Source organism: Streptomyces sp. bgisy159, assembly GCF_965341775.1.
GTDB lineage: Bacteria > Actinomycetota > Actinomycetes > Streptomycetales > Streptomycetaceae > Streptomyces.
The window spans coordinates 54,857-111,144 of record NZ_CBDQZH010000004.1; the positions used below are offsets into that span (position 1 = coordinate 54,857).

Consider the following 56,288-nt stretch of genomic DNA (forward strand, 5'->3'; position numbering starts at 1 on the left):
CACCGATACCCGCCGCTCGAAGAAGAGACGATCGAGCAGCGGATCGAGGGACGCATGGAGCGTCAGGCCAGCCTGGCCATGCGTAAGCCGCCGGTCGGCCTGTGCTTCGTTCTCTACGAGGCGGTTCTGCGCAGCCCGTTCGCGACCGCCGAGCAACTGGAGCGTCTGCTGACGGATTCTCGCCTGTCGAACGTCCATATCCAGGTGCTGCCGTTCGAGAGGGCCACGTTCCCGGCGGCGCTAATGGGGCCCATGGTTCTGCTGGAGACTCGGGACCACGAGCGGTTCGCCTTCACCGAGGGGCAGTTCGCGAGCGAACTCTCTGCTGACCCGGAGACGGTCAGTAATGTGACCGAGCGGATGAGCATGATCCGCGCCCTGGCACTCAGCCCCGCTGAGTCAGCCGGATTCATCGAGGAAGTGGTGAAGAAGCAGTGAGCGAGCATCGGCAGTGGCACAGGTCCAGCTACAGCGACGATGAGGGCGGCGCCTGCGTCGAAGTCCGCATAGCCTCCGCCGCCGTCCAGATCCGCGACTCGAAGACCCCCACCACCCCTCACGTCCGTCTCACCGCTCCCGCCTGGTCGGCGTTCCTCGCCGCACTTCGGCCCGGGGCTTGAGCCTCGGGCTTCGAGCCCTTCCAAGCTCTTTTCCGGGTTCTGGGTTGGTTGAAATTCAACCCAACCAACCCATCTTGAACGGAAGTTGACGACGCCTAGCCCGAATGGGTGACGTTCGGTGATCGGCTTGCGGCGGAGCGTGACGCGGCTCTAGGTTCGCGGCAACAGAAACGGCCCCGGTCGGTGCGCCAACACCGGCTCCGGGGCCTGGACCGACGAATCGAATCGAGCCTTCGATCGTGGCTTGCGCTCACCTTAGTCCCGCCCTGCCGTCCCCGTCCCACCCCATGGCCAAAACGGGTTACGGCAAACGCCCCGTGGGTGACGAAGACCCGCACGCCGACGCGGACTTCGCACACCTGCGCCCCCGCGACCGTGAGATCGCCGTCTTCATCGACCACCTCGACGAGGGCCACGCGATGGGCTACAAGGCCCTCGCCGCCGTGCACCCCCGCTACGGCCAGCAGGCCGTCCGTACGTCGATGCAGCGCCTCACCGACGCCGGGCACCTGTGCCACATCCGCGAGCACCTCGTGATCGAGGACAACTCGATGTGGTGGGTCACGCGGACGTACTGGTCGCGGACGCGCAGGTCGGCCGAGTGGTGGGCGGACTTCGCGCGGATGCGCAAGGGGCGGGTCGTGTACGAGGACCACCGCCCGGGGCTGGCGCGCATCGAGGAGCCGCCCGCAGGGGCCGCGCCGGAACAGGCGTCGCCGGAACAGGCACCGCCGGAGCAGGCACCGCCGGCCGATGAACCGCAGACCGCCCCCGAACCGCAGGCCACCGCCCCCGAACCGCAGGCCACCGCCCCCGAACCGCAGGCCACCGCCCCCGAACCGCAGGCCACCGCCCCCGAACCGCAGGCCACCGCCCCCGAACCGCACGCGACCGTCCCCGAACCGCAGGCCGGTCCGGCTGCCACCACGCCCGCCTACCGAGCCCTCGCCGAGCTACGGGACACCGACGCCCGGATGCCGCTGTCCGAATCCGAGTGCCGGGCGCTCGAAGGCCTCGCCGCGGAGTGGCTCGCGCGCGGTTCGACACCCGAAGACCTCACCCGCGCCCTGACGGACGGGCTGCCGTCCGACGTGACCAACCCGGGCGGACTCGCCCGCAGACGACTGGAGGACAAGATGCCCCCGAAGAAGGCCAGGATCCGGCAGAAGGCGGCACCCCGCCGCGCCCGGGTGGACCGCGTGATCATGTGCTGCGTGACCTGCGACGCGGACGAGCGGACGGTGCGCATCGAGGGCGGGATGTGCCCGGAGTGCCGTGCCGAGTACGAGGCGGACCTGGCGGCGGAGGCGGCCGGTGAGCTGGACGCGGGATACGTCCCGAGCACGTTCCTGGCCGACCCCGACCCGGCGTTCGACTCCGTGTACGAGGTCGTGGACGTCGCCCGCCGCGCGGCCGAGGTGCGGGCGGCGGGCGGACTGCGGCCCCGGGCGGAGAGGGCGCGATGAGCGTGCGGGAGGTGCCGGTCGGGGCACCATGGTGCCGAGGAGGCGACGCCATGACCCCCAGGACCGAGCACCGGCCGCAGATGTCCGTCGAGGAGTTCGAGGAACTGGAACGCCATGCCCCGGAGCACGTGCGGCTGGAGTTCGTCCACGGAAGGGTCCAGGTCAAGCCGGTGACCGACGGCAATCACGACCAGATCGTCGCCTGGTTGCAGCGACTGTGCATGCAGCACCGCCCCGAGCTGTGGCTCTACGGGGACCGGGGCCTCAGGGTCGAGAAGTACCGGAAGGGCAGGGCACGTCCGGACGGGGTCCTCGCGCCGTTCGGGTTCGCGAAGGGGCACGGTGACTGGTCGGATGCGGCCGGTGTGCTCATGGTCGTCGAGGTCACGTCGCACGACTCCGACACCGACCGGCGCGACCGGATCGAGAAGCCCGACGGTTACGCCGCCGCCGGCATCCCCGTGTACCTCCTCGTCGACCGGGACGACCGTTCCGTCGTCGTCTTCGACGCCCCGGAGGGCGGCTGCTACCGGCACCAGGAGAAGCTGCCCTTCGGTGCCACGGTCGCACTCCCCGCCCCCGTGGACATCACCCTGGACACCGCTCCGCTCGCGGAACTCGCCGAATGCGGACCTGAGACTTAGCGCACAGCCATCATTCGCGTGACACTGGGCAGGGTCCTCCCCGAGCGTCGACCGCGGGTCTCACCATGCGGTATCCCAGAGGGGGATTTCGGACGCTCGTTAGACTGATCGGGCAATCGACAAACTGAGCGAGGAGCGCACGTGGGCCTTGTCGTGCAGAAGTACGGAGGCTCCTCCGTAGCCGATGCCGAGGGCATCAAGCGCGTCGCCAAGCGGATCGTGGAAGCGAAGAAGAACGGCCACCAGGTGGTCGTCGTCGTTTCCGCGATGGGCGACACGACGGACGAGCTGATCGATCTCGCCGAGCAGGTGTCTCCGATGCCTGTCGGGCGTGAGTTCGACATGCTGCTGACCGCCGGGGAGCGGATCTCGATGGCCCTGCTGGCCATGGCGATCAAGAACCTGGGCCACGAGGCCCAGTCCTTCACCGGCAGCCAGGCAGGTGTCATCACCGACTCGGTCCACAACAAAGCCCGGATCATCGATGTCACGCCGGGCCGTATCCGGCAGTCCATCGACCAGGGCAACATCGCCATCGTCGCCGGGTTCCAGGGCGTCAGCCAGGACAAGAAGGACATCACCACCCTCGGGCGTGGCGGGTCCGACACCACGGCCGTGGCGCTCGCCGCCGCGCTGGACGCCGAGGTCTGCGAGATCTACACCGACGTGGACGGCGTGTTCACCGCCGACCCGCGCGTGGTGAAGAAGGCGAAGAAGATCGACTGGATCTCCTTCGAGGACATGCTGGAGCTCGCCGCGTCCGGCTCCAAGGTGCTGCTTCACCGGTGCGTGGAGTACGCCCGCCGATACAACATCCCGATCCACGTCCGGTCCAGCTTCAGCGGACTGCAGGGCACGTGGGTCAGCAGTGAGCCGATTGAGCAAGGGGACAAGAAGGTGGAGCAGGCCATCATCTCCGGTGTCGCGCACGACACCTCCGAGGCCAAGATCACGGTCGTCGGCGTGCCGGACAAGCCGGGCGAGGCCGCCACGATCTTCCGGGCGATCTCGGACGCCGAGATCAACATCGACATGATCGTGCAGAACGTGTCCGCCGCCTCCACCGGCCTGACGGACATCTCCTTCACCCTCCCCAAGACCGAGGGCCGCAAGGCCATCGACGCCCTGGAGAAGGCGAAGACCGGCATCGGCTTCGACTCGCTGCGCTACGACGACCAGATCGGCAAGATCTCGCTGGTCGGCGCGGGCATGAAGACGAACCCCGGCGTCACCGCCGACTTCTTCACCGCCCTGTCCGACGCCGGTGTGAACATCGAGCTGATCTCGACCTCCGAGATCCGCATCTCGGTCGTCACCCGCGCCGACGACGTCAACGAGGCCGTGCGCGCCGTGCACACCGCCTTCGGGCTCGACTCCGACAGCGACGAGGCCGTCGTCTACGGAGGCACCGGGCGGTGACCGCCCGCCGCACCGGATCGTACGGAGGCGTACGACGATGAGGGACCGTCCGACGCTCGCGGTCGTGGGAGCGACCGGGGCCGTCGGCACGGTGATGCTCCAGATGCTGTCCCACCGGGCGGACGTCTGGGGCGAGATCCGTCTGATCGCCTCGCCGCGCTCGGTCGGCCGCAAGCTGGCCGTGCGCGGCGAGGAGGTCGAGGTGGCGGCGCTCTCGGAGGAGGCGCTGGACGGGGTGGACATCGCCCTGTTCGACGTGCCCGACGAGGTGGCCGCCCAGTGGGCGCCGGTCGCGGCGGCCAAGGGCGCGGTGGTCGTGGACACCTCCGGCGCCTTCCGGATGGACCCCGACGTGCCGCTGGTGGTGCCCGAGGTCAACCCGCACGCACTGCGGATCCGGCCGCGCGGCATGGTCGCCAACCCCAACTGCACGACCCTGACGATGATCGTCGCCCTGGGCGCGCTGCACGCCGAGTTCGGGCTGCGCGAGCTGGTGGTGTCGTCGTACCAGGCGGTCAGCGGGGCGGGCCGGGCCGGGGTGGAAGCCCTGCGCCGGCAGATGTCCCTGGTGGCCGGTACCGAACTGGGGACCAGCCCGGGTGACGTGCGCCGGGCCGTGGGCGACGACACCGGGCCGTTCCCGGAGCCGGTCGCGCTGAACGTGGTGCCGTGGGCCGGGTCGGCGCGGGCGGACGGCTGGTCGTCGGAGGAGATGAAGGTGCGGGACGAGTCCCGCAAGATCCTCGGGCTGCCGAAGCTGCCGGTCGCCGTGACCTGCGTCCGGGTGCCCGTGGTCACCGTGCACTCCCTGACCGTGCACGCCCGTTTCCAGGACGAGGTCACCGTCGACCGGGCCCGCGAGATCATCGCGACCGCGCCCGGTGTGGTGCTCTTCGACAACCCGGAGGCCGGTGAGTTCCCGACGCCCGCGGACGTGGTCGGCACCGACCCGACCTGGGTGGGCCGGGTGCGCCGGGCGCTGGACGACCCGACGGCGCTGGAGCTGTTCGTCTGCGGGGACAACCTGCGCAAGGGCGCGGCCCTGAACGCCGTGCAGATCGCGGAACTGGTGGCGGTGGAGCGGTAGGGCCGGCGGTGATCCGCCATCGGGCCTGGCCAGGGCTGATAACGCCTTTGTAAGATTCGCACACAGGCTTGCTCCCCGTTTTCCCGCAACCGCGTGGAGGCGGGGAGCGTCTTTGCGGTGCGTAGGGGGCGCCGTGGGCCGGACGTGGGGACGTCCGGTCGCCGGTACACAGGGGAAGAAGCGGGGCGTATGAGGAGAAGCGGGACGCCGTCTGTTGTGCTGCGCCGGAACGGACGGGGGCACGGAGATCCACAGGAAAGAACGCAACCCGCGTACAACCCCCACGGGGTCACGCGTGTCCAACTGGCGTGGCTGAGGTACTCGACTTCCTTGCGGCGACCCGCGGCACCGCTGTGCGGCCGCCCCGGAGCATCGTCCGCCCCCGCTCGGCGGGTGCGTCCGGCGGCATGCCGGTGATCGCGCCCATGCCCGCAGCGCGGCCCGCCCGCATTCCCAGTCCGCGCGACGGCGCCGAGGAGACCGTGGCGGCGGGCACCACCGTCGACCACCTCACCGAGACCTACCGTGCGCACTACCGCTCGCTCCTCGGTCTCGCCGCTCTCCTGCTCGACGACACCGCCTCCTGCGAGGACGTCGTCCAGGAGGCCTTCATCCGGGTGCACTCCGCGCGCAAACGCGTCCGCGACCCCGAGAAGACCCTCGCCTACCTGCGGCAGACCGTCGTCAACCTCTCCCGCTCCGCGCTGCGCCGCCGCATCCTCGGCCTGAAGCTGCTGTCCAAGCCGATGCCGGACATGGCGAGCGCCGAGGAAGGCGCCTACGACCAGCTGGAGCGCGACTCCCTCATCAAGGCGATGAAGGGCCTGCAGCGCCGCCAGCGCGAGGTGCTCGTCCTGCGCTACTTCGCCGACATGACCGAGGCCCAGGTCGCCGAGACCCTCGGCATCTCGCTCGGCTCGGTCAAGGCCTACGGCTCGCGCGGTATCGCCGCCCTGCGCAGGTCGATGGGGGCGACGACGTGAGCGGGCGGCACGACGGCACCGGGCGGCACGACGGCCGGCCGGGGCGGTACGACGGCCCCGACGGGCCACCGCACGAGCAAGACTGGAAGCGATCGCACCCTGGGAACGGAACCGTGAACGACCACCTCGACGACCAGAGTCCCGACGGGCTCGACTCGGACGAGCTGGCCCTGCGCCGGATGCTGCACCGGGCGGTGGGGGAGATGGAGCCGCGCGACGGCACCCTGGATCACCTCCACCGGGCCGTCCCCGCCCGCCGGGCCCGCAAGCGACAGGCCGCCGTGGGCATGGCGGCGGCCGCCCTGTTCGTGTGCACCGCCGTGCCCGCGCTGGTGCACGTGTCCAACTCCGGCGGCTCCGACGCCCACCCGTCCATCGCCGGGCAGGCCTCCCAGACCGAGGGCACCGTCGGCGACCCCGACGGCACGGGCGGCAACGCCACCGGCACCGCCGGCGGCGCCGGGCAGAGCGCCGACCAGGGCAAGGGCAGCGGCACCGGAAGCGGCGACGACAAGGACTCCGAAGCCGCGACGAGCGGCACCGACGCCGGCCCGTCCGCGTCACCGGTCGGCGCTCCGCTGTGCACGGCGGAGCAGCTCGGCTCCGCGACCTCGACCGTGGCCGTGCCCGACGCGGCCGGCACGGTCTACGGCACGTTCCGCGTGCTGAACGTCTCCGCCGCCGGCTGTGCCGTCGGCGGCGAGGTCACCCTGACGCCCACCGCCCAGGGGGCCGCCGACCCCGCGAAGATCACCGTGGCCGAGCATGTCTCCGGCGGTCCGGCGGCCGCCCTGCCCGACCCGTCGCTGTACGTGCCCCGGCTCGTCCTGGCGCCCGGCTCCGCCTACGAGGTGAAGTTCGGCTGGGTGCCCTCCGGAACCTGCCCCGCCGACAGCGGCGGCGGAAGCGGTGGCGGAAGCGGTGGCGACACCGGCTCCGGGTCCGGCGACACCATGGGCGGCGGCGCCTCGCCCAGCCCGAGCCCGACCGGCCAGACCAGCACCGCCGACGGCGCCGGCGACTCCGGTCCGACCGGTACGTCACCCCAGCTGATCAGGGAGGACGGCACGGCCGACGGCAGCGTCAAGGTGACGTACACCCCGGCCGAGGGCGGACCGGCGGTGTCGGCGGTGGTGCCCGACGCGTGCGCCGGGACGGTCTACCGCACCGGGGTGCTGGTCTCGTCGTAGGACGGGGGCTCTTCGCCGGCGGGCCGGGGCCGGGGTTCTCCGGCGGCCGGGGACGGGGCCGACTGCGCGTCTGCGTCCGGTTCCTCCTCGCCGTCGGCCGGTGATCCGGCGGCAGTCGCTTCTCCGCCGTCCGCCGGTGACTTGGCGGCGGCCGTTTCCTCGCCGTCGGCCGGATGCTGCCCGGCGCCCCGGTCCTCGCCGTCGGGCGGGGTGAGGCCGAGCGCCGCGTCCTTGGCGAACTCCACCTCGCGGCGCAGCAGCCGGAACCACATGAACACCACGAAGCCGGCGAAGACGAACCACTCGCCGGTGTAGCCGAGGTTCTGGAACGCCTTCAGGTCCAGCCCGGTGCCGCTCGGCGCGGTCGCGGGCACCGCCGTCATCCCCGGGTCGGCGGTGCGCAGGGTGATCCAGGCGTCGTGGAGGTCGTACGGGACCAGGTTGACCAGCGAGGCCGTGCTGATCGCCGCGGTCTGGCCCGGCGGCAGGCCGCCGCGCGCGCGGACGCCGTTCTCACCGGGGTTCTCGGACGCCTGGAGCACGCCGGTGACGGTGACCTCGCCGGCGGGCGGGGCGGGGGCCCTGGCCGCGTCGGCGGTGCCGGGCAGCCAGCCGCGCACCACGGGGACCGCCTTGCCGGTGTCGGTGCGCAGGAACGTCAGCACGTAGAAGCCGGTCCTCCCGTCCAGCGTGCGGTCCGGGACGAGCAGTTGGTCGGCGTAGGTGCCGGTCGCGGTGACCGGACGGCCGACGGTCGCCTTGTCCACGGGCAGGAGGGCGGTGAGGGGGCGGACGGGTTCGTTCCCGCTCTCGGTGGCCCGGGTCTCGGCGGTGCGGTGGTCGTCCACGCGCGCCTCGAAGCGGCTCAGCTGCCAGGAGCCCATGAAGACGCAGAACGGTATGGCCACCAGGACGAAGACGTTGATGCCCCACCAGCGGGGGGTGAGGAGGAACCGGTACACGGGTTCCACGGTACGGGCAGCGGCGGGACGGGCCCGGAGTGGGGGGCGCGTTTGTCCACAAGGGGCGGGTTGTCCACAGGCTGGGAGGGGGCGGCGCTGATCGGCCTCTCCAGCGGGCAGTATGGGGACATGACTGAGAGCTACGGGGCGGGTGCGCCTGAGCGTAGGGACGATCGGATGGCGGACTGGGAGAAGCGCTTCCGGGCGCCGAGGGTGTCACTGCCGGACTGGGCGGAGGACGCGCCGGACCACTCCCTGTTCGTGTCCAACGCGACGGGGACGTACGAGCTGTACGCCTGGGACCGGACCACGGGCGAGCAGCGCCAGGTGACGAACCGGGCGAACGGCACGACGGACGGCGTGCTCTCGCCGGACGGCGCGTGGATCTGGTGGTTCGACGACAAGGACGGCGACGAGTTCGGCGTGTGGCGGCGCCAGCCCTTCACGGGCGGTGAGGACGAGCTGGCGGTGCCGGGACTGGACCCGTCCTACCCGGCGGGCCTGGCACTGGGACGCGACGGGTGCACGGCGGTGGTCGGGCGGTCGACCGACGAGGACGGCACGACCATTCACCTGGCGCGTGCCGGCGAGACGCCGGCGGAGATCTACCGGCACCGCGAGTCGGCCGGTGTGGGCGATCTCTCCCACGACGGCTCGCTGCTGGTGATCGAGCACACCGAGCACGGCGACGCGATGCACTCGGCGCTGCGCGTGATGCGCCTCGACGGCACGACGGTCGCCGAGTTGGACGACACGCGGGGCGGCACCGAGGAGCTGGGGCTGGAGGTGCTGGGCTTCGCGCCGGTCGACGGGGACACCCGGCTGCTCGTCGGGCACCAGCGGCGCGGCCGGTGGGAGCCGCTGGTGTGGGACGTGAGCAGCGGCGAGCAGACCGACCTGGCGCTGGACCTGCCGGGTGACGTGAGCGCCGAGTGGTACGCGGACGGCAGCGGACTGCTGATCGCGCACAGCTTCGAGGCCCGCAGCGAGCTGTTCCGGTACGACCTGGCGAGCGGCGCCCTGGAGCGCGTGCCCACCCCGCGCGGCACCGTGTCGGGGGCGACGGCCCGCCCCGACGGCAGCGTGGAGTTCCTGTGGTCGTCGGCCGCCGAACCGTCGGCCGTCCGGTCCACGGCGGGCCGGGTGGTGCTCGATCCGCCGGGCATGAAGTCGCCGGGGTCGGTGCCGGTGGAGGACGTGTGGGTGGACGGTCCGGGCGGCCGGATCCACGCCCTGTTGCAGCGACCGGCCGGGGCGAGCGGTCCGCTGCCGACCGTGTTCGACATTCACGGCGGGCCGACCTGGCACGACAGCGACTCCTTCGCGGCGGGCCCGGCCGCCTGGGTGGACCACGGGTACGCGGTGATCCGGGTCAACTACCGCGGCTCGACCGGGTACGGCCGGGCGTGGACGGACGCCCTGAAGCACCGGGTGGGCCTGATCGAGCTGGAGGACATCGCGGCGGTGCGCGAGTGGGCCGTCACCACCGGGCTCGCCGACCCCGCCCGGCTGATCCTCACCGGCGGCTCCTGGGGCGGCTACCTGACGCTGCTGGGCCTGGGCACCCAGCCGGACGCGTGGACGCTGGGCATCGCCGCGGTGCCGGTCGCGGACTACGTCACCGCGTACCACGACGAGATGGAGGCCCTGAAGGCGATGGACCGCACGCTGCTGGGCGGCACCCCGGAGGAGGTCCCGGAGCGCTTCGCGGCGTCGTCCCCGCTGACGTACGTCGACCAGGTGAAGGCCCCGGTGTACATCTCGGCGGGCGTGAACGACCCACGCTGCCCGATCCGGCAGGTCGACAACTACGTGGAGCGGCTGCGGGCGCGCGGGGCGGTGCACGAGGTGTACCGGTACGACGCCGGGCACGGCTCGCTGGTGGTCGACGAGCGGATCAAGCAGGTCGGGCTGGAGCTGGACTTCGCGGCCCGGCACCTGGCCGCCGTCAGCCGCCGCTGAGCGCGGGCGCGGCGGCGGCCGGGCGGTGTGGTTGAACGCGCGGGTCGGGTGAGCCGTAGGGAACAGGAGGCAGTACAGGCGACCCGGAGGTGCCCGGACCGTGGCGATCACCAAGCCGGCCCCGCGGGGCGAGCCGGCGCCGCGGCGCGGCCCCGCGCCCGACGGCGAGGGGAGCCAGGGCGGATGGCGGGGCGGGGCCGGTTCGCCGCTGCTCCTGACGCTGCTGCTGATGGCGCTGTTCCTGGCGCAGAGCCCGATCCGCGGGGCGCTGTCCGCTCCGGTGATGCAGAGCTGGACGACGGTGTTCGTGGCGGTCGTGGTCCAGGCGCTGCCGTTCCTGGTGCTGGGCGTGCTGCTGTCGGCGGCGATCGCGGTGTACGTACCGGCGTCGTTCTTCGCGCGTGCCCTGCCGTCCCGGCCCGCCCTGGCGGTGCCGGTGGCCGGGGCGGTGGGCGCGGTGCTGCCCGGCTGCGAGTGCGCGTCGGTGCCGGTGGCGGGCGCGCTGGTGCGGCGCGGGGTGACCCCGGCGGCGGCGCTGGCCTTCCTGCTGTCGGCCCCGGCGATCAACCCGGTGGTGCTCACGGCGACGGCGGTGGCCTTCCCCCGCGACCCGCTGATGGTCGTGGCCCGGCTCGCGGCCGGTCTGCTGACGGCGTGCGCCATGGGCTGGTTGTGGCACCGCTCGGGCCGCACCGACCTGCTGCGCCCGCGGGGGCACGGCGCGGCGGAGGGACGTACCAGGGGCGAGGCGTTCTGGGACTCGGTGCGGCACGACGTGATGCACGCGGGCGGCTTCCTGGTGGTGGGCGCGACGGCGGCGGCGACCCTGAAGGCGCTGGCCCCGGACAGCTGGCTGCGCGCGACGGCCGGCCACCCGGTGCTCTCCGTGCTGGCCCTGGCGGCGCTCGCCGTGGTGCTGTCGATCTGCTCGGAGGCGGATGCGTTCGTCGCCGCCTCCCTGACCCAGTTCTCGCTGACGGCGAGGCTGACGTTCCTGGTGGTGGGGCCGGTGATCGACCTGAAGCTGTTCGCCATGCAGACGGGCACGTTCGGGCGGGCGTTCGCGGTGCGGTTCGCGCCGCTGTCGTTCGTCACGGCCATCGTGGTGTCGGTGGGCGTGGGGGCGGTGCTGCTGTGAACCGGCAGTCCCAGACGGCGGTCCTGTTCCTGCTGGGGGCGTCCCTGCTGCATGCCGGGACGACGGACCTCTATCTGCGCTATGTGAAGGGGGGCCTGCGGCCGCTGCTGCTGACGGCGGGCGCGGTGCTCGTCGCGGCGGCGCTGGCCTCGGTCTGGTACGCCAGGAAGGCGGGTCGGCCCGAGGACCGGCACCCCGGACCACGGGTCTCCTGGCTGCTCGTGCTGCCCGTCCTCGCCCTGGTCCTGGTGGCCCCGCCGGCGCTGGGCTCGTACAGCGCCACCCGGGCGGGCACGGCGTTGCAGGAGCCGGTCGCCTACCCGGCGCTGCCCTCCGGGGATCCGCTGCGGCTGGGCGTGGCGGACTACGCGGGCCGGGCGGTCTACGCCGACGGACGGGGTCTGGCCGGGCGGCGGATCGAGATCACCGGTTTCCTGGCGGTGGACGGCGCGGGCGCCCCGTACCTGGTGCGGATGGCGCTGAGCTGCTGTGCCGCCGACGCCCAGCCGATCAAGATCGCGCTGACCGGGGAGGTCCCCCCGGTGCTGCAACCGGACACCTGGCTGCGCGTCAGCGGCGGCTACTCGCCCCGGGTGACCAAGGACCCCGTGAACGGCGGCCCGATCCCCTCGTTCGAGGTGACGGCGGCGACGCCGGTGCCGGTGCCGCACGATCCGTACGACGAGGACTGGAACACCTGAGCGGGCGGGTCGTGGGTGGGCGGGCCCCGAAGGGGCGGGTCCTGAGCGGGCGGGTCCTGAGCGGGCGGGTCAGCCGGTCGCGCCGAGGATGCGCCCCATCGCGGCGACCACCGACGGCTCCACCCGGTAGTACACCCAGGTGCCGCGCCGCTCGGAGGTGAGCAGCCCGGCCTCCCGCAGCTTCTTCAGGTGGTGGGAGACGGTCGGCTGCGAGACCCCGACATCGGAGATGTCGCACACGCAGGCCTCGCCGTCCGGGGCCGAGGCCACCGAGGAGAACAGCCGCAGCCGGACCGGGTCCCCGAGCGCCTTGAACATCCGGGCGGTGCGCTCCGCCTCCTCACCGGTGAAGGGACGCTCGGTCAGCGGCGGACAGCACGGTGCGGCGGCCTCCGGGCCCCGGGCGGCCTCGGGGCCCTGGGACTCCAGCAGGGGCGGCACCTCGGCGTTCGACATGCGTCTATGTTGACACGTGTCGAACCAGTGGGGCCAGGGCCGGATCAGTCCTCGGCGGACATAGGCAGCCGCCGGGTGGAGCGGGCCCGGCCGTCGCCGTCAAGGCTGTCCGGGAGACGCAGCCAAAAGGGTTGCAGCAGGCTCGCCGGGCGGCGTCCCGGGCCCCTTCGGAGCCTCCCGCGGTGAATAGTGGGAGGCGGTGACGTCATGAACAGACCCCGGCAGACCGCGAGCTTCCAGGTGCCGCGCCGTCGAGTGCTGATCTCGGTGGCGCGGTCCTCGGTGACCGTGCTCCTGTCGGTGGTCGTCTACTACCTGCTGCCGCTGGACCACGGCCTCGACACCAGGACGGCGATCACGCTGGCCGGGAGTCTCACGCTCCTGGCGGGAGTGGCCGTCAGGCAGGTGCGGAAAGTCGTGACGTCCGACTACCCCCGGCTGCGCGCCCTCGAGACCATGGCCACCGTCGGGCCGGTCTTCCTGCTCATCTTCGCGGCGGCGTACGAGGTCGTGTCCCAGAACCGGACGGATTCGTTCACGGAGACGCTGGAGCGCACGGACGCCATGTACTTCGCCGTCACCGTGTTCGCCACGGTCGGCTTCGGGGACATCGCCCCGGTGACGGAGACCGCACGCGTCCTGACCACGGTGCAGATGCTGGCCGACGTGATTCTGGTCGGCATCGTCGCACGGTTCCTCGTCGGTGCAATCCAGAAGGCGGAGGACGCCCGGTCGACGGACTCCGCCGGACCATCGGGCACGTCCCACGGCACGCCCCCCGGCTCGTCACCCGGCACGCGGCCGGGCACGGAGGACTCCGGCTGACCACCGGTGGGGCGCCGGGGTGCCGCGCAGGGACCCACACACGGATGCCCCACAGGGGACGCCGCACGTGGAGCCCCGCAGGAACGCCCCGCATGGAGGACATCGGCATGCCCGTACGGCGGCGGCGTGCCACGCTCGTAGCGGCGCCGCTCCCCACGAGTGGCCGGGTGGCCGGGTGGCAGGGTGGCCGGGTGCCGGCACGGGACTGCCGAACGCGCCGGGCGGGACCCCGCCACATGCGGAGCCACATGCGGACCGCGAGGAGGCAATGCGCATGCCGGTCGCCACGAGTGGACCCGCGGCGGCGTCGTCCCCCGATCCGTCGACGTTCCTGCGGAGCCGCGCGTACGTGGTGCTGCTGGTGATGTCCGCGCTGATCGGCGCGCCGGTGTCCGCCGCCGCTTTCGGCTTCCTCGCGCTGGTCGGCGAGGTTCAGCCCCTGATCTACACGGATCTTCCCGAGTCGCTGGGGTTCGACGGGACGCCGTCGTGGTGGCCGCTGCCGCTGCTCGCCGTGGGGGGACTGCTGGTGGGACTGACGATCCGGTACCTGCCGGGAAACGGCGGTCACGAACCGACGGCCGGGTTCGGGACGGGCGGCCCGCCGTCACCCGTCGAGCTGCCCGGCATCTTCCTCGCCGCCCTGGCCACGCTCTGCTTCGCCGCCGTCCTCGGGCCCGAGGCCCCTCTCCTGGCACTCGGCGGCGGGCTCGCCGCCGGCGCCGTACGGGCGGTCAGACGCAACCCTCCGGAGCGGATGACCGCGGTGCTGGGCGCGGCGGGCAGCTTCGCCGCCATCAGCTCGCTGCTCGGCTCACCCCTGCTGGGAGCGTTCCTCCTGATGGAGGCCTCCGGGCTGGGAGGGCCGATGATGACACTCGTGCTGGTGCCCGGCCTGCTGGCCGCGGGCGTCGGCGACCTCATCTTCGTCGGACTGGGCGACTGGACCGGGCTGGGCACGTACTCGCTGGTCCTTCACGACGTCCCCGAGGCCTCGCACCCGGCGGCGGCGGAATTCGGCTGGGCCCTGGTCATCGGGCTGTCGGCGGCACTGGCGGGGACCGGGATCCACCGGCTCGCCCTACGGCTCAGGACCCAGGTCGCCAAGCGGCGGGTGCCGGCCACGGTCCTCATGGGCCTGGCCGTCGCGGGCCTGGCGATCGGCTACGCGGAAGGCACCGGCAAGTCGGCGACCGACGTGCTGTATTCGGGGCAGACGGCGCTGGATCCTCTGCTCAGGCACAGCGCCGCCTACTCGGTGGGTGCACTGCTGCTGCTGGTGCTGTGCAAGGGGCTGGCCTACTGCGCGTCCCTCAGCGGTTTCCGGGGCGGCCCGATCTTTCCGGCGATGTTCCTGGGAGCGGCCGGCGGCATCCTGTTCTCCCACCTGCCGGGGCTGACCCTGGTCGCCGGGTTCGCCATGGGCATCGGGGCGATGAGCGCCGCGGTGCTGCGGCTGCCGCTGGTCTCCGTCCTGCTCGCCACGCTGCTGCTCGGCGCCTCGGGACTCACCGTCATGCCGCTGGTGATCGTCGCGGTCGTCGTCTCGTACGTCGCGACGGCGCGGCTCACGCCGGTTCCCGACCGACCGGCGGCCCCGCCATCGGAACGTCCTTCCTCCTGACGACGCCCTTCCCGGCGCTCGACTCGCCGAGGCCGGGTGGCCGGCCGCGCGTGCCCGACGGGCGGGCCGCACAGGTGACTGCCGGGACCGCGCGGGAACGATTGGCCCGGCTTCGGACACCTTCGCTCCTATCGTGGAGCCGCACAGTGACGGTCGGCGCCGAGGCGGGCAGCACATGAAGGAACCCCGGATCGACTACACGGCGGTCTTCCACGCCCTGCCCGGAATGGTCGCCCTGCTCACCCCCGATCTGATGTACGCCGACGCCAACGAGGACTTCCTCCGGCTGGCCGGGCGCACGCGCGCGCAACTGCTGGGCCGCTACATCTTCGACGTCTTCCCCGAGAACCCGAACGACCCGGCGGCGGCCGGGATGCGGGAGACCCAGGCGTCGATGCGGCGCGTGCTGGCCACCGGCGAACGCGACACCATGGCTCTGCTGCGCTACGACATCGAGGACCCCGAGCGCCCCGGCCACTGGGTGCAGCACTTCTGGAGCCCGGTCAACGCACCCGTGCTGGGACCGGACGGCCAGGTGGTACTGATCGTGCACCGGGTGGAGGAGGTCACCGAACTCATCCGCGCCCGGGGCGGCACCGGGAGCGACAGCAGCCGGGCCCGCGTACTGGAGGCCGAGCTCTACACCCGCGCCCGCGAACTGCAGGAGATCAACGAGCGCCTGCGCCTGGCCCAGGCGCGCGACCGCGAGGTCGCCCTCGCCCTGCAGGCGGCGATGCTGCCCGCCCCCACCCCGATCGGGCACCACCGGGCGGCCGTCCGCTACCGGCCCGCCGTCGGCACCCTGAACGTGTGCGGCGACTGGTACGACCTGGTCGACCTGCCCGGCGACCGCATCGCCGTCGCCGTCGGTGACGTCGTCGGTCACGGCCTCAAGGCGGCGGGCGTCATGGGGCAGCTGCGCAGCGGGCTGAGCGCGGCCGCCCGGGTCGCCGACGGTCCGGCCCGGGCCCTGGAGGCCCTCGGGCTGTACGCCCGGCATGTCGCCGGTGCCGAGTCGACCACGGTGGTGAAGGTCTTCATCGACTGGGAGACCCACACACTCACGTACAGCAGCGCGGGTCACCCGCCTCCCGCCCTGCTCGGCACCGACGGCGACGTGACGTTCCTCGACCGGGCGACCGACCCGCCGCTCGGCGCCCGACCCGAACACGTTCCCCGGCCGCAGGCCCGTACGGACTTCGCCGAGGGCGCCACCCTCGTCCTCTACACCGACGGTCTGATCGAACGCCGTAACGAGGACATCGACGTCGGCCTGGGCCGTCTCGCCGACTCCCTCGTGCGCAACGGCCGGGCCGCTCCCGAGGAACTGGCCGACGCCCTCCTGGCCGACCTCCTCCCACCGACCGGAAACACCGACGACACGGCCCTCGTCATCATCCGTCTGTGACCGCACGGCCTGCCGGGGAGGTCACCCGGCCCGGGTGATGCGCCGGTCCGCGGGCCGGAACAGCATGAGACCCGGAGGGGCACCAGCTGCGAGGGATGCGCGCTCATGCAGTACGAGATCCGCGTCGAGGGAGAGATGTCGAGGACGATGACCGGCGCGTTCCCGGAGCTGGAGAGCTGCGTCATGTCCGGGCAGACCGTGCTGTTCGGCCAGGTCACCGACGAGGCCCAGCTCTACGGGCTGCTGGCCCGGTTCCGGTCTCTTGGCCTGCGCGTCGTGGAGATGCGCAGAATCGCGACCTGACCCACCACGGGCCGCCCGGCGGCCCACCGCTACGGCTGCCCCAGCCGTCGGGCGCTAGCGCTGCCCCGACACGGCGGGCCTGCCGTGGCAGCGGGCCCACTTGCGTCCGCCCCCGCAGGTGCAGGGCGCGTTGTGCGGGCGGCGCGCGTCGGCGTCGGCGTACTGCCGCATGATCAGGGCGGGCGCCCGACCCTGCCGCAGCAGCTCGGTCATCGTGCGCATCGGGCGGTCGACGTGGTGGAAGAACGCCTTGAAGCCGGCGCACAGGTGGTTGAGGCCCGGCTCGCCGTCCGGCGTGGTGTCGAAGCGGTCCTTGGGGCAGCCACCGTGGCAGGCGAAGCGGACGTCGCAGGCGTGGCAGTGCCGGGGCAGGGTGTCGTACTTGTCCTGGCCGAACCTCCGCTGCCTCGGTGAGTCGACCAGCTCCAGCAGATGCCGGTCGCCGATGTTGCCGAGCAGGTGGTCCGGCTCGACGAAGTGGTCGCAGGAGTACAGGTCGCCGTTGTGTTCCAGGGCGAGGGCGCTGCCGCAGGTCCTGGAGTGCACGCACAGCGAGGGCGGCTCCCCGTACCAGTTGGCCAGGGCCACGTCGAACATCTGGACGTAGACCCGGCCGACGTCGTGGCGTACCCAGTCCTCGAAGACGTCGATGAGGAACCGCCCGTACTGCGGCCCGGTCACCGACCGTTCGGTGACGTGGTCGCCCTCCTGCCGGTAGAGGGGGCGGCCCTCGGCGCGGGCGCCCCAGCCGGCGTCGGCCATCGGCAGCCCGGGCGCGGTGGTGCGTTCCACGATAGGGATGAACTGCATGTGCTCGGCGCCGCAGTCGTCGCGCAGGAACGCGTAGACGTCGCGGCCGTGCCCCGCGTTGGCGTCGTGCAGGGTCGTCAGCGCGTTCCACCGCACGCCGTGTTCGCGCAGGTGGCCCAGCCCGCGCATGACGCGGTCGAAGGTGGGCTTGCCGCCCTTGTCGACCCGGTAGGCGTCGTGCAGCCGGCGGGGCCCGTCGACGGAGAGACCGACGAGGAAGTCGTGGTCCCGGAAGAAGCGGGCCCACTCGGCGTCGATGAGCGTGCCGTTGGTCTGGACGGTGTTGACGATCCGCTGGCCGGGACGGGCGTACCGCCGTTCGTACATCACGGACCGGCGGAAGAAGTCGAGGCCCATCAGCGTCGGCTCACCGCCCTGCCAGGCCACCGTGACCTCGGGCGCCGGGCCGTGCGCCTCGATCAGCTGCCGGATGTAGGTGTCCAGCAGTTCGTCCGCCATACGGAATCTGCTGCCCTCGTACAGCAGTTCCTTGGAGAGGAAGAAGCAGTAGGTGCAGTCCAGGTTGCAGATCGCCCCGGTGGGCTTGGCCAGCAGGTGGAAGGGCCGACGCCGCACGGTCGGGTCAGGCAGCTCTACGGTGCTCATCGGCCCAGCATGGGCCGCCCGCGCCGCCCGGAGGATCACCCGGCGGGGGTGACCCGGGCGTGGTTCGCCCGTACGCCGGGCGCGCGGGGTGCTCGGCCTACGGGGCGCCCGGGGTGCCCGGGCGCGGTTCGCCGTACGCCGTCAGAGGTGGGAGCGCGGCGAGCGCGTCAGCCCGGTCGGGTCCGCGGCGGGCCGCCGGCAGGCCAGGGCCTCGTCCCGCTCGCACACCGCCACCTCCAGCATGGCGCGCGGGCCGGTCAGCGTGGTCGCCGCGGCCAGGTGCTGCGGGCGGCGTACCTCCCCGGGCCCGAGAGGGCGGGCGGCACTCACGGCGTCCACGGGCACCAGCACGGTCCGCAGCAGCAGCGGGGCGGGGGTCCAGACGAAGACGTCCTGGACCCACCGCCCGTATCCGGGCCGCCACCCCCTGCGCAGCCCCCTCTCCTCGCCCGCCACGACCCGCGCGGCGCAGTGGAACGCGCCCGGCCTGCGGAGGAGCCACCGGCGACGCCAGAAGACGGCTGCCAGGAGCGCCGCGACGACCAGGAGGGTCACGCCGAGCACGGCGAGCAGGGCGGCGGGCATGACGTTCCTTCCCCGCACCGGCGACGGCCGGGTCGTCGGCCGCCGTCAGGGTCAGGACTCCGGCCGTACGACGCACAGCGCCCAGATGACGAAGGCGTACATCGCGATCAGGACGAGCGACCACACCGGGTAGTACGGGATCGACAGGAAGTTGGCGATGATCAGGAGCCCCGCGATGCCGACCCCGACGACGCGGGCCCACGTGGCACGAGAGAAGAGGCCCAGGCTCACGCTGATGGCGATCACGCCGAGGACCAGCTGGATCCAGCCCCAGCTGGTCAGGTCGAACTTGAAGATGTAGTTGGGGGTGGACACGTAGACGTCGTCGTTGGCGATCGCCATGATGCCCCGGAAGAGGTCCAGGATGCCGGCGATGAACAGCAGGACGGCGGCGAACATCGTCAGTCCGCCGGCGAAGGCCTCGCTGGTGTCCGAGTGGCGACGGGTCGTCATCGTGGTCATGGGCGGTACCTCACTTCGTGGGCGAGACGCAGCGCCAACGCTGCGCCTTCGAGCATGCGGGCCGCCGCGGGCGGCGTGATCACCCGTGACGGGTGAGATCGCGGAAGATCACCGCTGGTGGGCGAGGAGGGAGCCGCCGAGCCCTCCGGCGCCGGGGCCGCCCACGACAGCGGCGCCGGGGCTGCCACGACTGCGGGGGCGAGGCCGTCCGCGACAGTGGCGCCGGGGCTGCCACGACTGCGGGGGCGAGGCCGTCCACGACAGTGGCGACGAGGCCGCCCACGACTGCGGCGACGAGGCCGTCCACGCCGCCGGCGACCGGAGGGCCGCCACCCGGTCGGGCAGACCGGCTCGGGCCGAGTGCCGAGTGCCGAGGGCCGGTGTGCCGTGGCGGTGGCGGTGGCGGTGTCACCCGTGAGGGGTGAGGCGGCGGAGGCGGCCGGGGGCCATGGTGGGGATGCAGCCGGTCAGGACCCGGAGCGACGAGGAGATCCGTCATGGCCAAGCCCTTCAAAGGGAAGATAGCCCTCGACATCCGCGACTCCCAGCCCGACTGGGCTCCGTACCTCGCGCCGAGGGCGTCCGAGGGCGCCCCGAACGTGCTGGTGATCGCGTGGGACGACGTCGGCTACGGGACGATGGACTGCTTCGGCGGCCCGGTGAGAACGCGGGCGATGTCACGGATCGCCGACATGGGCGTGCGCTACGCCAACTTCCACACCACGGCGCTGTGCTCCCCGACCCGGTCCTCGCTGATGACCGGCCGGAACGCCACGTCCAACGGAATGGCGACCGTCGCCGAGTTCAGCGCCGGGTTCCCCGGCATCTCCACCCGCATCCCGTTCGAGAACGGCTTCCTCTCCGAGGTCCTGGGCGAACACGGCTACAACACGTACTGCGTCGGCAAGTGGCACCTCACCCCCGGCGACGAGATCAACATGGCCGCGTACAAGGGGCGCTGGCCCCTGGGGCGCGGCTTCGAGCGGTTCTACGGTTTCCTCGGCGGCGAGTCGAGCTGCTGGTACCCGGACCTGATCCACGACAACCACCCGGTCGCCGCGCCGGCCACGCCCGAAGAGGGCTACCACATCGCCAAGGACTTCTCCGACAAGGCCATCGGGTTCATCCGGGACGCCAAGGTGGTCGACCCCGGCAAACCCTTCTTCATGTACCTCTCCCTCGACGCGGCCCACGCGCCGCACCACGTCTTCAAGGAGTGGGCCGACCGGTACCGGGGCGTCTTCGACCAGGGCTACGAGGCCATCCGACCGGACATCCTGCGGCGTCAGAAGGAGATGGGCCTGCTGCCGGAGAACACCGAGCTCTCCCCGATCAACCCCCACGGCGAACCCTCGGTGACCGGGCCGGACGGCCAGCCCTGGCCGCTGCTCGACACCGTGCGGCCCTGGGACGAGCTCAGCGACGACGAGCGGCGGCTGTTCACCCGGATGGCCGAGGTCTTCGCCGGATACGTCTCCTACAGCGACGACCAGCTCGGCCGGGTGCTCGACTTCCTGGAGTCCTCCGGCGAACTCGACAACACGATCATCGTGGCCGTCTCCGACAACGGGGCGAGCGGTGAGGGCGGACCGGACGGCACGTTCAACGAGTGGCGCTTCTTCAACAACCTGCCCACGCCGGCCGAGCTGTCCCTGGAACACATCGACGAGCTGGGCGGCCCGACGTCGTACAACCACTACAACACCGGGTGGGCGTGGGCGTTCGACACACCGTTCCCGTACTGGAAGCGCTGGGCCGGTTACGAGGGCGGCGTGGCCGACATGTGCATGGTCGCCTGGCCCGCGGGGATCGAGGCCAGGGGAGAGGTGCGGCAGCAGTACGTCCACGCGGTGGACGTCGTGCCCACGCTCTACGACCTGCTCGGCATCGAACCGCCCGACGTGATCAAGGGCTACCCGCAGAGCCCGATCGAGGGCGAGAGCTTCAAGGCGTCGCTCACCGACCCCGACGCGCCGGGACGCCGGACGCAGTTCTACACGATGCTGGGGCAGCGCTCCATCTACCACGAAGGCTGGCTGGCCTGCACCGTCCATCCCCCGCTGAGCGGCTGGGGCGACTTCGCCCACGACGTGTGGGAGCTGTACGACCTGGACACCGACCGCGCGCAGTCGACGGACCTGGCCGCGCGGGAACCGGCCCGGCTGGAGACCCTCAAGAGCCTCTGGTACTACTACGCGGGCGTCTACAACGGGCTGCCGCTGGACGACCGTACCGCCCTGGAACAGGTGCTGGCCGACCGGCCGCACGGGAACCCCGAGCGCGACCGCTACGTGTACTACCCCGGCACCTCGGCGGTGCCCGAGCAGTCCGGCGTCGTGATCAGCGGCCGGTCGTACACCATCGCCGCCGGGGTCGATGTCGACTCGGCCGACGCCGAGGGCGTTCTGTACGCCCACGGCGGGGTGACGGGCGGCCACAGCCTCTACGTCAAGGACCACCGCCTGCACTACGCGTTCAACTGGGTCGGCAGCCACCTCCAGGTGGTGGACGCCGAAGGGGACATCCCGCCCGGCAAGCACGTCCTCACGGCCGAGTTCGCGGCGAGCGGCCGCAGCACCGACCCGGAGATGCCCGGCGCCGAGGGCACGCTCACCCTCTACGTGGACGACCGGGAGGTGGGCCACGAGGACATCGTCACGCAGCCCGGTTCCTTCTGCGTGGTCGGCGACGGGATCTGCGTGGGCCGCGACGACGCCTCGCCGGTCACGCCCGACTACCGAGGCCCGTTCCCGTTCACCGGCGGCACGATCGACAAGGTCGTCGTCGACGTCTCCGGCGAACGCTACGTCGATCACGAGGCGCAGGTGCGGGGCTGGTTCATGACGGACTGACGGTTGACCGACTGACGGTTGACGGACTGACCGTGAGTGCTCTCCCGCGGGAGACGAGAAACAAGGAGTGGTGACATGAACCTCGCCTACGACTACCCGGTTCTCGGAGCGTTCTGGACCGCCATGTGGATCTTCTTGTGGGTCCTGTGGATCGTCCTGCTCTTCCGGATCATCGCCGACATCTTCCGGGACGACAGCCTCGGCGGAGGGGCCAAGACGGGATGGCTCGTCTTCGTCATCCTGCTCCCCTTCCTCGGCGTGTTCGTCTACATCCTGGCCCGCGGCCAGGGCATGGGTGACCGCGAGATACGACACGCCCAGGCCCGGCAGCAGGCGTTCGACGACTACGTCCGCGAGACCGCCGCCGGCGGCGCGGGGCCCACCAGCGAGGCGGACCAACTCGCCAAGCTCTCCGAGATCCGGTCCAGGGGAGACATCACCGAAGCCGAGTTCCAGCGGGCCAAGGAGAAGATCCTCCACTGAGCCGCGGGCTGGAAGCGAGGCTCCGCTCCCCGTGTCCTGCCCTGGGAAAGCGAGCTGATCGTGGTTGTTTGGAAGCATGATCAGCAGTGTTCGCGCCCGGGTCCTGCCGGCCGCCCAGCGCCGCTCGCTGGACGAACTGACCGAGGAACTGGTCCTGTCGTCCGGGGACACCACGTCCAAGCGCTCGGCCTTCTGGACGATGCTGACGCTGTCGTCGGTCATCGCGGCAGGCGGAGTGATCACGGACTCGACGGCGACCGTGATCGGCGCCATGATCATCGCGCCGCTGTCCACACCGATCATGGGCATCGCCCTGGGCTCGGTGAAGCGCCACCGCACCGGGTCGGCCGCCGTCGTGCTCTTCGCCTGCCTGCTGGTGATCGCGATCGGGATGCTCATGGCGGTGGCTCTGCCCGGCGACTACGACCTGCTGTCCAACAGCCAGATCTCCTCACGGACGTCGCCGGGCCTGATGGACCTGATCGCCGCCCTGGCGACGGGTTTCGCCGGCGCGGTGGCCCTGGCCCGCAGGGACGTCGCCGCCGTGCTGCCCGGAGTCGCGATCGCCATCTCCCTCGTCCCGCCGCTGGTGGTGGCGGGAGTGTGCCTGGAGAAGCTCTCCGGATGGCTGGCGCTGGGCGCACTGGCCCTGTTCGTCTCGAACCTCTTCGCCCTGGTCTTCGCGGGCATGATGGTCTTCGCCTCGCTCGGCTACGCCGCGGAGGCCGACAGGGCGGCCGGACGCCCCGCCCGCCGGGCCTACGGCGCGATGATCCTTCTGTTCGTCGTCGTGTTCCTCCCACTGGCGGCCAACACCGCGACCACGCTGCTGCTGAACGTGTGGACCGGCCGGACCAAGGACGCGGCGGAACAGTGGCTCGCGGACGAGCCCGGCGCGAGCGTCACCAGCGTCGACGCGACGTCCCGGACGATGTACGTACACGTCCGGGTACCCGGAGACCTCCCGCCGGTGCAGTCCCTGCTCGACCGCCTTGAGGGACAGATCCCGGACGGCATCCCCGTCGTGGTGGACGCCTCCCGCGGCCGGCGCATCGACGCCGGGAAGGTCGGCGACTGAGCGCCGCCTCCCCGTCGCACCCACCAGCGGATCTGTCCGGAGCACTGCGCGCGACCTGGGCGAACGCGCTCGGGACGCTCGTCGCACCGAAGTGCGACGAGCGGGGCCCGATGATGCAATTGGAGGGGCGGAGGGGTGGAGGGGACACAGGCGGACGCCACGAGTACCAGAGGAGACGCCGTGAGCGACGACTTCGCAGCAACGGGAGAAGCAGGAGAAGCGGGAGAGGCACGAAAGGCGGGCGGAACCGGAGAAGCGGCGGAAGCCGCAGAACCCGGCCCCATCGACTACCTGGTCGTGGAGTTCCCCGGCAACCGGATGACCGGCGAGGGCTTCCCCATCCTGGTCGACCTCGTGGACCGCGGCCTCATCCGCATCCTGGACCTGATGTTCGTCAGGAAGGAGGAGGACGGCTCCGTCAGCGGCATGGAGATCGCCGACCTCACCGGCGACGGCGAACTCGACCTGGCCGTCTTCGAGGGCGCCTCGTCCGGCCTCCTGGGCCAGGACGACATCGAGGAGGCGGCCACCGCGCTGGAACCCGGCAGCTCCGCGGGCATCCTCGTCTACGAGAACCTCTGGGCGGCCCCCTTCGCCGCGGCCCTGCGCCGCGGCGGCGCCCGCATGGTCGCCTCCGGGCGGATCCCCGTGCCCGCCCTCCTCGCCGCCCTCGACGCGACCGAAGCCGCCCAGTAGGACGGAGCGCTCCCGCACGGAGCACGCCGGGACAGCGCGCCCCCTCAGGGCAGCGTGCTCAGGGGAGTTCTCCAGCACAGAAGGGACACAGCCATGCCAGGTCTCATTCGTGGGGTCGCACGCACCGCCGTCGTCGCCGGAACGGCGACCGCCGTGTCGAACCGTGTCTCACGCCGTCAGCAGGGACGGTGGGCGGCACAGCAGGCACCGGCGGCACCCGCACCGCAGCAGGCCTACCAGTCCTACCCGGCCGAGCGCCCCGCCGCTCCGGCGGCCGCCCCCGACATGACCAGCAAGATCGACCAGCTGAAGGAGCTAGGCGAACTCAAAAAGCAAGGCCTGCTCACGGAGGCCGAGTTCGAGCAACAGAAGCAAGCGATCCTCGGCTCCTGACCGACCCCCGCGGGGCCCGCCGGGCCGACCCCGCGTCCTGGACTCCGCCGCGGCAAAGCGTCGTCGACCAAACTGCGCCGCGCCACAGCCGAGGGCATCCCCGTTGTGGACGAGCCCACCTACCTGCGAGAGCTGAACGAGATGGTCGAGCAGGGGGCCCGGCAGGACGACGCCCGGCGGATCGGCTCCAGGTCCGGACCATCGCCGAGGACTTCGCGCTCGAACGGCCGCTGCTGATGTCGTTGCCTCAGGAGCCGTTCGAGACCGGGCGGCTGTGCACCCGATCCCGAGCCGCGGAGCCGGTCAAGGCCGGCTGACCATCCGGGTCCGCCGCGCCGGAGGCGGCGGACTCACAGCCAGGACACCTGGGCCAGCCGTGAAATCCTCTCCATCATGTTCGAGAGCGAGCGCAACCAGCGGGCGACAGCAGGCGTCGAGGCCCACGTTCGCGACTTCTTCACCGGCCATGCGATCGCGGTCAGCGATTACGACCTGGGACCTGGGCGAAGGGAAGCGGTTCCCAGTCTGCGGATCGTCACCGTCAGCCCGGGACCGCGTGCCGACAGCTGGGCCTGCATCACCGCCGGCTGCTGGTCCACGGTCGAGGCCGACGGCCACGGCCTCGAATTCGTCCTCACCGCGCCCGTCCGCGACGAACGCTTCGCTGATCGCATGCTCATCGAAGAGCCGTTCAAGGGCCGGGCGCAAGCGGAAGGCGGGGAGTCCTCCCTCCAGTGCCGTCCAATCTCGTCGACTCGACGTGGCACTTCCTTGCCCCGTCCACAGGACCCATCAGGACGCTCAAGGCGAGGGGCTGGATCGGCTGGGAACCGGATCCCGAACTCGGCTCCCCGATAACTCCCAGACTGGCCCCCGGAACAACTCAGGGGCCCGACCCGCTAAGCGGATCAGGCCCCTGACCTGGAACTTCACTGTCGGGGTGGCGGGATTTGAACCCACGACCTCTTCGTCCCGAACGAAGCGCGCTGCCAAGCTGCGCTACACCCCGATGTCGCTGCTCGTCGCGGCGACGTCGTTTACTTTAGCCCACTGGCGGCTTGAGACGAAATCCGGTTTCTCCAGTGGTGGCGGACGGGGTTCGGGCGCGTGTGGTCGAGGGCGACCAGGAGGAGGGCGAGGGTGTAGCAGGAGAGGCCGAGGATGAGGGCGTTGGCGAGGGTGTGTTTGTAGCCGTCGGTGTCGGCGTCGAGGAAGGGGTAGAGGTAGCGGGCGGGGTGGTCCGGGGGGAGGAGTGCCGCTCGGGTGAAGGTGAAGGCGAGGTAGGCCAGGGGGTAGAGGAGGCACGGTGCGGCCTGGCGCAGACGTAGGCGGCCGGGCGGGGTCAGGAAGAGCCAGTCGAGTACGGCGGCGGCCGGGATGGCGGTGTGGAGGAGGACGTTCGCCAGGTTGTCCCAGGCCGACGCCGTGGGTGCGGTCCCCGGGTTCGTGAGCGAGAACGGGGGTGTCGTGTCCGCCAGGAGCAGGTGGTACGCCAGGGCGGAGACCAGCGCGTAGAGGAGCGCCGCGCCGGTCAGGGCCGGTGGGAGGGGCTTGCGGGCGGTCCAGGCCCGGCGTGCCGACGCCGCCGTCACCAGGGTGAGGAGGATCGCGCTCTGCACCGAGAAGTGGCTCAGGACCCGTAGGGGGCTGCCCAGCAGGAGGGCCAGGGTGACGCCGGAGGCGGCCAGAGCCGCGATCAGCAGGCGTAGAACCGTGGCCAGGGTGCGGCGTACGGGGGGCACCACCGCGGACGCGGGGACGGCGGAGGGCAGGAGCGCGTGGGTGCGCGGGATCGGCGGGAGGTCCGGGATGTCCCTCGGTATAGGGGCGGTCATGCACCCAAGCTAGGCATAAGGGGCACAGTGGGCGATGTGGGCGGTCCGCACGGGTGATCGTTGCCCGTACGGCCCGCCTATCGCTGAGCGGCGCAGCGTCGTCCGCCGCTCAGCCGCCGCTCAGCCGCCGCTCAGTCCCGCGCCACCAGCGTCAGCAACGTGGCCTCCGGCGGGCAGGCGAACCGCACCGGTGTGTAACGGCTGGCGCCGCAGCCCGCCGAGACGTGGAGGTAGGACGTCCGGCCCTCGGCCGTATGGGTGGACAGGCCCTTCACGCGGTCGGTGTCGAGGTCGCAGTTGGTGACCAGGGCGCCGTAGAAGGGGACGCAGATCTGGCCGCCGTGGGTGTGCCCGGCGAGGATCAGGGGGTAGCCGTCGGCCGTGTACGCGTCCAGGGTGCGCAGGTACGGGGCGTGCACCACGCCCATCGAGAAGTCCGCCGACGCCGAGGGGCCGCCGGACACCTCCTCGTACCGGTCCCGCTTGATGTGCGGGTCGTCCAGGCCGGTCAGCTCGACCGACACGTCCTCCACCTTCAGCACACCCCGGGTGTTCGTCAGGTTCAGCCAGCCGGCCGCGTCGAACGCGTCCCGCAGGTCCTCCCAGGGGTTGTGGACCACTCCGACGGCCGGCGGGTTGCCGTTGAGGCCGTGCCGGCCGCTGGCCTTCTCCAGGAGATAGCGGGCGGGGTTGCGCAGCTTGGGGCCGTAGTAGTCGTTGGAGCCGAAGACGTACGCCCCCGGGAACTCCATCAGCGGACCGAGCGCGTCCAGGGTCTCCGGGACGCCCTCCGGGTCGGACAGGTTGTCCCCCGTGTTGATCACGAAGTCGGGGCGCAGGCCGGCCAGGGAGCGCAGCCAGCGCTGCTTCTTGCGCTGGCCGCTGACCATGTGGATGTCGGAGACCTGCAGGACGCGCAGCGGGCGCATTCCGGAAGGGAGCGCGGGGACCGTGACTCTCCGCAGCCGGAAGGAGCGGGGTTCCAAGCCCGCCGCGTACAGCAGACCGGCGGCACCAACCGCCGTGATTCCGAGGGGAACTTTGTATCGCGCGCGCATGCTCCCATCGTGTCAGACCGGGGCGGGCCACCGCTTCGGGCCCGGGTCCTGCTGGGTGACGCCGAGAGCGCCGAGCGCCGAGTGGTGAGCGGGGAGCACCGAGCACCGAGTGCCGAGAGGGGAACGTGGAGGGGATGGTCGTGCGGCGGGGGCGCCCGTCGGGACGGTGAGCGCCGTCACCGCGGGTAGGGGCGCCGTGAACGGGCGAGGGCCGTGAACCGGCGTGCGCCGTAAATCGGTGGGCGGTCGCACTCTCGTACCTGCGACAATCAACCTCATGACCACGCTCAAGTCGAAGCTGCAGGAAGACCTCAACGCCGCGATCAAGGAGCGCGACGAGCTGCGCTCCTCGACGCTCCGGCTGACGCTCGCCGCGATCACCAAGGAGGAGGTCGCGGGCAAGGAGAAGCGCGAGCTCTCCGACGACGAGGTGCAGAAGGTGATCACCCGCGAGGCGAAGAAGCGCCGTGAGGCGGCGGAGGCCTTCGCGCAGGGCGGGCGCACCGAGCAGGCGGAGCGGGAGAAGGCGGAGGGCGAGGTGCTCTCCGCGTACCTGCCCAAGCAGCTGTCCGACGACGAGCTCCAGGAGATCGTCGCCCAGGCCGTGGCGGAGGCGAAGGCCGCCGGTGCTGAGGGACCGCGGGCCATGGGCGCCGTCATGAAGATCGTGAACCCCAAGGTGGCCGGGCAGGCGGAGGGTGGCCGCGTCGCCGCCACGGTGAAGAAGCTTCTGGCGGGCTGACCGGGAGCGTCGTCGGCGGACCGCATTCGCCGGGGCTGCCCTCCTGGCGTCCTCAGTACGCCGACGCAGTACGCCGACGCCGCCGACACGTCGTCCCCTGCGCGGCGCACGCGCGCCTGCACCCGTACGAATGGCCCCGCCTCCTCCAGCCGGAAGAGGCGGGGCCATTCGTCATGCACAGCAGGTACCGCCGATACAGCGGATACCCCGATACAGCGGATACCCCGATGCAGCAGGTACCGCCGACACGCACAAACCGCAGAGCCCCGCACCCCCGGTCCCCGGGCCCCCGCCCGAGCCCCCACCCCGTTCCCCGGGCCAGGGCTCAGTCAGTTGCGCCCACCGGTGCCGTTCCTCCCGTTCCCCTGGCCCTGGAGCCAGCCGTCGGGGAGGCCGATGTCGGGGCTGGGGAAGCCGGTGTCGCCGCCGGTGGTGGCGCCGTTCGTCGTGGCGCCGCCGCCGGTGAGGAGGCCGCCGAGGAAGCCGTCGCCGTTGTTGCCGTCGTCATGGCCGCGGCCCCGGCCCCGGCCCGGGTCCTCCTCGCGCTCCCTGGGCGGCTTGGGGATGTCCACCTTGTTGAACCGGGGCGCGTCCTTGCCGTCGAGGGCGCCGGTCATGGCGGCCTTCCAGATCGGGCCCGGGGTGTCGCCGCCGTAGACCTCCCCGTGGTACCGGCCGCCGATGTAGATGTCGGTCATCTCGACCTTCTGGGTGGCACTGCCGACCCACACCGCGCCGGAGAGGTTCGGGGTGTAGCCGACGAACCAGGCGTTCTTGCGGGAGTCGGTGGTGCCGGTCTTGCCCGCGTTGTCGCGGTCGCTCAGGCCGGCCGCCCGGCCGGTGCCGGAGTCGATCACGCCGCTGAGCAGTGTGTTTATGGTGTCCGCGGTCTTCTCGCTCATCGCGCGCGAGCAGGTCGACTTGGGCACCTCCAGCGACTTCTGCTTGCCGTCCACCGTCTGGGTGATGGACTCGATGGCGACCGGGGTGCAGTACATGCCCCGGTTGGCGAAGGCGGCGTAGGCGCTGGCCATGGTGAGGGGGGCGATGCCCTGCGAGCCGAGGGTCAGCGCCGACGGGGACACCGGGAGCCGCTTGCCGTTGCCCTGGACGACGTCCAGCTTGCCGGTCATGTTGACCACGGGACACATGCCGATGTCTTCGAGCATCTGCACGAAGTACGTGTTGACCGACTTGGCCATGGCTTCCTGAAGGTCGTACGGGCCGACCTCGGACCTGCTCTCGTTCTCCAGCTCGTTGCCCTTGACGTTGCGCCAGACCTTGCCGTCACACATCTGGACGGTGTCCGGGTACGGCATCGAGTACGGCGAGGGGTACATCTGGGTCGCCGGGCGCCCCTCTTCCAGTGCCGCCGCGGCCAGGTACGGCTTGAACGTCGAACCCGTCGGGAAGCCGAAGTTCGAGCCGCCCATCGCCCGGCCGACCGAGTAGTTGATCTCGGTCTCGTTCTTGCCGTAGCCGTACGGCTTGGACTGGCCCATGCCGAGGATCTTGCCGGTGCCGGGCTCGACCAGGGTGACGGCGGCGGCGACCTTGTCAGACTTGTAGACGTTGTCCTTTATCGACTGCTCGACGGACTCCTGGGCCTGCGGCTGGAGGGTGGTGCGGATCGTCAGGCCGCCCTGGTTCCAGATCTTGGCCCGCTCCTCCTTGGTCTTGCCGAAGACCGGGTCGCTGAGGAACACCTTCTCGACGTACTTGCAGAAGAAACTGGCGCCGTTCACGGCGGTGATGCAGCCGTTCTTCGGCTGGGTGACCTTCAGACCGAGCGGGGTCTTCTTCGCGGCGTCGGCCTCCGCCTGCGAGACGTCGCCGACCTCGGCCATGCGCTGCAGGACCACATTGCGGCGCAGCGTGGCCTGCTTGGGGTCGTTGATCGGGTCGTAGACGCTGGGGGACTGCACGATGCCCGCGAGGAGCGCGGCCTCCTGCAGCTTCAGGTCCTTGGCGTGCTTGGAGAAGTAGCGCTGGGCGGCCGCCTCGACGCCGTAGGACTGCTCGCCGAAGAAGGTGATGTTGAGGTAGTTCTCCAGGATCTTCTTCTTGCCCAGCTCCTCCTCGACCTGGATCGCGTACTTCAGTTCGCGGATCTTGCGGCCGATGGTCTGCTGGGTGGCCTCGGCGACCTTGGTGGGGTCGTCGCCGGCCTCCTCGATGAAGACGTTCTTCACGTACTGCTGGGTGAGCGTCGAGGCGCCCTCACTGACGCCGCCGCTCTGCGCGTTCTTGTTGAGCGCGCGCAGGATGCCCTTGAGGTCCACTGCGCCGTGCTCGTAGAAGCGTGAGTCCTCGATCGCGACGATCGCCTTCTGCATGTACGGCGAGATGTCCTTGAGGTCGACCACCGTGCGGTTGCGGGAGAAGACGGAGGCGATCTGGTTGCCCTCGGCGTCGAGGATGGCGGTGCGCTGGCTCAGCGGCGGGGTCTTGAGGTTGGCGGGGAGTTCGTCGAACGACTCCACTGAACCCTTGGCGGCCAGGCCCAGTGCGCCGACGGCGGGCAGGGCGAGGCCGGCCAGCAGCCCTCCCGCGAGCACACTGACACCGAGGAACTTGGCGGCCTGCTGCGTCGCCGACAGACCACCGCCCGAGCGCTTCTTTGCCATGAGGGCAGCCTACGTTCTCATTCGCCGGACACGTGTATATGCCTTGGCCTAAGCTGCTGCCAACTGTCACAGCAGCGCGGCTACGTATCAGTACGTCCGGCGAATCCGAATCGTTCCGGAGTCGCGGAGGCTTCCCCTCGTTTCTTGGTGGACGCGTGTCCCAATCCGCCTGATGTGTTATTCGGCGTCCGTTGTGGCGGAGTGGAGTGGCAGAGGAAATGTCCTGGTTCGCCAGGACAGTCGTGTATGTCGCGGGCTCACTCCCCCGGGTGATCTGCCGCTTACCCATAGTCCGTTCGGGCCATTCAAGATTGGGCCCGAAGGGGGTGTTGCGCTGTGCCCACCTTCCGTAACGTCCTCAACTGGCGGCGGTGAATATGCCGCTTGCCGCCGTGGGGGAGCCTCGATTCGGGAGAGGACGGCGCCGGTATGGGCTGGGTTACCGACTGGAGTGCGCAGGCTGCCTGTCGCACTACCGATCCGGATGAACTGTTCGTTCAGGGAGCAGCGCAGAACAGGGCCAAGGCGGTGTGCACGGGATGCCCGGTACGCACCGAATGTCTGGCCGACGCGCTCGACAACCGCGTCGAGTTCGGCGTGTGGGGAGGCATGACGGAGCGCGAGCGCCGCGCCCTGCTGCGGCGACGGCCGACCGTCACCTCGTGGCGCCGGCTGCTGGAGACCGCGCGTACGGAGTACGAGCGCGGCGTGGGCATCGTCCCGCTCGACGACGACCAGGTGTACGAGAACTACGCGGCGGTGAGCTGAGCCGTTCGGGGGTTCCGCCCCGGGTGGGTCGACTGCGTGGCGTGCACGGCTGACGCCGGCGTCGAGGGCGTGAACGGCTGGAACGGCTGGATGGCGTGACGCGGTTGGACGGCGTGACGTGGCGTTCGGGAACGCGTCGCCGTGCGGTCCGCTGTTCTGCAGCAGGGCGGCGCCCGGGGCGTGTCGGCGTGCGGTGCCTGGGAGCGAGGCCTGTCGAGAGCGGCGCCTCCTGGCGCCGGATCTGCTGGGTCCTGCCGTGCCCCGGGCGTTCCCGGCCCGGTAGCCCCCGAGGAGCTGACCCGGGCCTGCCTCAGCCGGGTGCTGCGCCCGCCGCGTCCGTCTCAGGCAGCTCGGGGTGGTCGGCCGCCAGGCGGACGCCGATGTCGCGCAGGCCCGCGAGGTCGTGGACGTCGCCGGGCAGCGCGGCGACCTCCGTCACCGCCACCTCGGGGTGGAGCGCGGTGAAGCGGTCGCGCGTGCGCTGCTCGCGCAGGAGCAGGTGCATGCGGTCGGCGTGCAACCGCAGCAGGCCCGCGGTGAGCCGATCGACACCTTGTCCCTCGGCCGGGTCGTTGGGGGAGTCGCCGCCGGGGGTCGGTGCCGTGGACGCGGGAGAGTCTGAACTTCCGTACGTGTCGGGAGAGTTACGAAGTCCAGCTTTCCCGCCCTCCTGATCGACAATGCGGCTCTCTTCAAGATTTTCCGCGGCGGCGAGTGCCCGCTCGGCGGACAGCTGGGCGGCTCCGCTGCCGTGGACCCGGTTGAGGACCAGACCGGCCAGCGGCATCTCCTCGGCGGCCAGCCGCTCCACGAAGTACGCGGCCTCCCGCAGCGCGTCCCGCTCGGGGGCCGCCACGACCAGGAACGCCGTCCCGGGCGCCTGCAGCAGCTTGTACGTGGCGTCCGCGCGGGTGCGGAAGCCGCCGAAGGTGGTGTCCATCGCGGCGACGAACGTCTGCACGTCCTTCAGCAACTGCCCGCCCAGCAGCTTGCCGAGCGTCCCGGTCATCATCGACATGCCGACGTTCAGGAACTTCATGCCGGCCCGGCCGCCCAGCTTCGCCGGCGCGGTCAGCAGCCGGATCAGCCTGCCGTCGAGGAAGGACCCGAGCCGTTTCGGCGCGTCCAGGAAGTCCAGCGCGGACCGGGACGGCGGCGTGTCGACGACGATCAGGTCCCACTCGTCCCGCGCGCGCAGCTGCCCCAGCTTCTCCATCGCCATGTACTCCTGCGTGCCCGCGAAGCCCGCCGAGAGCGACTGGTAGAAGGGGTTGCCGAGGATCGCGGCCGCCCGGTCGGGATCAGCGTGCGCCTCGACGATCTCGTCGAAGGTGCGCTTCATGTCGAGCATCATCGCGTGCAGTTCGCCGCCCGCCGCGTCGTCGATGCCCTTCACCCGGCGCGGTGTGTTGTCCAGCGAGTCGATACCCATGGACTGCGCGAGCCGGCGCGCGGGGTCGATGGTGAGCACGACCACCTTGCGGCCGCGCTCGGCGGCGCGCAGTCCGAGCGCGGCGGCCGTGGTGGTCTTGCCGACGCCACCCGAGCCGCAGCAGACCACGATGCGGGTCGTCGGGTCGTCGAGCAGCGGGTCGACGTCGAGCACGCGCGTGGGGGAGAGGTGATGGCCCTCCGGCCGGGGTGCCGGTTCCGGACTCATGAGATTCCCTGCTTCCGCAGCTCGGTGGCCAGTTCGTACAGACCCGCCAGGTCCACGCCCTCGGCGAGCAGCGGCAGTTCGTGCAGCGGCAGGTCCAGTTCGGCGAGGACGGCCCGCTGCTCGTGCTCCAGCGCGTACCGCTCGGCGTACTCCTCGGCCTGCTCGAGCAGCGGGTCCACCAGCTTCTCCGCGTGGCCGCCGCGCCGGGCACCGCCGAGCCCGGCGGCGGACAGGGAGCGCGCGAGGGCCGTACGCGGGAGGTCCCGGGCGAGTTCCAGCTGCGTGCCGTCCAAAACCTCCGGGCGCACCATGTTGACGATGACCCGCCCCACCGGCAGCCGGGCCGCGCGCAGTTCGGCGATGCCGTCGGCGGTCTCCTGGACCGGCATCTCCTCCAGCAGCGCCACCAGGTGCACGGCCGTCTCCGCGGACTTCAGCACCCTCATCACCGCCTGGGCCTGATTGTGTATCGGGCCGATCTTGGCCAGGCCCGCGACCTCGTCGTTCACATTGAGGAAGCGGGTGACGCGGCCGGTCGGCGGGGCGTCCATCACGACGTGGTCGTAGACGAAGCGGCCCTGCTTGTCCTTGCGGCGGACCGCCTCGCAGGCCTTTCCGGTCAGCAGGACGTCCCGCAGGCCGGGCGCGATGGTGGTCGCGAAGTCGATGGCGCCGAGCTTCTTCAGCGCGCGTCCGGCCCCGCCCAGTTTGTAGAACATCTGGAGATAGTCCAGAAGGGCCAGTTCGGGGTCGATCGCCAGGGCGTACACCTCCCCGCCGCCCGGAGCGACGGCGATCTTCCGCTCCTCGTAGGGCAGCGCCTCCGTCTCGAAGAGCTGCGCGATGCCTTGCCGACCCTCCACCTCGACGAGAAGCGTCCGCTTCCCCTCCTTGGCGAGGGCCAGCGCGAGGGCCGCGGCGACCGTCGTCTTTCCGGTCCCGCCCTTGCCGCTGACGACCTGGAGCCTGCTCACGTCTTCGAGCGTAACCACTCCGCGCGCGCACCAATCAGCAGGCTGTGGACAACCGGCACCCCGGTACTACGAACGACCCCTCCCGGAGGAGGGCGACCGGGGCGCGGGCGGGCCCGGTGGCAGCGGCTACAGTCGGCCCCATGACCAAGTGGGAATACGCAACCGTGCCGCTGCTCGTCCATGCCACGAAGCAGATTCTGGACACCTGGGGCGAGGACGGCTGGGAGCTCGTCCAGGTCGTGCCCGGGCCCAACAACCCCGAGCAGCTCGTGGCCTACCTGAAGCGGGAGAAGCAGGCGTGAGCGCCGTCGAGGCGAAGCTCGCCGAACTCGGTCTGACGCTGCCGGAGGTCGTGCCGCCGCTCGCCGCCTACCAGCCGGCCGTGCGGACGGGCCTCTACGTGTACACCTCGGGCCAGCTGCCCATGGTCGACGGCAAGCTGCCGGTGACCGGCAAGGTGGGTGCCGAGGTCACGGCGGAGGAGGCCAAGGACCTGGCCCGCACCTGCGCCCTGAACGCGCTGGCGGCCGTGAAGTCGGTCGCGGGTGACCTGGACCGCGTCGCGCGCGTGGTGAAGGTCGTCGGGTTCGTCGCCTCCGCGTCGGACTTCACGGGGCAGCCGGCCGTCATCAACGGGGCGAGCGAACTGCTGGGCGCGGTCCTCGGCGACAAGGGCGTGCACGCGCGCAGCGCGGTCGGCGTGGCGGTGCTGCCGCTGGACGCGCCGGTGGAGGTCGAGATCCAGGTGGAGCTGGCCCAGTAGGGCGCTGACCTCGGGCGCCTCTCGAACATTCACGCGTCACGGGATAGCCTCCGCCCATGGCGAATGGGCAGTGGTTTCCCCCGGACTGGCCGGAGCGCATCCGGGCGCTCGCGGACGGCACCCTGGAGCCGGTCGTCCCCAAGCGGGCGGCCACCGTCATGCTGCTCAGGGACGCCGGGGCTGCGCAGGGCGCGCAGGACTCCCCGCAGACGCCGCAGGCGCGGTGCTCCGGGGACGGGCCGGACGCGCTCGGCGGTCCGCTCGTCCACATGCTGCGCAGACGCGCCTCCATGGCCTTCGCCGGAGGCGCGTACGCGTATCCCGGCGGCGGCGTGGACCCGCGTGACGACGACCGTCACGTCGGCTGGGCGGGCCCCACGCGCGCGTGGTGGGCGAAGCGGCTCGGTGTCGACGAGGCGGGCGCGCAGGCGATCGTGTGCGCCGCCGTACGGGAGACCTTCGAGGAGGCCGGGGTCCTGCTGGCCGGGCCGACCGCCGACTCGGTGGTCGGCGACACCACGGGCGACGAGTGGGAGGCCGACCGCGCGGCCCTTGTGGCCCGTGAGCTGTCCTTCGCGGAGTTCCTGGAGCGCCGGGGCCTCGTCCTCAGGTCGGACCTGCTGGGCGCCTGGACGCGCTGGATCACCCCCGAGTTCGAGGCCCGCCGGTACGACACCTGGTTCTTCGTCGCCGCTCTCCCGCGCGGGCAGCGCACCCGGAACGTCTCCACGGAGGCCGACCGCACGGTGTGGATCCGCCCGGCGGAGGCCGCCGCCGCCTACGACAGGGGCGAGCTGCTGATGATGCCGCCCACCATTGCCACGCTGCGCCAGCTCACGCCGTACGCGAGCGCCGAGCAGGCGCTGGCCGCGGCGCCCGGCCGGGATCTCACTCCCGTGCTGGCACGCGCCCGCCTGGCGGACGGCGAGATCGTGCTGTCCTGGCCGGGCCACGACGAGTTCACGAAGCACATCCCGACCGGTGGAGCCCCCGCATGACGGACGCCAGCACGCTGCCCGGCCGACCCCGCGGCGAGGTGGTCTCCGGACCCGCCACCGCCCGCGCGGTCAACGTCCTGGCGCCCAACGCCTCCCCGATGACCCTCGACGGCACCAACACCTGGATACTCGCCGAGCCGGACGCCGAGCAGGCCGTCGTGGTCGACCCGGGGCCGCTGCACGAGGGCCACCTGCGCGCGGTGATCGACACCGCCGAGCGGGCCGGGAAGCGGATCGCCCTGACCCTGCTGACGCACGGCCACCCGGACCACGCCGAGGGCGCCACCCGGTTCGCCGAGCTGACCGGGACCGAGGTGCGTGCCCTGGACCCTGCGCTGCGGCTGGGCGAGGAGGGTCTGACGGCCGGCAGCGTGATCGAGGTGGGCGGCCTGGTGCTGCGGGTGGTGCCCACGCCCGGTCACACCGCCGACTCCCTGAGCTTCCACATCCCCGCCGACCGGGCCGTCCTGACCGGTGACACCGTCCTCGGGCGCGGTACGACGGTCGTGGCGCACCCCGACGGCCGTCTCGGCGACTATCTGGACTCCCTGCGCCGGCTGAGGTCGCTGACGGTCGACGACGGCGTCCACACGGTGCTGCCGGGGCACGGGCCGGTGCTGGAGGACGCGCAGGGCGCCGTCGAGTTCTACCTCGCCCACCGCGCGCACCGCCTCGCCCAGGTCGAGACGGCTGTCGAGGACGGCCACCGCACCCCCGCCGAGGTCGTCGCCCACGTCTACGCCGACGTCGACCCCTCGCTGTGGCCGGCGGCGGAGCTCTCGGTCCGGGCGCAACTCGACTACCTGCGGGAACACGGTCTGATCCCCTGATCCCTTGATCGGCGGCCCGCCGCGCAGCCGTCGCCCCGCTGCGTCCTGCGGGCCTACGCTGGTGCCGTGGGGCCGACAGACCGGACGGCTCTCGTCTGCTTCGGCGCGACCGCCGTCCTCGCCGGGGGCAACGCGGTCGGGATCCGGTTCAGCAACCGTGAACTCGATCCCCTGTGGGGCGCCGCCCTGCGCTTCGCTGCCGCCTCCGCGCTGCTGCTCGCCGTCATGGCCGTACGGCGCCTCGCGCCGCCCAAGGGGCCCGCGCTGGCCGGCGCGCTCGGGTTCGGCGCGCTCAACTTCGCCGCCACCTTCGCCCTCGCGTACTACGCCCTGCAGTACGTCCACGCCGGCTTCGGGCAGACCGTGCTGTCGCTGGTGCCGCTGGCCGCGCTGCTGCTTGCGGTGGGCCAGGGGCAGGAACGGTTCCGCTCGCTCGCCCTCGCGGGAGCGCTGGTCGCGGCGGCCGGGGTCGCGGTGATGACCCAGGGGCTGCGGGGCACCGTGCCGTGGCGGGCGCTGCTGGCGATGCTGGGCAGTGTGCTGTGCCTCGCGGAGGCCGCGGTGCTCGTCCACCGGCTGCCCAAGGTGCACCCGGTCACCATGAACGCCGTCGGCATGACAGGTGCCACCGTGCTGCTCCTCGCCGGGTCACGGCTGGCCGGCGACCACTGGGCCCTGCCCGAGCGGGCGGCGACCTGGTGGGCCCTGGCCTACCTCGTGGTGGCCGGTTCGGTGCTCACCTTCGTGTTCTACCTGCTGGTGATCGAGCGCTGGGGCGCCTCGCGCGCGGCGTACGTCTTCGTCGTCATCCCCTTGGTGACGATCCTGCTGTCCGCCTGGCTCGACGACGAGCCCCTGTCGGCGGGCCTGCTGCTCGGAGTGCCGCTGGTGCTGGCCGGGGTGTACGGGGGCGCGTTGAGGAAACGCGCCGACCTGCCTGCGCACGCCCGTGCGGCGATCGGGGACGAGGCCCGCTCGGAGCCGGACGGCGGGTCCGGGGGCGCGGCCCCCGTGGACGGCCGCCGCCGGCACGGACAGGGGCCCGCGTCTCGCGGCGCGGGCCCCTGAACGACCGTACCGGCCCGGCGGAACCGGGCGTCAGCGCGAGCGCTTGGCCAGCCGCTCGACGTCCAGCAGGATGACCGCCCGCGCCTCCAGGCGCAGCCAGCCGCGCTGGGCGAAGTCGGCGAGTGCCTTGTTGACCGTCTCGCGGGAGGCGCCGACCAGTTGGGCCAGCTCCTCCTGCGTCAGGTCGTGCACCACGTGGATGCCCTCCTCCGACTGCACGCCGAAGCGGCGGGAGAGGTCCAGCAGGGCGCGGGCGACACGGCCCGGGACGTCCGAGAAGACGAGGTCGGACATCGCGTCGTTGGTCTTCCGCAGGCGCCGGGCGACGGCGCGCAGCAGCGCGGCGGCCACCTCGGGCCGCACGTTCAGCCAGGGCTGCAGGTCGCCGTGGCCGAGGCCGAGGAGCTTGACCTCGGTCAGCGCGGTGGCGGTTGCCGTGCGCGGGCCCGGGTCGAACAGCGAAAGCTCGCCGATCAGCTCACCGGGGCCGACCACGGCCAGCATGTTCTCGCGCCCGTCGGGGGACGTGCGGTGGAGCTTGACCTTGCCCTCGGTGACGACGTAGAGCCGGTCGCCGGGGTCGCCCTCGTGGAAGAGGGAGTCGCCGCGTGCGAGGGTCACCTCACTCATGGAGGCACGCAGCTCCGCGGACTGCTCGTCGTCGAGTGCCGCGAAGAGCGGGTTGCGCCGCAGAACGTCGTCCACGAGTTCTCTCCTTGTCGACCTGCTCAGGGGATCTTGCTCCCCCTTGGTACCAGGGGACCGTGCTCCCCATTCTGCCGGACGGCCCAAACAGTGTGATCTGTCACAAGGATGCCGTACAGGTGTCCCGGGGTAAGCGGCAGGGGGCCCGATCGGGGGCTGATCTTCCGGGTCCGGGGCGGATGTCGGTGTCGGGCTCTAGGCTGGCCGAGTGTCCAAAACGCCGGTGAGAGCACAGGGCAAGGGGGCTGGACGGGTGGTTGCAGGGCGCGATTCCGCTGTGGGCGAACAGGGTTCGGCCAAAGCGGCGAAAGCCGCGAAGTCGGCCAAGGCCGCCCCGGTCAAGAAGGCGGCCGCCAGGAAGGTGAGCGCCGCCGCGAAGAAGGGCGCTCCGAAGAAGGCCGCCGCCGGGGTGCGCGAGGCCCCGCCCGCGAAGACCGTGGAGGTGCGACCGCCGAGCGGCGAGTCCCGTACCGCCCTGGTCCGCCGAGCCCGCCGGATCAACCGCGAACTCGCCGAGGTCTATCCGTACGCCCACCCGGAGCTGGACTTCGGCAACCCCTTCCAGCTGGTCGTCGCCACCGTGCTGTCCGCGCAGACCACGGACCTGCGCGTCAACCAGACGACCCCCACCCTCTTCGCCAAGTACCCCACCCCCGAGGCGCTGGCCGCCGCCGATCCCGAGGACGTCGAGGAGATCCTGCGCCCCTGCGGTTTCTTCCGGGCCAAGACCAGGTCGGTCATGGGATTGTCCAAGGCGCTCGTGGAGGATTTCGGCGGAGAGGTCCCGGGCCGCCTGGAGGACCTCGTCAAACTGCCCGGTGTCGGCCGCAAGACCGCCTTCGTGGTGCTCGGCAACGCCTTCGGGCGGCCCGGCATCACCGTGGACACGCACTTCCAGCGCCTGGTGCGGCGCTGGAAGTGGACCGAGGAGACCGACCCCGACAGGATCGAGGCCGCGGTCGGCGCGCTTTTCCCGAAGAGTGACTGGACCGACCTCTCCCACCATGTGATCTGGCACGGCCGCCGGATCTGCCACGCCCGCAAGCCCGCCTGCGGCGCCTGCCCCATCGCCCCGCTCTGCCCCGCGTTCGGCGAGGGCGAGACGGATCCGGAGAAGGCGAAGAAGCTGCTGAAGTACGAGAAGGGCGGGTACCCAGGTCAGCGGCTGAACCCGCCGCAGGCCTATCTGGACGCGGGCGGCAAGGCGGCGGCGCCGTTGGGGGCCGGATGACGGAACGATCTCGGTCGGTTCGCTCGTTGGGCAGGTCGGACGGGGGTGCGGGATGAAACGGGCGAGTGACATCGAGGACGTGGCGCTCAGCGGTGAAGGGCTGCCCGACTGGCTGGACCCGGTGGTGGCCGCGGTGCGGACCGTGGAGCCGATCCAGTTGAGCCGTTTCCTGCCCCCGGCGGACGGCCGGGGCCGGCAGTCGGCGGTGCTGGTGCTGTTCGGCGAGGGCGAGCGCGGGCCCGAGCTGCTGCTGATGGAGCGGGCCGGCTCGCTGCGCTCGCACGCCGGGCAGCCGTCCTTCCCGGGCGGCGCCCTCGACCCGGAGGACGGCGACCCGCACGGCGACGGCCCGCTGCGGGCCGCGCTGCGCGAGGCCGAGGAGGAGACCGGTCTCGACCCGTCGGGGGTGCAGCTGTTCGGGGTGCTGCCCAAGCTGTACATCCCGGTCAGCTCCTTCGTGGTGACCCCCGTGCTGGGCTGGTGGCGGCGGCCCAGCCCGGTCGGGGTGGTGGACCCGGCCGAGACGGCGCGGGTCTTCACCGTGCCCGTGGCGGATCTCACGGATCCGGCCAACCGCGCCACCGCCGTCCACCCCAGCGGCCACCGCGGCCCGGCATTCCTGGTCGAATCGGCCCTCGTCTGGGGTTTCACGGCCGGTCTGATCGACCGGCTGCTGCATTACGCGGGCTGGGAGCGGCCCTGGGACCTCGACCGGCAGGTCCCGCTCGACTGGCGGTCATGACAGGGTGTCCTACGTTCCGCACATCCCGAGGGACGAAGTGCCGGCCTGCCGCCGCGCGGCGGGCCGAACCCTCGGCCGACCTGGAGTGACCGCAGAATGACGAGGCGAGGCGCGACCCCTTGAACGTGCTGGACATCCTGTTGCTGGCCGCGGCCGTGTGGTTCGCCGTCGTCGGCTACCGCCAGGGCTTCGTCGTCGGCATCCTGTCGGTGATCGGCTTCCTCGGCGGCGGTCTCGTCGCCGTCTATCTGCTGCCGGTCCTGTGGGACGCGCTGACCGACAACACCGAGGTGAGCACGACCGCCGCCGTCGTCGCGGTCGTCATCGTGATCGTGTGCGCGTCCGTCGGGCAGGCCCTGACGACCCACCTGGGCAGCAATCTGCGCCGGTACATCACCTGGACGCCGGCCCGCGCCCTCGACGCCACCGGCGGGGCGCTGGTCAACGTGGTGGCGATGCTGCTGGTGGCCTGGCTGATCGGCTCCGCCCTCGCGGGCACGACCCTGCCGACGCTCGGCAAGGAGGTCCGCAACTCCAAGGTTCTGCTCGGGGTGTCGCAGGCTCTGCCCGCCCAGGCCGACACCTGGTTCGCCGACTTCTCCTCCGTCCTCGCGCAGAACGGCTTTCCGCAGGTCTTCAGCCCGTTCGCCAACGAGCCGATCACCGATGTCCAGCCGCCCGACCCGGCCCTCGCGGGCAGCCCGGTCGCCGTGCGCGCCCAGCGCTCCATCGTGAAGGTGACGGGCACCGCCGACAGTTGCGGCAAGGTCCTGGAGGGCACCGGCTTCGTCTTCGGCGAGCGGCGCGTCATGACCAACGCGCACGTCGTGGGCGGCGTCGACGAGCCCACCGTCCAGATAGGCGGGGTGGGCCGCAAGTACGACGCGACGGTCGTCCTCTACGACTGGAAGCGCGACATCGCGGTCCTGGACGTGCCCCGTCTGGACGCGCCCGTCCTGGAGTTCACCTCCGACGACGCGAGCAGCGGCGACGGCGCCATCGTCGCCGGCTTCCCGGAGAACGGCTCGTACGACGTGCGGGCGGCACGCGTGCGCGGCCGCATCACGGCCAACGGCCCCGACATCTACCACCGCGGCACCGTGCGCCGTGATGTGTACTCGCTGTACGCGACCGTCCGCCAGGGCAACTCCGGCGGTCCGCTGCTGACGCCCGACGGCAAGGTCTACGGCGTGGTGTTCGCGAAGTCGCTCGACGACGCCGACACCGGTTACGCGCTCACCGCGGACGAGATCCGACCGGACATCACCGCGGGGCGCACCGCGAACCAGCAGGTGGACAGCGACAGCTGCGCGCTGTAGCGCGCGGCGCGTCAGCCTCGCGGGTGACGCAGCCGCACCGAGACCCAACGGGCCCGGCGGCGCAGGATGCGCGGAATGCCCACCCGGGGGTCACTGCCCGACTGCGGGGCCACCCCTCGCTGGTGGGGGCTCAGCCCGGCGGCCGAGCGGCGGTTGCGTGCTGCGTCACTGTAGTCGTGCGTCCAGCCCATACCCCGACGTCTGCCCCTGCCCCAAGGTCGATAACCGCCCCGGAGGCGGCCAATTGGCCTATGCGCGAGGCATGTGGCCGTTCGTAGGGCAGTCGTTCCGCTTCCGGGCACCGGACGCGGTGGCACGGTCACCGACCGCGCTCGTCCCGGCGCCCCCGACGGCCACCGGGCTCACCGGTCCGGTTCCGGATCCTTCAGCCAGTTGACCAGTTCCGTGGAGAAGGCGACCGGGTCCTCCTCGTGCGGGAAGTGCCCGAGTCCGTCGAACAGGCGCCAGCGGTACGGCGCTTCCACGTACTGCCCGGACCCCGCCGCGCCCTTGACCCGGGTCACCGGATCGAGGGAACCGTGCAGATGCAGCGTCGGCACCCGCAGTGGCCGCTTCATCCGGCGGTAGAACTGGAGGCCGTCGGGGCGGGCCAGCGAGCGCACCAGCCAGCGGTACGGCTCGATCGAGCAGTGAGCGGTGGACGGGACGCACATCGCCCGCCGGTACGTCCACAGCGTCTCGTCGTCCGGCAGGCGCGGGCCCGACCACTGCCGGATCAGCTCGCCGACCAGGGCACCGTCGTCCGCGGTGAGCCGGCGCTCGGGGATCCACGGCCGCTGGAAACCCCAGATGTGGGAGGCGGCCGCGCCCGGCCGGGCGTCGGCGAGCATCGCCGAGCGCCAGCGCCGGGGGTGCGGCATGGAGGCGACCGCGAGGCGGCGCACCAGCTTGGGCCGCATCACGGCCGCCGTCCACGCCAGATAGCCGCCGAGATCGTGTCCGACCAGCGCGGCGTCCGGCTCGCCCAGCGAGCGGATCACACCGGTGATGTCGAGGGCGAGATTGGCCGGGTCGTAGCCCCGGGGGGTGCGGTCGCTGCCGCCGACGCCGCGCAGGTCCATCGCCACGGCCCGGAAACCGGCGTCGGCGAGCGCGGTCAGCTGGTGCCGCCAGGTCCACCAGAACTGCGGGAAGCCGTGCACCAGCAGCACCAGCGGTCCGTCGCCCAGCTCCGCGATGTGGAAGCGGGCGCCGTTGGCCGCGACGTCCCGGTGGGTCACCTCTCTCCCGCCGGGCATCTCGGGCCGTACGACCGAAGCGGGGTGTGCCGAAGGCGTCGAGGCCGGGTCCGTCATGAGGATGAGCGTGCCACAGCCTCGATGGCCTTCGGGCCACGGTCCTGCTCCAGCTCGGGCCGCGGGTGCGGCTTGGCCTTCTGCAGCACGCCCGCCGTCTCCTTCATCGACGCGGCGACCTTCTGCGGGCCCTGGCTCTTCTTCGCCTTCTTGGCGAACACCACGCCGATCAGCGCGAGGAAGGCCGCGACCAGCACGTTCGCCGCGAAGGACAGCAGGAAGCAGACCGCCAGGTTCCAGTGGCTCCAGGTGCGGATGCCGTACGCCAGCGCGAAGCTGAGCATCGGCAGGGAGAACAGCAGTACGGCACCGGCCAGCGAGAATGCCCCGCCGCTCGTCGCGCCGCGCTTGACGTCCTGCCTCAACTGCGCCTTCGCCAGCGCGATCTCGTCGTGCACCAGCGCGGACATCTCGGTCGTCGCCGAGGCGAACAGCTGGCCGATGCTGCGTTCGGCGCCGACCGGGCTGCCGTCGGGTGCGCTCATCGCTCTCTCCCTCGTCCGTCTACGGGCGGGTGTGCGCGGCCGGCCGAGTCGTGCCGGATCGCGTACGGTCCCGTCTTCTTTTGTACCGTCCCGTCAGATCATGCCGGACGGCCGTGTTCCTCGCCCGTCCCGCCCGGCACTTCGGCGAGGGCGTGGCGCGCGGCGGCCTTCTCCTCGGCGATCCGGCGGTGCTCGGCGGCCTTGGCCTCATGGATCGCCGCCATCCGCAGGTGGTACGCCGGCTCGTCCTCGGCGTAGATGTCGGGGATGCCGTCGCGGTCATCGTCGCGCTCCTCGGCCTCCCACATCTGGCGGTACTTGGTGTTGCGCATCTTCAGCAGCACGGTCGCGATCACCGCCGCCAGCAGCGATCCGATGAGCACGGACGCCTTGATCTCGTCGGTCAGCACCGCGTCGCCCTCGAAGGCGAGTTCACCGATCAGCAGGGAGACGGTGAAGCCGATGCCGGCCAGGGAGGCGATGGCGAAGACGTCGGCCCAGGCGAGGTCGTCGCTGAGGGTGGCGTGGGTGAACCGCGCGGTCAGCCAGGTGCCGCCGAAGATGCCGACCGTCTTGCCGACGACCAGGCCGAGCACCACGCCGAGGGTCTCCGGCCTGGTGAACACGTCCCCGACGGAGTGGTGGGAGATCGCCACCCCGGCGCTGAACAGCGCGAACAGCGGGACCGCGAGGCCCGCCGACAGGGGGCGCACCAGGTGCTCGATGTGCTCGCCGGGGGAGTGCTCCTCGCCTTCGCGGGTGGTGCAGCGGAGCATCAGGCCCATGGCGACGCCGGCGATGGTGGCGTGGACGCCGCTGTTGTACATCAGTGCCCAGATCACCAGCGCCAGCGGCACGTACACGTACCATCCGCGGACGCCCACGCGCAGCAGCAGCCAGAACACGGCGAGCCCGGCCACCGCACCGCCCAGCGCGGCGAAGTCGATCGAGTCGGTGAAGAACACGGCGATGATGAGGATCGCGAACAGGTCGTCGACGACGGCGAGCGTGAGCAGGAAGGCGCGCAGGGCGCTGGGCAGCGAGGTGCCGATGACGGCGAGCACCGCGAGCGCGAAGGCGATGTCGGTGGCGGTGGGCACCGCCCAGCCGGCCGCCGAGCCGCCTCCGGCGGCGCTGGTGAGGACGTAGACCAGGGCTGGTACTGCCATGCCGCACAGCGCCGCGACCACCGGCAGGACGGCCGCCTTGGGATCGCGCAGGTCACCGGCGACGAGCTCGCGCTTGAGCTCGATCCCGGCGACGAAGAAGAACACGGCGAGCAGTCCGTCGGCCGCCCAGTGGGCGACGGACAGGTCCAGGCCGAGGGCCGCGGGGCCGAGGTGGTAGTCGCTGACGGTGTCGTAGCCGTCGCTGATGGCCGGGATGTTGGCCCACAGCAGCGCGGCCACGGCGGCGATCAGCAGCAGGACGCCGCCGACGGTCTCGGTCCGCAGGGCGTCCACGACGAAGGTCCGCTCGGGCAGGGACAGGCGTCCGAAGACCTTGTGGGGGGTGGTTTCGCGGGCAGGTCGGGGCGCGGGCACGGGAACCTCCGGTCGGTGGGCAGGACTGAGCACATGCCGACCAGACTTCCCGGCGCGCCTTGCTAGCGATTTTTTGCTTAGTTTACCTAAAAGGGGGCCGGGAGGCATCCGGTGGTTCTCACGCTAGGCACAGCGAAGCCACCCGGCACTCCGAGGGGTGCCGGGTGCCCTGGACGCGGCGGGTCAGTCCTCGCCGGGCGCCGCCGGGAGCTTCGCCTGGATGAGGTCCATGACCGTGGAGTCCGTCAGCGTGGTCACGTCGCCGAGCTGGCGGTTCTCGGCGACGTCCCGCAGCAGACGCCGCATGATCTTGCCGGAGCGGGTCTTGGGCAGTTCGCCGACCGGAAGAATCCGCTTGGGCTTGGCGATCGGGCCGAGGGTGGCGCCGACGTGGGTGCGCAGCTCGTTGATCAGGCCCTCGTCCTCGGACGCCGTACCGCGCAGGATCACGAAGGCGACGATCGCCTGGCCGGTCGTCTCGTCCGCGGCACCGACCACGGCCGCCTCCGCGACCGACGGGTGCGACACCAGCGCGGACTCCACCTCGGTGGTGGAGATGTTGTGGCCGGAGACCAGCATGACGTCGTCGACCCGGCCGAGCAGCCAGATGTCCCCGTCGTCGTCCTTCTTCGCGCCGTCCCCGGCGAAGTACTTGCCCTCGAAGCGGGACCAGTAGGTGTCGATGAAGCGCTGGTCGTCGCCCCAGATGGTGCGCAGCATGGACGGCCACGGCTCGGTCAGCACCAGATAGCCACCGCCGCCGTTCGGCACCTCGATCGCCTCGTCGTCGACGACGGTGGCGGCGATGCCCGGCAGCGGGCGCTGCGCGGAGCCCGGCTTGGTCTCCGTCACGCCCGGCAGCGGGGAGATCATCATCGCGCCGGTCTCGGTCTGCCACCAGGTGTCCACGATGGGCGTGCGGTCGGCGCCGATGTGCTTGCGGTACCAGATCCAAGCCTCGGGGTTGATCGGCTCGCCCACCGAGCCGAGCACCCGCAGGCTGCCGAGGTCGAACTTCGCGGGGATGTCGTCGCCCCACTTCATGAACGTACGGATCGCCGTGGGAGCCGTGTACAGGATGGTCACCCCGTACTTCTGCACGATCTCCCAGAAGCGGCCCTGGTGCGGGGTGTCCGGCGTGCCCTCGTACATGACCTGGGTGGCGCCGTTGGCGAGCGGCCCGTACACGATGTACGAGTGGCCGGTGACCCAGCCGACGTCGGCGGTGCACCAGTAGACGTCGGTCTCCGGCTTGAGGTCGAAGACCGCGTGGTGGGTGTAGGCCGTCTGGGTGAGGTAGCCGCCGGAGGTGTGCAGGATGCCCTTGGGCTTCCCCGTGGTGCCCGAGGTGTAGAGGATGAACAGGGGATGCTCGGCCCCGAACGCCTCCGGGGTGTGCTCGGCCGACTGCCGCTCGACGGCCTCGTGCCACCACACGTCCCGCTGGTCGTTCCAGGCGACGTCCTGGCCGGTACGGCGGACCACCAGCACATGCTCGACGTTGCCGGCCTTGGCCACCGCCTCGTCGACGGCCGGCTTCAGTGCGGACGGCTTGCCGCGCCGGTAGCCGCCGTCGGCGGTGATGACGACCTTGGCGTCGGCGTCCTGGATCCGCGTCGCGAGCGCGTCCGCCGAGAAACCGCCGAAGACCACCGAGTGGGCGGCGCCGATCCGGGCGCAGGCGAGCATGGCGACGGCCGTCTCGGGGATCATCGGCATGTAGACGGCGACCCGGTCGCCCTTGCGTACGCCCAGCTCCAGCAGGGCGTTGGCGGCCTGGGAGACCTCGTCCTTGAGCTGGGCGTAGGTGATCGCGCGGCTGTCGCCCGGCTCGCCCTCGAAGTGGATGGCGACCCGGTCGCCGTGCCCGGCCTCGACATGGCGGTCGACGCAGTTGTACGCGACGTTGAGCTCGCCGTCCTGGAACCACTTGGCGAACGGCGGGTTCGACCAGTCCAGGGTCTCGGTCGGCTCCTTGGCCCAGGTCAGCCGACGGGCCTGAGCGGCCCAGAAGCCGAGCCTGTCAGCCTTGGCCTGTTCGTACGCCTCTGCCGTGACGTTGGCGTTCGCTGCCAGGTCAGCGGGCGGCGCGAAGCGTCGCTCCTCTTTCAGGAGGTTGGCCAGGCTTTCGTTGCTCACGACATCTCCCTTTCCCAGGGTGTCCGTTGTGTCCCCGGCCACAGCTCATCAGACCCGAGGGGCCGCTGACAAGGGTCGTCGGCCGATTGGTTTAGACCTGTGAGTTCTGTGGATCGGCTGGTCATGCGTCATCCGTACCCACGGATGACGCCCGGGTGAAGTTCACCAGGGCCCCGTGATGGGCGGGGCGCGGCTCGCGGAGGGAGCGAGCCGCGCCGGTGAGGACGCCGGAGGGGCGGGAGGACGGCGGGGGAAGGACGCCCGCCGGAGGGGAGGGCCGGACTGGAGGTCCGGACTGGAAGGGAGGTGCGGAAAAGGGGCGGGGCTGCCGGGTGGGTCAGGCGGAGAGGTCCGCCGCGTGGACGTGGTGGAAGACGCCGCCCGGGCGCGCCTCGTCCTCGCGGGCCTCGGTGAGCAGATAGGCCTGTGCCTCTCCCACGTGGAAGTACATACCGTGCAGCTCCAGCGCACCGCCGCGCAGCGCGCGGGCCACCGACTCGTGGGCGCGCAGGTGCTCCAGCTGCTGCACCACGTTGGTCAGGCACAGCTGCTCGACCGCGTCCGCAGGGGCCCGCCCGGCCAGCCGCGCCCAGGGCCGGCCCTCGTCGGCCATCCGCTCCAGGCTCGGCGCCCCGTGACGCAGCCACCGCTTCAGCGGCGTCTGCTTCCTGCCGGGCTCCGCATCGAGCAGCGCCTGCATGGCGCCGCACCCGGAGTGCCCGCACACCGTGATGGAGCGCACCCGCAGGACGTCCACCGCGTACTCGATCGCCGCCGCCACCGAGTCGTCCCCGCTCTCCTCGCCGGGCAGGGGCACGAGGTTGCCCACGTTGCGCACCACGAACAGGTCACCCGGTCCGCTGGACGTGATCATCGAGGTGACGACACGGGAGTCGGCACAGGTGAGGAAGAGCTGCGCCGGCTGCTGCCCCTCCCGCGCGAGCCGCGCGAGTTCGCCCCGGACCAGGGGGGCGGTGTGACGCTGGAAGGTGCTGATGCCGCGCACCAGTTGGTGACTTCCAGGGGTGGGGGCGTGAGGGTGAGCGGGGGTGGCGGCGGGTGGTTCCTGGCCGGGCTCGGCAGGGCCCGCGGGGTCGGGGACCGGGTTCGCCGGGGTGCCGGAGGTGCTGCCGTTCCCTGCCGTCGGGGCGTGGGCGCCAAGGCGGTGGGCGTCCGGGGTGTGGCGGTCTGGGGCGTGGGAGTTCGCTGTGTGGCGGTCCGTGGGGTGGCCGTCCGCGGTGTGGCCAGCGTGGGGGGCGACGGTGGCGATGTCCGTCGGGTGGACGTCCGTCCGCCCGCTGTCCACGGTGGTCGTGCACTCGGCGCCGTCGGTGTTCGGGCGCGCCGCGCTCGGGAGGGGTGCGGCTGGGGGTGCCGCGTTCGGGCGGGCCGCGTTCGAGTTCGCCGCGGCCGGGTGTACCGAGGCCGGCTCGGGCGCCGGTGCCGTGAGCAGCGGGGCGCACTGGTGGTTGCGCCACGGCGTCCAGGGGCCGCAGTGGCAGCCGGCGCCGGTGCCGGGGTGGCCGCCGAGGTCGGCCGAGGCGTCGGTGGTGGCGTCGAGGGGGTCGCCGGCGATCCGGACTCCGCCCCGACGGCCGGTGAGTTCGACGGTGCCGCCGTGCGCGGTGTGCGTCTTCTGCCAGTCCTGCAGCGTCTCGTACGCCGCGTGGTCCATGAACGAACCGTTCAACTCCACGACGACACGGGCGTCCTGGGGCACGAGGTGCAGGGCGCGGCTCAGGCGCGGAACCGCGAGGAACGTCAACTGGCCTCGCACATGGATGTGGTGAACTCCTTCCCGTTCGTCATGGGTGATGCGGGTGCGGGTGAGGCGGTGCAGGGCGGTGGCGACGGCCACGAGGACGCCGAGCAGGACACCCTGCAGGACGCCGAGGGACACCACGCCGAGGGTGGTGACGGCGTACACCAGCACCTCACGGTGGCGGGTCACCGTGCGGATGTGGTGCAGGGACACCATCTGGATGCCGACGGCCATCACCAGGGAGGCGAGCGCGGCGAGCGGGATGAGCTCCAGGACGGGGACCAGCAGCAGTGCGGCGATCACTACGAGAACGCCGTGCAGCATCGTGGAGTTCCGGCTCACGGCACCCGCGTGGACATTCGCGGTGCTGCGCACCGCCACGCCGGCGACGGGCAGTCCGCCCAGCGCGCCGGAGGCGATGTTGGCGGCGCCCTGACCGAGCAGTTCCCGGTTCAGGTCGGAGCGGATGACGCGGCCGGCCGCGGGCGGCCGGCCACCGGTGCCGGTCCGGCCGTCGGTGCCGGTGTGAACGGCCGTGGCCCTGGCGGCGCGGGCGGCGGTCAGCTTGTCGACCGCGACGGCGCCGAGCAGCGACTGCACGCTGCACACCAGGGTGGTGGTGAGTACCGCTGCCGCCAGCCCCAGCACGGGGCCCTCGGGCAGCCCGGCCAGGGCGTGGCTGCGCCAGGACGGCAGCTCCACCTTGGGCAGGACGAGACCGGCGAGCGCCGCGGCCATGGTGGCGCCGCTGACGGCGACGAGCGCGGCCGGCACCGTGCGCAGCAGGCGACCGGCCCGGCCGGGCAGCCGGGGCCAGAGCAGCAGCAGCGCCAAGGTGAGGGCGCTCACCGCCACGGCGGCGGGGTGCAGACCGGCTAGTTGGGCGGGCAGGGCCCGCACGTTGTCGAGGACGGAGCTCTGCGGGTTGCCGCCGAGGACGATGTGCAGCTGCGCGACGGCGATGGTGATGCCGATGCCGGCGAGCATGCCGTGCACGATGGCGGGGCTGACGGCGAGCGCCGTGCGGGCCACGCGCAGACAGCCGAGGCCGAGTTGGGCGAGCCCGGCGAGGACGGTGATGGCGCAGGTGGTCCGCCAGCCGTAGCGCTGGATGAGGTCGGCGGTGACGACGGTGAGTCCGGCGGCCGGACCGCTGACCTGAAGTGGGGAGCCGCCGAGCCGCCCGGCGACGAGGCCCCCCACGGCAGCGGCCACCAGCCCGGCCTGCAGAGGGGCGCCGGTGGCGAGGGCGATGCCCAGGGACAGCGGGAGGGCGATCAGGAAGACCGCGATCGAGGCGGACACGTCGGCGCCCGCGAGCCGGAAGCGGCGCGGGGCGGGAGGCGGGCTGTGGGGCGGGTGGACGTGCTCGGTTCCGGACGACCTGGACGACCCAGGTGAGCCGGAGGAACCGGACGGGTCGAACGGGTCGGATTCACGAGTGGGTGCGCAGGCGGACATGTTTCCCGTCTCCTCCGGGGCAGCGCGGTCGCGGAATGGGGGTCCCCCGTCGATGGCGGGGGCGGTCGCGGCCGTGGGTCACGGCGTCAAGCGGCGGGATGAATCAACGCTCGGTAAATGGATCGTAATGCAGAGTAAAGGGGAGACATGGATTTTCGGCGCAAATGGGGCAATTAATCACCCGGGTGGGTGACGTGCACTTTCGATCGGCTTGTCGTACTAGTTCCTTGTCGTCCTCATGCGACCTTGGCGGCGCTGTCGGCACCCGAGAGAAGGAAGAAGGTGGGGCGGACATGGCCGCCACCCGGAAGGTCGCCACTCGCAGGCTCGCCACCCGCAGGATCGCTCTTCGCGAGGCCGCCACCCGCAGGATCCCTCCCCGTGCGGCCGCCACCCGAAGGATCGCCGCGGGCACCGCGCTCGCCGCTGTCTGTGCCGCGTCACTCGCCGGTTGCGGGACGGGGGAACAGGCCGTCGGCAAGGGCATCCCGGGCGCGCAGAAGGAGAAGCCCGCCGCCCCGGCACCCAAGAGCGTGGTCCGCCTGATCGGTGACGGCTCCACCGCCTACACCGGGGCCCAGCCGCACCTGCCGCGCGCGGAAAGGATGAAGCCCGGGCAGAAGCCTCCGCAGTTCGTGATCTTCTCCTGGGACGGCGCCGGTGAGGACAGCCAGCAGTTGTTCTCCCACTTCCGCGAGGTCGCCAAGGCGAACAACGCGACCATGACGTACTTCCTCAGCGGCGTCTATCTCCTGCCCGAGGAGAAGCGCGACCTCTACAAGCCGCCGCAGCACTCACCCGGCCGCTCCGACATCGGCTTCAACGACCCCCAGGGCATCGCCGACACCGTCAAGCAGCTGCGCCTGGCCTGGCTGGAGGGCAATGAGATCGGCACCCACTTCAACGGGCACTTCTGCGGCAAGGGCGGCGGTGTCGGCGAGTGGACGGTCGAGGAGTGGAAGGACGAGATCGACCAGGCCAAGAAGTTCGTCAAGACCTGGAAGACCAACACCGGGATGACGAAGGCCGCCCCACTGCCCTTCGACTACGAGAAGGAGCTGATCGGCGCCCGCACTCCCTGCCTGGAGGGCCAGAAGAACTTCCGGAAGGCCGCCCGCGAGCTGGGCTTCCGCTACGACACCAGCGGCGTCAACAACCAGGTCTGGCCCGACCGCAAAGAGGGCCTGTGGGACCTGTCCATGCAGCTGGTGCCCTTCCCCGGCCACTCCTACGAGCAGCTCGCCATGGACTACAACTTCATGGTCAACCAGTCCGGCACCACCACGCAGGGCGACCCCGCCAAGCGCCAGTTCTGGGGCAACCAGATGCGCGACGGCCTGCTGGCCGGCTTCCACCGGGCCTACGACGGCAACCGTGCCCCGCTGATCATGGGCAACCACTTCGAGTCCTGGAACGGCGGCACTTACATGCGCGCCGTCGAGGAGGTCGTCCGGACGGTCTGCAACAAGCCCGACGTGCGCTGTGTGTCGTTCCGGCAGCTGGCCGACTGGTTGGACGCCCAGGACCCGAAGGTGCTCGCCAAGCTGCGCACCCTCAAGGTCGGTGAGGCTCCGAAGGAGGGCTGGGAGGCCTTCCTGGCGGCGCAGCCCGCCCCCGCCCCCAAGGGTGTGCCCGGGGCGCCGGGAGGCAAGTCCCGGGCATGAGGGCCGACTCGGGGCCGTGGAGGGCGGTCGTGCCGTGGTCGTAGCCACCGCGGCGCCGCGCCCCCGGGTGTGCCCCGGCTGCACGATGCCGCACCACCGCCGCCACACATGGGCCGACACCGTGCCGCGTCGGCGGACACCGTGCCACGTCGGCCGCCGAACTGATGCGTCAACCGACACCGTGCTGCGTTAGCCGCCGAACTGACGCGTCAGCGGCCGCCGCGCTGCGGCGGGTGACCGTCAGGCGGGGGCCGCGACGCCTTCGCACAGTACGAACGCCGGGTCGACCTGCGCGGCCAGGTCGGCTCCGGTGCGCTCGTTGCCCCAGGCGTGGGCGTTCTTGAGGTGGAAGTGGACCATCTGGCGGGTGTAACGCCCCCAGTCTCGCCGCTCGTAGGACGCCTCGACGGCCGAGTGCAGCCGGCGCAGAGCCGCGTGGTTGGTCTCCTCCAGCAGCTGGAACCGGGGCGGGCGGCCCTTCTCCACGGCGCGCACCCAGTCCGAGTGCCCGACGGTCACGAGCAGGTCGTCGCCGACCTCGGCGCGCAGGAAGTCGAGGTCGTCCGCCCCCTGGACCTTGTTACCGACGACCTTCAGCTCCACGCCGTAGTCCCGGGCGTACTCCTTGTACTGGCGATAGACGGAGACCCCCTTCCGGGTCGGCTCGGCGACGAGGAACGTCATGTCGAAGCGGGTGAACATGCCCGAGGCGAAGGAGTCCGAGCCCGCCGTCATGTCGACCACGATGTACTCGTCGCGCCCGTCCACCAGGTGGTTCAGGCACAGCTCCACCGCTCCGGTCTTGGAGTGGTAGCAGGAGACCCCCAGGTCGGCGTCGGTGAAGGGGCCGGTGACCATCAAACGCACGGCGCCGCCGTCGAGTTCCACCGGCCGGGCGCAGGCGTCGTAGACCGGATTGTTCTCCCTGACGTGCAGCAGCCGGGAGCCCTCGCCGGGCGGCGTCGTCTTGATCATCGTCCCGGCCGAGGCGATGCGCGGGTTGGAGCCGCGCAGGTAGTCCTTGATCAAGGGCAGCCGGTCGCCCATCGCGGGCAGGTCGGCGGCCTCCGCCTCGTCGAGGCCGAGCGCGACCCCCAGGTGCTGGTTGATGTCGGCGTCGACCGCGATCACGGGAGCGCCGGTGGCCGCGAGGTGGCGGATGAACAGGGAGGAGAGCGTGGTCTTGCCGCTGCCGCCCTTCCCGACGAAAGCAATTTTCATGTTCACCAAGAGTAGTGAACCGATCGCTCCACGTCGCGCACGCGCGTGAAGAAGACCACTCGATCGTGGGGCGCGGCCCCCGGGTGCGTACTGTCGTACCCATGAGTACGACAGGCTCGACCGCCGATCCGCTCGCGGCCCTGGGCTCGCTGCCCGGAGTGGCCGACTCCGTGGAGTCCGTCCGCAAGGCCGTGGACCGGGTCTACGGCCACCGCATCATGCGGCGCCGCAGTACCGAGATCACCGCCGAGGCTGCGCTGCGCGGCGCCCGCGGTTCGGCGGCGCTCTCCGGCGCCGACTGGGCCCTGGAGGAGGTACGGCGGCGCAGCGACTTCGGCGGCGACGACGAGGCGCGGGTGCTGGGTGCCGCCCTGCGGCTGGGCGCCGAGGCCGGTCAGCTGCTGTCCATCTGGCGCCAGTCGCCCCTGCGGGTGCTGGCCCGGCTCCACCTGGTGGCCGCCGCCGAGGGCGGCGACGAGGTGGGGCGCCCCCGGCAGGCGGGCGAGAGCGCGGACGAGCCGCTGATCGAGCTGCCCCTGCCCGGAGCGGCCGAGGTGGCCGGGCGGCTGGAGGGCCTGGCCGACCTGATCGTCGCGGGCAGTTCGGCGCCCGCCCTGGTGACCGCCGCCGTGGTGCACGGCGAACTGCTGGCTCTGCGCCCCTTCACCTCGCACAACGGCCTGGTCGCGCGCGCGGCCGAGCGGATCGTGCTGATCGGCAGCGGACTGGATCCCAAGGCCGTCTGCCCGGCCGAGGTGGGTCACGCCGAACTGGGCCGCGCGGCCTATCTGGCGGCCCTGGACGGCTATGTCTCCGGCACCCCGGAAGGTATGGGGGCCTGGATCTCCCACTGCGGCAAGGCGGTCGAGCTGGGGGCCCGCGAGTCGACGGCCGTGTGCGAGGCGCTGCAGCGCGGCGCCGCCTAGCGTGACCGGCGCGTCCTGGCGTACACCTCGGATCATGAAAAACGCCTCCCGGAAGGAGGGAGGCGTGAAATGCGGCGGTACGAGTGCTCGTACCGCCGCTGGCATGACCACCCGGTTACCAAGCGTCCTCGATGATGCCCATCAGGTCGGGGTCTTTGCCCGTCACCTGGTGCGGCTGGCCCGTAATCGACGGGTCGACGTCGCGTGGGTGCCCGGTGGTCACGCGCGGTCCGTGGGGCCAGAATGCGCTAAAGGTGATCCTCTCGGATGTCCTTCGGTCTCGCGGGCCGTTAGGTCCTTTGTACTCCAGGCCAGGGGTGAGCGAAAGTCCAGCCTGCGGTTCTTTTGCTCTCCCGCTCACGCGGGGGCCCATCGGGCGCGGCGACGGGTGGTGTACCAGACGATGCCCGCGGTGGCCGCCGCCGCTCCTATGGCGGCGGCCGCGACCAGGGCCGGGCGGGGCGGTACGGAGAAGTCGGGGACGCGCTGCTTGAGCCGTACGGGCCGGTGGAAGTCGAGAATCGGCCACCCGCGCGCGACGGCCTCGCGGCGCAGTGCGCGGTCCGGGTTCACCGCGTGCGGATGCCCCACCGACTCCAGCATGGGGATGTCGGTCGCGGAGTCGCTGTACGCGTAGCAGCGGGCGAGCTCGTAGCCCTCGGACTCCGCCAGCTGCCGGATCGCCTCCGCCTTGGTCGGACCGTAGGCGTAGTACTCCACCTCGCCGGTGTAGCAGCCGTCGTCACCGACGACCATCCGGGTGGCCACGACCCGGTCGGCGCCGAGCAGTGTGCCGATCGGCTCCACCACCTCGGCGCCCGAGGTCGACACGATCACGACGTCCCGGCCGGCGATGTGGTGCTCCTCGATGAGGGAGGCGGCCTCGTCGTAGATGATCGGGTCGATCAGGTCGTGAAGGGTCTCGGCGACGATTTCCTTCACCTGCTGGACGTTCCAGCCGCGCACCATCCCGGAGAGGTACTCGCGGGTACGCTCCATCTGGTCGTGGTCCATGCCGCCGAGCAGGAACACGAACTGGGCGTACGCGGTGCGCAAGGCGGCCCTGCGGTTGATCAGACCGCCTTGGTAGAAGGACTTGCTGAAGGTGAGCGTGCTCGACTTCGCAATGACCGTCTTGTCCAGGTCGAAGAAGGCGGCTGTGCGGGGCAGAGAGTGGTTTTCCACGCCTTGAGCATAGGGGCAGCCCATTCGGCGTAAGGTGGGCGCGTGGGTTTGCCTGAGAGGGCTCTCGGGTACACCATGGAAGTCACGGATCGTTCGCGACCGTGCTAACCCGGTCCGACTCCTCCCCCCCCGAGTCGGCCGTGGAGACGACCCCCGCTCTCCCCCCCGGCGGGGGTCGTCGCATGTCCGGGTGGGTTTTTCCCTTCTGTCCACGACTGTGCCCCCGCGTCGGGCGGCTGAGGTCGCCCCTTCCGCACACCCCTCGACTGTAACTTTGAGTAACCGTCGGACTGCTCTGCGGAAGTCGCACAGAGGTGGTGCATGACTCACCGGTATGGGTGACGGAGATATTCACAAGCCCTGACTCGTCCACAGATTTCGACCAAGATCCACAAGATTTTCGGCTTCGCTGCACGGTGATTCCAGCGCCTCCCGCTCGGGCCGAGTTCATGACCCGTTCCGTTTGCCGGATGCGCCCGGCCGGTTTCCGCCGGCCGTTCCTGACGACCGCT

General features: G+C 71.6%; 51 protein-coding genes, 1 tRNA gene and 1 pseudogene (1 of these 53 cut by a window edge). 33 read left to right on the forward strand and 20 right to left on the reverse strand.

Going from position 1 to position 56,288, the window contains the following annotated elements:
- The 8 genes from ACSLTV_RS05855 to ACSLTV_RS05890 form a co-directional block, all read left to right on the forward strand.
- Positions 1-438, forward strand: partial view of a helix-turn-helix domain-containing protein gene (locus tag ACSLTV_RS05855; protein WP_435611820.1) — the 3' portion only. It extends 342 nt beyond the left edge of the window; only the last 438 of its 780 coding nucleotides appear in the window; the start codon falls outside the window, past its left edge; its stop codon occupies positions 436-438.
- Positions 435-620: a DUF397 domain-containing protein gene (locus tag ACSLTV_RS05860; protein WP_435611738.1), complete on the forward strand. Its 186-nt coding sequence runs from the start codon at positions 435-437 to the stop codon at positions 618-620. The genes ACSLTV_RS05855 and ACSLTV_RS05860 overlap by 4 nt, the downstream gene beginning before the upstream one ends.
- A gap of 317 nt (positions 621-937) precedes the next feature.
- Complete coding sequence (locus ACSLTV_RS05865) at positions 938-2,086, forward strand: hypothetical protein (RefSeq protein WP_435611739.1); 1,149 nt, start codon at positions 938-940, stop codon at positions 2,084-2,086.
- Positions 2,087-2,136: 50 nt separating this feature from the next.
- The gene (locus ACSLTV_RS05870) at positions 2,137-2,730 is read left to right on the forward strand and encodes a Uma2 family endonuclease (protein WP_435611740.1); all 594 of its coding nucleotides are present in this window, start codon (positions 2,137-2,139) and stop codon (positions 2,728-2,730) included.
- Between the two features lie 141 nt (positions 2,731-2,871).
- Positions 2,872-4,149, forward strand: a complete 1,278-nt coding sequence (locus tag ACSLTV_RS05875; protein WP_432135091.1) for an aspartate kinase — start codon at positions 2,872-2,874, stop codon at positions 4,147-4,149.
- 37 nt (positions 4,150-4,186) lie between these two features.
- The gene (locus tag ACSLTV_RS05880) at positions 4,187-5,236 is read left to right on the forward strand and encodes an aspartate-semialdehyde dehydrogenase (RefSeq protein WP_432135092.1); all 1,050 of its coding nucleotides are present in this window, start codon (positions 4,187-4,189) and stop codon (positions 5,234-5,236) included.
- A gap of 407 nt (positions 5,237-5,643) precedes the next feature.
- The gene (locus ACSLTV_RS05885) at positions 5,644-6,219 is read left to right on the forward strand and encodes a SigE family RNA polymerase sigma factor (protein WP_432135232.1); all 576 of its coding nucleotides are present in this window, start codon (positions 5,644-5,646) and stop codon (positions 6,217-6,219) included.
- Positions 6,220-6,332: 113 nt separating this feature from the next.
- Entirely contained in the window at positions 6,333-7,409 is a 1,077-nt protein-coding gene (locus ACSLTV_RS05890) for a hypothetical protein (RefSeq protein WP_435611741.1), read from the forward strand.
- On the opposite strand, the gene ACSLTV_RS05895 is transcribed toward ACSLTV_RS05890, so the two are convergent.
- Positions 7,379-8,371: an SURF1 family cytochrome oxidase biogenesis protein gene (locus ACSLTV_RS05895; protein ID WP_432135094.1), complete on the reverse strand. Its 993-nt coding sequence runs from the start codon at positions 8,369-8,371 to the stop codon at positions 7,379-7,381. The two genes, ACSLTV_RS05890 and ACSLTV_RS05895, sit on opposite strands and share 31 nt — an antisense overlap.
- A 129-nt stretch (positions 8,372-8,500) precedes the next feature.
- Between ACSLTV_RS05895 and ACSLTV_RS05900 the strand changes: the two genes are divergently transcribed.
- The 3 genes from ACSLTV_RS05900 to ACSLTV_RS05910 all read left to right on the forward strand — a co-directional run bounded on the left by ACSLTV_RS05900 (position 8,501) and on the right by ACSLTV_RS05910 (position 12,172).
- On the forward strand, positions 8,501-10,333 hold the full coding sequence (locus tag ACSLTV_RS05900) for a prolyl oligopeptidase family serine peptidase (RefSeq protein ID WP_435611742.1): 1,833 nt from the start codon (positions 8,501-8,503) through the stop codon (positions 10,331-10,333).
- A 100-nt stretch (positions 10,334-10,433) separates the two neighbouring features.
- Positions 10,434-11,471 carry a permease gene (locus ACSLTV_RS05905; RefSeq protein WP_432135096.1) on the forward strand — a complete coding sequence of 346 codons (1,038 nt, stop codon included), beginning with the start codon at positions 10,434-10,436 and terminating at the stop codon, positions 11,469-11,471.
- Positions 11,468-12,172: a TIGR03943 family putative permease subunit gene (locus ACSLTV_RS05910; RefSeq protein ID WP_432135097.1), complete on the forward strand. Its 705-nt coding sequence runs from the start codon at positions 11,468-11,470 to the stop codon at positions 12,170-12,172. The genes ACSLTV_RS05905 and ACSLTV_RS05910 overlap by 4 nt, the downstream gene beginning before the upstream one ends.
- A gap of 69 nt (positions 12,173-12,241) precedes the next feature.
- On the opposite strand, the gene ACSLTV_RS05915 is transcribed toward ACSLTV_RS05910, so the two are convergent.
- The gene (locus tag ACSLTV_RS05915; RefSeq protein WP_432135098.1) at positions 12,242-12,628 is read right to left on the reverse strand and encodes an ArsR/SmtB family transcription factor; all 387 of its coding nucleotides are present in this window, start codon (positions 12,626-12,628) and stop codon (positions 12,242-12,244) included.
- Positions 12,629-12,835: 207 nt separating this feature from the next.
- On the opposite strand from ACSLTV_RS05915, the gene ACSLTV_RS05920 reads away from it, so the two are divergent.
- The 4 genes from ACSLTV_RS05920 to ACSLTV_RS05935 all read left to right on the forward strand — a co-directional run bounded on the left by ACSLTV_RS05920 (position 12,836) and on the right by ACSLTV_RS05935 (position 16,788).
- Complete coding sequence (locus tag ACSLTV_RS05920; RefSeq protein ID WP_435611743.1) at positions 12,836-13,453, forward strand: potassium channel family protein; 618 nt, start codon at positions 12,836-12,838, stop codon at positions 13,451-13,453.
- Positions 13,454-13,727: 274 nt separating this feature from the next.
- Entirely contained in the window at positions 13,728-15,077 is a 1,350-nt protein-coding gene (locus tag ACSLTV_RS05925; RefSeq protein ID WP_432135100.1) for a chloride channel protein, read from the forward strand.
- 175 nt (positions 15,078-15,252) lie between these two features.
- Positions 15,253-16,485: a PP2C family protein-serine/threonine phosphatase gene (locus ACSLTV_RS05930; RefSeq protein WP_432155942.1), complete on the forward strand. Its 1,233-nt coding sequence runs from the start codon at positions 15,253-15,255 to the stop codon at positions 16,483-16,485.
- Positions 16,486-16,590: 105 nt separating this feature from the next.
- Complete coding sequence (locus ACSLTV_RS05935; protein ID WP_432135102.1) at positions 16,591-16,788, forward strand: hypothetical protein; 198 nt, start codon at positions 16,591-16,593, stop codon at positions 16,786-16,788.
- A gap of 54 nt (positions 16,789-16,842) precedes the next feature.
- Here ACSLTV_RS05935 and ACSLTV_RS05940 read toward each other — a convergent pair whose 3' ends face one another.
- The 3 genes from ACSLTV_RS05940 to ACSLTV_RS05950 form a co-directional block, all read right to left on the reverse strand.
- Positions 16,843-18,204 (reverse strand): anaerobic sulfatase maturase, encoded by a 1,362-nt coding sequence (locus ACSLTV_RS05940; protein ID WP_432135103.1) that lies wholly within the window; start codon positions 18,202-18,204, stop codon positions 16,843-16,845.
- A 141-nt stretch (positions 18,205-18,345) separates the two neighbouring features.
- Positions 18,346-18,789, reverse strand: coding sequence for a DUF2550 family protein (locus tag ACSLTV_RS05945; RefSeq protein ID WP_435611744.1), 444 nt, complete (start codon positions 18,787-18,789; stop codon positions 18,346-18,348).
- Positions 18,790-18,840: 51 nt separating this feature from the next.
- Positions 18,841-19,251 (reverse strand): DUF7144 family membrane protein, encoded by a 411-nt coding sequence (locus tag ACSLTV_RS05950; protein WP_432135105.1) that lies wholly within the window; start codon positions 19,249-19,251, stop codon positions 18,841-18,843.
- Between the two features lie 497 nt (positions 19,252-19,748).
- Between ACSLTV_RS05950 and ACSLTV_RS05955 the strand changes: the two genes are divergently transcribed.
- From ACSLTV_RS05955 to ACSLTV_RS05980, 6 genes are all read left to right on the forward strand, one after another.
- On the forward strand, positions 19,749-22,103 hold the full coding sequence (locus tag ACSLTV_RS05955) for a sulfatase-like hydrolase/transferase (protein ID WP_435611745.1): 2,355 nt from the start codon (positions 19,749-19,751) through the stop codon (positions 22,101-22,103).
- 75 nt (positions 22,104-22,178) lie between these two features.
- The gene (locus tag ACSLTV_RS05960; protein WP_432135107.1) at positions 22,179-22,586 is read left to right on the forward strand and encodes an SHOCT domain-containing protein; all 408 of its coding nucleotides are present in this window, start codon (positions 22,179-22,181) and stop codon (positions 22,584-22,586) included.
- A gap of 76 nt (positions 22,587-22,662) precedes the next feature.
- Positions 22,663-23,664: a TIGR00341 family protein gene (locus tag ACSLTV_RS05965; RefSeq protein WP_432135108.1), complete on the forward strand. Its 1,002-nt coding sequence runs from the start codon at positions 22,663-22,665 to the stop codon at positions 23,662-23,664.
- A 282-nt stretch (positions 23,665-23,946) separates the two neighbouring features.
- On the forward strand, positions 23,947-24,360 hold the full coding sequence (locus tag ACSLTV_RS05970; RefSeq protein WP_432135233.1) for a DUF6325 family protein: 414 nt from the start codon (positions 23,947-23,949) through the stop codon (positions 24,358-24,360).
- 93 nt (positions 24,361-24,453) lie between these two features.
- Entirely contained in the window at positions 24,454-24,753 is a 300-nt protein-coding gene (locus ACSLTV_RS05975) for an SHOCT domain-containing protein (protein ID WP_432135109.1), read from the forward strand.
- 393 nt (positions 24,754-25,146) lie between these two features.
- Complete coding sequence (locus tag ACSLTV_RS05980; protein WP_432135110.1) at positions 25,147-25,611, forward strand: hypothetical protein; 465 nt, start codon at positions 25,147-25,149, stop codon at positions 25,609-25,611.
- 77 nt (positions 25,612-25,688) lie between these two features.
- Here ACSLTV_RS05980 and ACSLTV_RS05985 read toward each other — a convergent pair.
- The 3 genes and pseudogenes from ACSLTV_RS05985 to ACSLTV_RS05995 all read right to left on the reverse strand — a co-directional run bounded on the left by ACSLTV_RS05985 (position 25,689) and on the right by ACSLTV_RS05995 (position 27,646).
- A tRNA-Pro gene (locus tag ACSLTV_RS05985) sits at positions 25,689-25,762 on the reverse strand.
- A gap of 33 nt (positions 25,763-25,795) precedes the next feature.
- A pseudogene (locus ACSLTV_RS05990) lies at positions 25,796-26,588 on the reverse strand (Pr6Pr family membrane protein).
- A 131-nt stretch (positions 26,589-26,719) separates the two neighbouring features.
- Positions 26,720-27,646 (reverse strand): metallophosphoesterase, encoded by a 927-nt coding sequence (locus tag ACSLTV_RS05995; protein ID WP_432135111.1) that lies wholly within the window; start codon positions 27,644-27,646, stop codon positions 26,720-26,722.
- 277 nt (positions 27,647-27,923) lie between these two features.
- Here ACSLTV_RS05995 and ACSLTV_RS06000 point away from each other — a divergent pair, with 277 nt between their 5' ends.
- Positions 27,924-28,388: a GatB/YqeY domain-containing protein gene (locus ACSLTV_RS06000; RefSeq protein ID WP_432135112.1), complete on the forward strand. Its 465-nt coding sequence runs from the start codon at positions 27,924-27,926 to the stop codon at positions 28,386-28,388.
- Positions 28,389-28,717: 329 nt separating this feature from the next.
- Here ACSLTV_RS06000 and ACSLTV_RS06005 read toward each other — a convergent pair whose 3' ends face one another.
- The gene (locus ACSLTV_RS06005) at positions 28,718-31,015 is read right to left on the reverse strand and encodes a transglycosylase domain-containing protein (protein WP_432135113.1); all 2,298 of its coding nucleotides are present in this window, start codon (positions 31,013-31,015) and stop codon (positions 28,718-28,720) included.
- A gap of 429 nt (positions 31,016-31,444) precedes the next feature.
- Between ACSLTV_RS06005 and wblA the strand changes: the two genes are divergently transcribed.
- On the forward strand, positions 31,445-31,783 hold the full coding sequence (wblA, locus tag ACSLTV_RS06010) for a transcriptional regulator WblA (protein ID WP_067240880.1): 339 nt from the start codon (positions 31,445-31,447) through the stop codon (positions 31,781-31,783).
- A gap of 310 nt (positions 31,784-32,093) precedes the next feature.
- Here wblA and ACSLTV_RS06015 read toward each other — a convergent pair whose 3' ends face one another.
- Positions 32,094-33,443, reverse strand: coding sequence for an ArsA family ATPase (locus ACSLTV_RS06015; RefSeq protein ID WP_432135114.1), 1,350 nt, complete (start codon positions 33,441-33,443; stop codon positions 32,094-32,096).
- Positions 33,440-34,417, reverse strand: a complete 978-nt coding sequence (locus tag ACSLTV_RS06020) for an ArsA family ATPase (protein WP_432135115.1) — start codon at positions 34,415-34,417, stop codon at positions 33,440-33,442. The genes ACSLTV_RS06015 and ACSLTV_RS06020 overlap by 4 nt, the downstream gene beginning before the upstream one ends.
- 140 nt (positions 34,418-34,557) lie before the next feature.
- On the opposite strand from ACSLTV_RS06020, the gene ACSLTV_RS06025 reads away from it, so the two are divergent.
- The 5 genes from ACSLTV_RS06025 (at position 34,558) to ACSLTV_RS06045 (ending at position 38,076) form a co-directional block, all read left to right on the forward strand.
- Positions 34,558-34,719 (forward strand): DUF4177 domain-containing protein, encoded by a 162-nt coding sequence (locus ACSLTV_RS06025; RefSeq protein ID WP_003975360.1) that lies wholly within the window; start codon positions 34,558-34,560, stop codon positions 34,717-34,719.
- Positions 34,716-35,180 (forward strand): RidA family protein, encoded by a 465-nt coding sequence (locus ACSLTV_RS06030; RefSeq protein ID WP_432135116.1) that lies wholly within the window; start codon positions 34,716-34,718, stop codon positions 35,178-35,180. Before ACSLTV_RS06025 ends, ACSLTV_RS06030 begins: the two co-directional genes overlap by 4 nt.
- A gap of 56 nt (positions 35,181-35,236) precedes the next feature.
- On the forward strand, positions 35,237-36,178 hold the full coding sequence (locus ACSLTV_RS06035; protein ID WP_432135117.1) for an NUDIX hydrolase: 942 nt from the start codon (positions 35,237-35,239) through the stop codon (positions 36,176-36,178).
- Positions 36,175-37,008 carry an MBL fold metallo-hydrolase gene (locus ACSLTV_RS06040; RefSeq protein WP_435611746.1) on the forward strand — a complete coding sequence of 278 codons (834 nt, stop codon included), beginning with the start codon at positions 36,175-36,177 and terminating at the stop codon, positions 37,006-37,008. The genes ACSLTV_RS06035 and ACSLTV_RS06040 overlap by 4 nt, the downstream gene beginning before the upstream one ends.
- Before the next feature lie 66 nt (positions 37,009-37,074).
- Positions 37,075-38,076, forward strand: a complete 1,002-nt coding sequence (locus ACSLTV_RS06045) for a DMT family transporter (RefSeq protein ID WP_435611747.1) — start codon at positions 37,075-37,077, stop codon at positions 38,074-38,076.
- A 30-nt stretch (positions 38,077-38,106) separates the two neighbouring features.
- Here ACSLTV_RS06045 and ACSLTV_RS06050 read toward each other — a convergent pair whose 3' ends face one another.
- On the reverse strand, positions 38,107-38,781 hold the full coding sequence (locus tag ACSLTV_RS06050; RefSeq protein WP_432135120.1) for a Crp/Fnr family transcriptional regulator: 675 nt from the start codon (positions 38,779-38,781) through the stop codon (positions 38,107-38,109).
- A gap of 277 nt (positions 38,782-39,058) precedes the next feature.
- Between ACSLTV_RS06050 and nth the strand changes: the two genes are divergently transcribed.
- From nth to ACSLTV_RS06065, 3 genes are all read left to right on the forward strand, one after another.
- Positions 39,059-40,012 (forward strand): endonuclease III, encoded by a 954-nt coding sequence (gene nth, locus ACSLTV_RS06055; RefSeq protein ID WP_432135121.1) that lies wholly within the window; start codon positions 39,059-39,061, stop codon positions 40,010-40,012.
- A gap of 52 nt (positions 40,013-40,064) precedes the next feature.
- Complete coding sequence (locus ACSLTV_RS06060; protein WP_435611748.1) at positions 40,065-40,754, forward strand: NUDIX hydrolase; 690 nt, start codon at positions 40,065-40,067, stop codon at positions 40,752-40,754.
- 119 nt (positions 40,755-40,873) lie between these two features.
- Entirely contained in the window at positions 40,874-42,073 is a 1,200-nt protein-coding gene (locus ACSLTV_RS06065; RefSeq protein WP_432135123.1) for a MarP family serine protease, read from the forward strand.
- Between the two features lie 11 nt (positions 42,074-42,084).
- On the opposite strand, the gene ACSLTV_RS06070 is transcribed toward ACSLTV_RS06065, so the two are convergent.
- From ACSLTV_RS06070 to ACSLTV_RS06095, 6 genes are all read right to left on the reverse strand, one after another.
- Positions 42,085-42,264 (reverse strand): hypothetical protein, encoded by a 180-nt coding sequence (locus tag ACSLTV_RS06070; RefSeq protein WP_432135124.1) that lies wholly within the window; start codon positions 42,262-42,264, stop codon positions 42,085-42,087.
- A gap of 171 nt (positions 42,265-42,435) precedes the next feature.
- Positions 42,436-43,389 (reverse strand): alpha/beta fold hydrolase, encoded by a 954-nt coding sequence (locus ACSLTV_RS06075; RefSeq protein ID WP_432135125.1) that lies wholly within the window; start codon positions 43,387-43,389, stop codon positions 42,436-42,438.
- Positions 43,386-43,874: a phage holin family protein gene (locus ACSLTV_RS06080; RefSeq protein WP_432135126.1), complete on the reverse strand. Its 489-nt coding sequence runs from the start codon at positions 43,872-43,874 to the stop codon at positions 43,386-43,388. The genes ACSLTV_RS06075 and ACSLTV_RS06080 overlap by 4 nt, the downstream gene beginning before the upstream one ends.
- Positions 43,875-43,972: 98 nt before the next feature.
- On the reverse strand, positions 43,973-45,418 hold the full coding sequence (nhaA, locus tag ACSLTV_RS06085; RefSeq protein WP_435611749.1) for a Na+/H+ antiporter NhaA: 1,446 nt from the start codon (positions 45,416-45,418) through the stop codon (positions 43,973-43,975).
- 183 nt (positions 45,419-45,601) lie between these two features.
- Complete coding sequence (acs, locus tag ACSLTV_RS06090; RefSeq protein ID WP_432135128.1) at positions 45,602-47,557, reverse strand: acetate--CoA ligase; 1,956 nt, start codon at positions 47,555-47,557, stop codon at positions 45,602-45,604.
- Positions 47,558-47,894: 337 nt separating this feature from the next.
- Complete coding sequence (locus ACSLTV_RS06095; protein WP_435611750.1) at positions 47,895-50,780, reverse strand: SulP family inorganic anion transporter; 2,886 nt, start codon at positions 50,778-50,780, stop codon at positions 47,895-47,897.
- Between the two features lie 293 nt (positions 50,781-51,073).
- On the opposite strand from ACSLTV_RS06095, the gene ACSLTV_RS06100 reads away from it, so the two are divergent.
- Entirely contained in the window at positions 51,074-52,444 is a 1,371-nt protein-coding gene (locus tag ACSLTV_RS06100; protein WP_432135130.1) for a polysaccharide deacetylase family protein, read from the forward strand.
- Positions 52,445-52,684: 240 nt separating this feature from the next.
- Here the strand turns inward: ACSLTV_RS06100 and ACSLTV_RS06105 are convergent, their stop codons facing one another.
- Positions 52,685-53,665, reverse strand: a complete 981-nt coding sequence (locus ACSLTV_RS06105; RefSeq protein ID WP_435611751.1) for an ATP-binding protein — start codon at positions 53,663-53,665, stop codon at positions 52,685-52,687.
- Positions 53,666-53,766: 101 nt separating this feature from the next.
- Between ACSLTV_RS06105 and ACSLTV_RS06110 the strand changes: the two genes are divergently transcribed.
- Positions 53,767-54,591 carry an oxidoreductase gene (locus ACSLTV_RS06110; protein WP_432155949.1) on the forward strand — a complete coding sequence of 275 codons (825 nt, stop codon included), beginning with the start codon at positions 53,767-53,769 and terminating at the stop codon, positions 54,589-54,591.
- A 357-nt stretch (positions 54,592-54,948) separates the two neighbouring features.
- Here the strand turns inward: ACSLTV_RS06110 and ACSLTV_RS06115 are convergent, their stop codons facing one another.
- Entirely contained in the window at positions 54,949-55,800 is an 852-nt protein-coding gene (locus ACSLTV_RS06115) for an HAD family hydrolase (RefSeq protein ID WP_432135133.1), read from the reverse strand.
- Between the last annotated feature and the right edge of the window lie 488 nt (positions 55,801-56,288).

Excerpts from the sequence above, each read along its gene's own strand:
- ACSLTV_RS05870 (WP_435611740.1), top strand. The coding sequence starts at position 2,137 with ATGACCCCCAGGACCGAGCACCGGCCGCAGATGTCCGTCGAGGAGTTC.
- ACSLTV_RS05880 (WP_432135092.1), top strand. The coding sequence starts at position 4,187 with ATGAGGGACCGTCCGACGCTCGCGGTCGTGGGAGCGACCGGGGCCGTC.
- ACSLTV_RS05885 (WP_432135232.1), top strand. The coding sequence starts at position 5,644 with ATGCCGGTGATCGCGCCCATGCCCGCAGCGCGGCCCGCCCGCATTCCC.
- ACSLTV_RS05900 (WP_435611742.1), top strand. The coding sequence starts at position 8,501 with ATGACTGAGAGCTACGGGGCGGGTGCGCCTGAGCGTAGGGACGATCGG.
- ACSLTV_RS05915 (WP_432135098.1), bottom strand. The coding sequence starts at position 12,628 with ATGTCGAACGCCGAGGTGCCGCCCCTGCTGGAGTCCCAGGGCCCCGAG.
- ACSLTV_RS05920 (WP_435611743.1), top strand. The coding sequence starts at position 12,836 with ATGAACAGACCCCGGCAGACCGCGAGCTTCCAGGTGCCGCGCCGTCGA.
- ACSLTV_RS05925 (WP_432135100.1), top strand. The coding sequence starts at position 13,728 with ATGCCGGTCGCCACGAGTGGACCCGCGGCGGCGTCGTCCCCCGATCCG.
- ACSLTV_RS05930 (WP_432155942.1), top strand. The coding sequence starts at position 15,253 with ATGAAGGAACCCCGGATCGACTACACGGCGGTCTTCCACGCCCTGCCC.
- ACSLTV_RS05935 (WP_432135102.1), top strand. The coding sequence starts at position 16,591 with ATGCAGTACGAGATCCGCGTCGAGGGAGAGATGTCGAGGACGATGACC.
- ACSLTV_RS05940 (WP_432135103.1), bottom strand. The coding sequence starts at position 18,204 with ATGAGCACCGTAGAGCTGCCTGACCCGACCGTGCGGCGTCGGCCCTTC.
- ACSLTV_RS05945 (WP_435611744.1), bottom strand. The coding sequence starts at position 18,789 with ATGCCCGCCGCCCTGCTCGCCGTGCTCGGCGTGACCCTCCTGGTCGTC.
- ACSLTV_RS05950 (WP_432135105.1), bottom strand. The coding sequence starts at position 19,251 with ATGACCACGATGACGACCCGTCGCCACTCGGACACCAGCGAGGCCTTC.
- ACSLTV_RS05955 (WP_435611745.1), top strand. The coding sequence starts at position 19,749 with ATGGCCAAGCCCTTCAAAGGGAAGATAGCCCTCGACATCCGCGACTCC.
- ACSLTV_RS05960 (WP_432135107.1), top strand. The coding sequence starts at position 22,179 with ATGAACCTCGCCTACGACTACCCGGTTCTCGGAGCGTTCTGGACCGCC.
- ACSLTV_RS05965 (WP_432135108.1), top strand. The coding sequence starts at position 22,663 with ATGATCAGCAGTGTTCGCGCCCGGGTCCTGCCGGCCGCCCAGCGCCGC.
- ACSLTV_RS05975 (WP_432135109.1), top strand. The coding sequence starts at position 24,454 with ATGCCAGGTCTCATTCGTGGGGTCGCACGCACCGCCGTCGTCGCCGGA.
- ACSLTV_RS05980 (WP_432135110.1), top strand. The coding sequence starts at position 25,147 with ATGTTCGAGAGCGAGCGCAACCAGCGGGCGACAGCAGGCGTCGAGGCC.
- ACSLTV_RS05995 (WP_432135111.1), bottom strand. The coding sequence starts at position 27,646 with ATGCGCGCGCGATACAAAGTTCCCCTCGGAATCACGGCGGTTGGTGCC.
- ACSLTV_RS06000 (WP_432135112.1), top strand. The coding sequence starts at position 27,924 with ATGACCACGCTCAAGTCGAAGCTGCAGGAAGACCTCAACGCCGCGATC.
- ACSLTV_RS06005 (WP_432135113.1), bottom strand. The coding sequence starts at position 31,015 with ATGGCAAAGAAGCGCTCGGGCGGTGGTCTGTCGGCGACGCAGCAGGCC.
- wblA (WP_067240880.1), top strand. The coding sequence starts at position 31,445 with ATGGGCTGGGTTACCGACTGGAGTGCGCAGGCTGCCTGTCGCACTACC.
- ACSLTV_RS06015 (WP_432135114.1), bottom strand. The coding sequence starts at position 33,443 with ATGAGTCCGGAACCGGCACCCCGGCCGGAGGGCCATCACCTCTCCCCC.
- ACSLTV_RS06025 (WP_003975360.1), top strand. The coding sequence starts at position 34,558 with ATGACCAAGTGGGAATACGCAACCGTGCCGCTGCTCGTCCATGCCACG.
- ACSLTV_RS06035 (WP_432135117.1), top strand. The coding sequence starts at position 35,237 with ATGGCGAATGGGCAGTGGTTTCCCCCGGACTGGCCGGAGCGCATCCGG.
- ACSLTV_RS06040 (WP_435611746.1), top strand. The coding sequence starts at position 36,175 with ATGACGGACGCCAGCACGCTGCCCGGCCGACCCCGCGGCGAGGTGGTC.
- ACSLTV_RS06060 (WP_435611748.1), top strand. The coding sequence starts at position 40,065 with ATGAAACGGGCGAGTGACATCGAGGACGTGGCGCTCAGCGGTGAAGGG.
- ACSLTV_RS06070 (WP_432135124.1), bottom strand. The coding sequence starts at position 42,264 with ATGGGCTGGACGCACGACTACAGTGACGCAGCACGCAACCGCCGCTCG.
- ACSLTV_RS06075 (WP_432135125.1), bottom strand. The coding sequence starts at position 43,389 with ATGACGGACCCGGCCTCGACGCCTTCGGCACACCCCGCTTCGGTCGTA.
- ACSLTV_RS06080 (WP_432135126.1), bottom strand. The coding sequence starts at position 43,874 with ATGAGCGCACCCGACGGCAGCCCGGTCGGCGCCGAACGCAGCATCGGC.
- ACSLTV_RS06095 (WP_435611750.1), bottom strand. The coding sequence starts at position 50,780 with ATGTCCGCCTGCGCACCCACTCGTGAATCCGACCCGTTCGACCCGTCC.
- ACSLTV_RS06100 (WP_432135130.1), top strand. The coding sequence starts at position 51,074 with ATGGCCGCCACCCGGAAGGTCGCCACTCGCAGGCTCGCCACCCGCAGG.
- ACSLTV_RS06105 (WP_435611751.1), bottom strand. The coding sequence starts at position 53,665 with ATGAAAATTGCTTTCGTCGGGAAGGGCGGCAGCGGCAAGACCACGCTC.
- ACSLTV_RS06110 (WP_432155949.1), top strand. The coding sequence starts at position 53,767 with ATGAGTACGACAGGCTCGACCGCCGATCCGCTCGCGGCCCTGGGCTCG.
- ACSLTV_RS06115 (WP_432135133.1), bottom strand. The coding sequence starts at position 55,800 with ATGGGCTGCCCCTATGCTCAAGGCGTGGAAAACCACTCTCTGCCCCGC.